This window comes from Streptomyces capitiformicae (genome assembly GCF_002214185.1).
GTDB lineage: Bacteria > Actinomycetota > Actinomycetes > Streptomycetales > Streptomycetaceae > Streptomyces > Streptomyces capitiformicae.
Genome location: NZ_CP022161.1, coordinates 4,836,729 through 4,892,164, shown reverse-complemented (window position 1 = coordinate 4,892,164; position 55,436 = coordinate 4,836,729). Strand labels below are relative to the sequence as shown.

Below are 55,436 nucleotides of genomic sequence, written 5' to 3'. Positions count from 1 at the left end.
AGGTTGTTCAGGATGGCGGGGTTGTCCAGCAGGTTCGGGTAGAGGGTGAGCGCGGGTGCGCCGGGAGCGTAGAGGTGGGCTCGGTTCAACCGAGGATCAGTCAGCAACTGACGTACGTCCTCGTGGCGCTGGACCACCCACACCGGTGTTCCCGTGCCCAACTCGGTGAGGAAGGGCGGGCCGAGCGGTTCCTTGACGCGAGTGCAGTGCATGGGGGCGAGTGACGACTCGCTGGGGCTGATATCAGTCTTCTCGCGGGACAATTTTTCTCCGGGTGATCGAGCGGTTCTTGTTGTTTCAACTCGGGGTGATGCAATGCGCTGCTGTTGAAACCCTTTTCGTTGTTGGCTCGGTTGCACGTGGTTCGGCACAGGCCACCGGGTGTGCCGGGCTCCGGGATGTGCCCGAAGACGTCGAGGGCGGCGCCCCGGCCGATGAACGTGTCGAGATGGCCGTAGTGCGGGATCTGCGTGTACGGCACGTGCAGTTGCGGCTGACGGGTGGTCAGGATTCGTGGAAGAGCGCTTGGGAGTCCAGCCACAGCCCGTTCTCGCTGCCGACGAGCAACAGCACCGGTGTGTCGATACGTCCGGCGTCATCCAGGGCGTTCTGCGGCAGCGCACGGCAACGATGGCCGATGTCGTGCAGCGCACGGCGCTCCAGGCCGGCTCGATGCGACGGCTCAGAGATGTGATCGTGCACGAAGAGCGAAGCGCCCATGCCCCAGGCCTAGTACCCGTTCCGCGAGACGTCCGTACGAGATGTCGTAGGTCTCCTCGTCACTGTCCCCTGTGACCAAGTAGCAGTAGGCAGTCCGGCCAGGGTCCTGTACGGCGTGGGCGGTCGGTAAATCGACGAGGGAATGAGCCATATGCGTGTACCAGCCTCTCTAGCAGACGGGTCCAGAGGGAGGGGGAGCCGAGCAGCGCATCACAGGCATGCTGGTGGGGAGTAGCGAACCTCCGCGTCCTTGATCCAACCGTCGGTGACAGTACAGGCGCGCTACTTGAGAGTGCAATAACCATTCTGCCCCGTCACACACCAACCGCCGTACCTGTCATACGAGTTGAGCGCTCCATCCGGCAGGGGGAAGGTCTGCGGGAAGTGGCAGCCGGGCCATCCGGCGGGGACGTGCCGCTCCTGTCGGTGCGGGCTCTCGTCGACGTTCACCATGGTGGCGAACACACAGCTCACGCCACTACCCGCCCGCAACCGCACAACCCCTCCACCACCTGGTGTTTCGTGTGTCCGGTGCTGTTGTCTTCGACAACAGCACCGGCGGACCGCACACCTGGGAGGAACTCGATGACGGCAGTCAGTGACCGAGCCGCGGACGCGGTGGTGCTGCCTTGATCTCGCTCAGGCGGTCCCGCCTCTTCCAGATGGCGGTGCCCGCGCACCCCTCGTGCGCCGCCGGGGTGCGGCGCACGGTGGCCGCGCATCTCACGCTCTGGGGGCTCACCACGATCCTCGACGATGTCGTGCTCGCCACGGACGAGTTGTTCACCAACGCGGTCCGGCACACGGGCTCCGGTCCCACCGACACCATCGCCGTCAGCCTCGAATGCCTCGAGCACGAACTGCGGGTGACACTCGCCGACCCCTCGCCCACGCTTCCGCTGCCTCGGACGGTGGACGGGGCCGCCGAGTCAGGACGGGGGCTGTCCATCGTCGCCGCGTTGGCCGACGACTGGGGCACGGATCCGCCGGATCCCGGGGACGTGGGCAAGAAGGTGTGGTTCTCGCTCACCGTCCGGGAGCCGACGTGAAGGACGCCCCGGCCATGGAACACACATCCCACGCGGCGCCTCACGAACAGGCCCTCGCCGCCGAGTTGGTTTGCCGGGCCGAGGACGAGCGGCGGCTGGCCCAGGAGGCGCGGTCGGCCCCCACCACTCAGGCCCGCGGCCGTATCGCCGAGTGCCGCGCCGGCAACGCGGACGCTCTCCGGGCGATCGTCGCCCGCCATGGCTGGCCCACCGCCGACCTGGTCGGTGAGCCCGCCTCCACCGCGGCCCTCATGATCCTCCTGCACTCCCCCGAGCTCGGCTTCCAGCTCACCTGCCGCGATCTGATCGCCGAGGCCGTGGCGGACGGCCGCTGCCCTGCCGTGCACCATGCCTACATCGCCGACCACTGCGCCGTCGAACTGGGCCAGCCGCAGTTCTACGGCACCCGCATCAACCCCGCCACGCTCTTCCCGTACCCGATCCGCAACCCCGAGACGGTGGACGACCGCCGTCACGACGTGGGACTCGGCCCGCTGACGGAGCATCTGCGGGCGGTGCGGAGCGGGTTGGGGGCGAGTGGAGGGCTGTGAGTCGTCGCCCGATTCCAGGCCGACCTCGACCGGCGGGCCGGGGATGGCGGACGGTGGAGGTACGCGCCACCGGCGAGTTCATCGGATTCACCGGGCTGGACCCCGGGACGACGACCTGCCGTTCTCCGGCGTGGAGGCGGGCTGGCGACTCGCGCGTACGGCATGGGGACACGGCTGTGCCACGGAGGCCGCCCGGGCCGCCGTGGACATCGGCATGACCCACGACCCGTCCGCCGACTTCGACGACCCGACCGTCCCGGCGGGCCCGCTACGACACGGGGTGGTGTACCGGCCGGCGGCGCCGAAACTGCCCTGGAACCGCCCTGGAACCACGTAACCGACCGAGCATCCCACCCTTTCGCTGCCGCGCCCGGTGCCTCAGCCCGCTGCCCAGCCCGCGTAGAAAAGGCCGAGGCCGAGGATCACGCAGATGCCCTGGATGGTCCAGAAGCGGACCACGACGAGAACTTCGGACCAGCCCTTGAGTTCGAAGTGGTGCTGGAGCGGGGCCATGCGGAAGACGCGCTTGCCGGTGAGCTTGAACGAGCCGACCTGGATGACCACGGACAGGGTGATCAGGACGAAGAGCCCACCCAGCACCGCGAGCAGCAGCTCGGTGCGGGAGCAGATGGCCAGGCCCGCGAGGGCGCCGCCGAGGGCGAGGGAGCCGGTGTCGCCCATGAATATCTTGGCGGGTGAGGTGTTCCACCAGAGGAATCCGAAGCAGGCGCCCATCAGCGCGGCGGCGACGACGGCGAGGTCGAGCGGGTCGCGTACCTCCATGCAGGAGGCGGGGTTGGTGAGTTCCATGGCGTTGGCGCAGGAGTTCTGGAACTGCCACAGGCCGATGAAGGTGTAGCCGCCGAAGACCATGACCGACGCGCCGGTCGCCAGGCCGTCCAGACCGTCGGTCAGGTTCACGCCGTTCGACATGGCGAGGATCATGAACAGGGCCCATACGACGAACAGGACCGGCCCGATGGTCCAGCCGAAGTCGGTGACGAAGGACAGCTTCAGCGAGGCCGGTGTCTGGCCGCGGTCGTCCGCGAACCGGATGGCCAGCAGGGCGAACATGACGCCGACGATCAGCTGGCCGGCCATTTTCGCCCCGGCCCGCAGCCCCAGCGAACGCCGCTTGACGATTTTGATGTAGTCGTCGAGGAATCCGACGGCACCCATGCCCGCCATCAGGAACAGCACCAGCACCCCGGGAAACGTCGGGCTCTCCCCGGTGACGACCTTGGTCGCGGCGTACGCGACGAGGGTGGCCAGGATGAAGGCGATCCCGCCCATGGTGGGGGTGCCGCGCTTGCCGTGGTGGCCGCGGGGGCCGTCGTCGCGGATGAACTGCCCGTAGCCCTTGCGGGCCAACAACTTGATCAGAAGCGGAGTGCCGATGAGGGTCAGGAACAGGCCTATGGCCCCGGCGAACAGGATCTGGTTCATCGGTCGGCGGTCTCCCCCTCGGGCACGTGCGGGTACGTGACTGCCTCACCGGTCTCGCGGGCCGTCAGCCCACACCCTATGCGGACTCCGATCTTCGTCAGACGGTGGGGAGTTGGCCACAAAAGTGGAATCACCGCCACCGCGTTCACTCGAAACGCTGGTCACCAACCGGCGACCGGACGCCGGAGGCCAGCCCTCCGCTCAAGCGGTCGGCGGGAACTGAGACACTGCACGCCATGGCCTCCTTCACTCCCGCGCGCGCCCTGCTGATGCTCACCACCGGGCTCACCTGCCTGCTGATGGCCGGCGGTGCCCTCATCGGCGCGCTGCTCGGCGGGGGTCTCGTCGCCCTGGGCGCGGCCGTGTGCGCGGGGCTGGTCGGCATGGTGGGTTCGCTCGTCGTGCGGCGACGGGCGATGGCGCACTTCGCCGTCGCGCAGCGGCAGGCGGGGCAGCGGGGGTACGCCGAGGGGATCGCCCACGGTGTGCTGATCCACGTGACCGCGTACGAGGCCGCCGTGTTCCCTCGCACCGGGCCGAGCGGTGTCACCCCCGAGGAGCGCGAGGCCCGCCGGACCATCGCCTACCGCATGGCCGCCCTCGACGAGGTGCCACAGCGCGTGCGACTGGCGGCGGCCGACGCCCTCGCTCTCCTGGACAAGACCGACCGCGAGGGCGCCGAGGAGGCGCTCGCCCGGCTCGCCACCACCGTGCGCCTGGAGTACGCCCGGCCGTGACGGGCGCCGGCTCCCCCTACGGTCGCCCGCTCATCCTTACCCGCGTCGGCCTCAGTGGCCGCTGATCGCGCGCGGAGTGTACGGCCGCTCGAGTTCTTCGGTCTCCTTCTCCGTGAGGGTGATGTCGAGGGCGGCGACGGCGTCGTCGAGGTGGTGCGGCTTGGTGGCGCCGACGATGGGCGCGGCGACCGTGGGCCGGCTGAGCAGCCAGGCGAGGGCGACCCGGGCCCGGGGGACGCCGCGTTCGGTGGCGATACGGGTGACGGCGTCGACGATCTCCCGGTCACCCTCCTGGTAAAGGGTCTTGCCGAAGTTGTCCTGCGCGCTGCGTTCGGTGACGGTGCCCCAGTCACGGGTGAGGCGACCGCGGGCGAGCGGGCTCCAGGGCAGGGTGGCGACGGTCTGGTCCTCGCAGAGCGGGAGCATCTCGCGCTCCTCCTCGCGGTAGAGGAGGTTGTAGTGGTTCTGCATGGAGGCGAACCGCGTCCAGCCGTTCAGTCGGGCGGTGTACTGCATCTTGGCGAACTGCCAGGCGTACATCGAACTCGCCCCGATGTAGCGGGCCTTGCCCGCCTTGACGACGTCGTGCAGGGCCTCCATCGTCTCCTCGACGGGGGTGTTCGGGTCGAAGCGGTGGATCTGGTACAGGTCCACGTAGTCGGTGCCGAGGCGGCGCAGGCTGTTGTCGATCTCCGTCATGATGGCCTTGCGGGAGAGGCCCCAGCCGTTGGGCCCCTCGTGCATGGCGCCGTTGACCTTGGTGGCGATGACGATCTCGTCGCGCCGCGCGTACTCCGCGAGAGCGCTGCCGACGATCTCCTCGCTGGTGCCGTCGGAGTAGACGTTCGCCGTGTCGAAGAAGTTGATGCCGGCGTCCAGCGCCTGACGGATCAGCGGGCGTGACGCCTCGTCGTCCAGGGTCCATTCGTGCGTGCCTCGGTCGGGGAGCCCGAAACTCATGCATCCCACACAGATCCGGGAGACGTCCAGACCTGTCGAGCCGAGCTTCACGTACCGCATCGTCAGCACTCCTGCCTGTGGGGTGTAGGGCCACCACGCAGCCTACGAGAGGAGGGGCGCGTCCCTCCCGTCAAATCCGGTAGCGGCGCAGCGCCGGTGTCACCGCGGCCAGGAGCAGCATGGCGGCGACGACCAGCAGGCCACCGCCCACGACGGCCGTACGGGCACCGAAGGCGGCACCGGCGGTTCCGTGCAGGACGTCGGCCAGGCGTGGGCCGCCGGCCACGACCACGGTGAAGACGCCCTGCATACGGCCGCGCATCTCGTCGGTGGCGGCGGACAGCAGGATGGCTCCCCGGAAGACCATCGAGACCATGTCGGCGACACCGGCGGCGGCGAGGAAGGCGACGGCGAGCCAGAGAGTGGTGCTCAGCCCGAAGCCGGTGATGGCCGCGCCCCAGGCCATGACGGCCGCGATGACCATGAGGCCGTGCCGGTGGGAGCGGGAGAACGTGCCCGAGAACAGCCCGCCGAGCACGGCGCCGATGGGGATCGCGGCGAACAGCAGCCCGAGCGCGAGACCTTCACCGTAGGAGGCGTATGTCGTGTCGGCGAGTTGGGGGAAGAGAGCTCGGGGCATGCCGAGGACCATCGCGATGATGTCGGCGAGGAAGGACAGCAGGAGCACCTTGTGCAGGGAGATGTAGCGGAAGCCGGCGGCGACCTCCTGCCAGCCGGCCCGCCGGGTCGTCGAGGTGTCCAGGGGCGGAAGCGGGGGCAACTTGTGAACCGCCCAGAGGGTGATGCAGAGGGCCAGCGCGTCGATCAGGTACAGCTCGGCCAGGCCGATGACGGGGATGAGGGCGCCGGCGAGCAACGGGCCTGCCACCAGGCCGAGTTGCATCACGGTCGAGCCCAGGGCGGCCGCGGCGGCGAGTTCGTCGGCGGGGACCAGGCGGGCGACGGAGGCGTTGCGGGCGGGTGAGTTGAGGCCGAAGAACGCCTGCTGGAGGGCGAGCAGCACCATCAGCGTCCAGACGGATTCGAGGCCGGTGACGGCCTGGACCCAGAACAGCACCGAGGTGACGGCGATACCGGTGTTGGTGATCAGCAGCAGTGTGCGCCGGTCCACGCTGTCGGCGACCGCGCCGCCCCACAGCGCGAAGGCCACCATGGGAACGAGACCGGCGAGGCTTGCGTAGCCGACCCATGCCGAGGAGCCGGTGATGTCGTAGACCTGCTTGGGCACGGCGACGGCGGTCAGCTGGCTGCCGACCGCCGTGACGATGGTCGAGGACCACAGCCGCCGGTAGGCGGGGCGGCGCAGGGGGCGGGTGTCCATCGCCCAGTGGCGCCAGCCCCGACCGCGGGAGCCGCCCGTGTCCGCCGGCCCGCGGTCGGGTTCCGTGTCCCTGCCCGTACTGTTCTCGCTCGTGTCCACCGGTGTCCTGGCTGCTCGCTACAACGTTCGGTCCGAGGATCACTATCGCCCACACGGTGGTCGGCCCGGCATGCGGGTGGCGGCGGACGTCGGGGGCGTTCAGGCCCCCGCGATCAGGGAGGCGCCGAGGATCAGCATCGTCGCGGCGACCAGACCGTCCAGTAGCCGCCACGCCGATGGCCGGGACAGGTAGCGGCTGAGCAGGCGGGCGCCGAAGCCGAGGCCGGTGAACCAGCACAGGCTCGCGGCGGCCGCGCCGAGGCCGAAGGTCCAGCGCAGGGCGCCCTGGTCGGCGGCGATGGAGCCGAGGAGGAACACGGTGTCGAGGTAGACGTGCGGGTTGAGCCAGGTCAGCGCCAGGCAGGTGAGGACGGCTCGGCGTCGTGAGCCCGCCGTGCCGGTCTCCGCCCGTAGCGCGTCCCCCTCGGGCCGCAGGGCGCGTCGCGCCGCGAGGACGCCGTAGACCAACAGGAAGGCGCCGCCGACGAGGGCGACCGCGGTGAGGGCTCCTGGCCAGGCGACGACCACGGCGCCGATCCCTCCCACGCCGAGCGCGATCAGGGCCGCGTCGGAGAGGGCGCAGACGGCCACGACGGGGAGCACCGCGTCCCGGTGGATGCCCTGACGGAGAACGAAGGCGTTCTGGGCGCCGATGGCGACGATCAGGGAGAGGCCGGTACCGAATCCGGCGGCAAGGGCGGTCATTTCGTTGAACACCCGAACGACGGTAGGAAAGCCAGCACCAGGAGTACAGCTAAAGATTCTTATGTAAGATTAGCAATCGTGATGTCTCAGCTTCCGCTCGACCTGGTGCGGACCCTGCTCGCCGTGGTGGACGAGGGCACGTTCGACGCGGCGGCCGGCGCCCTGCATGTGACGCCGTCCGCGGTGAGTCAGCGGGTCAAGACGCTGGAGCAGCGCGTGGGCCGCGTGCTGCTCGTCCGTACGAAGCCGGTGCGGCCGACCGACTCCGGGGAGGTGATCGTCCGGTTCGCGCGTCAGCTGGCCCGGCTCGAACACGACGCCCACGCCTCGCTCGGCATGACCGGCTCCCACGAGACGACGCGGGTGTCGATCGCGGTGAACGCCGACTCCCTGGCGACCTGGTTCCTGCCCGCCCTCGCCCAGGTGCCCGAGGAACTGCGCCCCTGCTACGAGTTGCGCCGCGAGGACGAGGACCACACGGCGCGGCTGCTGCGCGAAGGGCTGGTGATGGCGGCGGTCACCTCGTCGCCGGACGCGGTGGCCGGCTGCTCGGTGCGCGCGCTGGGCCGGATGCGCTACGTCCCCGTCGCGAGCCCGGCGTTCGCCGCGCGCCGGCTCGGCGGCGTCGGATCCGAGGTGGCGCTGAAGGACGTGATCGCCGATGTGCCGGTCGTGGCCTTCGACCGGCACGACGACTTCCAGGACGCGTTCGTCCGCCGGCTGAAGCGGGGGCACCGGGCGAGCACCGTCCGGCATTACGTGCCGACCTCGGAGGGCTTCGTCGACGCCGTGGCCGCCGGGCTGGGCTGGGGCATGCTCCCCGAGGCCCAGGCACAGCCACTGCTCGACGACGGTCGGCTGATCGCGTTGGCACCGGAGCGAAGCGTGGACGTCCCGCTGTTCTGGCAGCAGTGGAAGCTTGACTCCCCCGCGCTCACGGCCGTGGCGGAAGCCGTCGCCGCCGCGGGCGCCGCGGCACTCCACGGCTGAGCATGTTCGACCGGGACGCCGGCTCGGTGTCAGTCGTCGATCGCCTGGTAGAGCGTGGTCCAGAAGTCGTGGATCAGCTGCGCCGCATTCGGGACCGTCATCCCGACCTGGGTGAGCAGGATTCCGGTGAGCCGGTTGGCCGGGTCGGCGTAGGTCGAGGTGCCGGCTCCGCCGTCCCAGCCGAACTGGCCGAGGGGAGCGTAGTCGCCACGGTAGGTGCGCACCGCCATCCCGAAGCCCCAGCCACCGTGCTGCCCTTGGCCGAACGACAGATGGACGTTGTTCACGGCCATGGCATGTCGGGCGGCTTGCTGCTCGGGTGTGAGGCGGTTGGTGGTCATCAGCTGGACGGCGGGCCGGGACAGGATCCGTTCGCTCCCGTGTGTCCCTCCGTGCAGCAGCATCCGGAAGTAGGCGTGGAAGTCGTCGACGTTGGAGACCAGCCCACCGCCGCCGCCCGGGAACGCCGGAGGCTCGCTCCAGCGTCCTCCCTTGGCCTCGTCCCACACGTTGAACTCTCCGGTCCGCGGGTCGGGGGCGTAGAGAGTCGGCAGCCGGTCGATCTTGTCGGCGGGCACATGGAAGCCGGTGTCCTTCATGCCCAGTGGCTCGAAGACGCGTTCGCGCAGGAACGTCTCGAACGGCCGGCCCGTGACCCTGGCGACGAGCACGCCGAGCAGATCGTTGCTGATGTGGTACTGCCAGCGCTCTCCGGGCTGGTGCATCAGCGGAAGGGTGCCGAGGCGGCGCATCCACTCGTCCGGCTCGGGCATCGGCTCCGGCAGATCGGGTGTGAGTCCCTGCTCGATGATCGCGCCCATGATCGGAGTACCCAGTGAGGTCACGTCCATGCCAAGGCCGAAGGTGGAAGTCAGCAGGACCCGTACGATAATCGGCCGCCGCGCCGGGACGGTGTCGTCCAGCGCGCTGTCGATCCGCTTCAGCACCTGCCGGTCGGCGAGTTCGGGCAGCCACGGCTCCACCACGTCGTCCAGCCGCAGCCTGCATTCGTCGAGCAGGACCATCGCCGCCGCGATCGCGACCGGCTTGGACGTGGACGCCATCCGGAAGATCGTGTCCCGGCGCATCGGCGCGCCACCGCCATGGCGCATCGTCCCGATCGCCTCGACATGCGTCTCATCACCCCGGCCGACCAGGGCGACGACGCCGGGAATCTTCCCCGAGTCGACATGACGTGTCAGCACGTCGCGCACTCTGCGCAGTCCCGCTTCGGACAAGCCGCTGCCGCTCTTTCCCATCGTGAATCTCTCCACCCGTCAATGTTCGAGACCTGCTGAACGCCCGCGACGCTACATTGCGTTCAGACTTCCGTCAACGATTGAAGGCCGCCATATCGGCTTACGAGCAAGCCAGATGGGACTGTCATTGCAATGAGTATGGCGCTGAATGCAATGGCGATCAAGGACAGGATTGCAATGGGCTCCGCGTGAATGCATACTGCGCAGCGGCGTGTACGGCGGACATCGGGCTCCGCGCATGTCGACAGACAGGAGACGAGCACCGATGCCCGGAGGCAGGCTCACCGAGGAGGACCGTCAGCACATCGCCGCGGGGCTGGCCGAGGGGCTCGGATACACAGAGATCGGGCGGCGTCTGGGGCGGCCCGCCTCGACCGTCATGCGGGAGGTCACCCGCAACGGCGGACCGGACGATTACCGGGCGGACCGGGCGCACGAGGCCACACAGCATCGTGCGCGCCGGCCCAAACATGCTCAGCCGCCGTCACCGCCGATTCCCGACAGCGGCCATGGACGTGACCCCCGCGCGGTCCAGGACTTCGCGGAGTCCTACACCGCTCTCCTCGAACAGCAGGGGCTGCCGCGGATGGCGGCCAGGGTGCTGGCCTGCCTGTACATCACCGACTCCGGCGCTCTCACCGCCGCCGATCTGGTCCAGCGGCTTCGCGTCAGCCCGGCGTCGATCTCGCACGCCGTCACCTTCCTCGAACAGCAGGGCATAGTGCGGCGGGAACGGACTCCGGGCGGGCGCCGCGAGCGCTATGTCATCGACGACGACATCTGGCTCCGGTCCACCCTCGCGGCGGTGCAGATGAACGACGCTCTGGCGGCCGCGTCGCGGCGCGGAGCCGAGATTCTCGGACCCGCCACTCCGGCGGGCGCCCGCTTCGAGTCCTCCGCCGGATTCCTGCTCGTCGTGAGCGAGTCTCTCCGGCAGGTCATGGAGCAGTGGCAACAGAGTCTGGACTCCCGGAGCGCCGGGCCCCCTCCGCGCTGAACGGGCCCTCCAGCGCCGCCCATTGGAGCAGCATGATGGTCTTCGCGTCGGCGATCTCCCCGTCGCGGATCATCTTCAGGGCCCGACGGAAGGGCAGTTCGACGGTCTCGATGTCCTCGCCCTCCTCGTCGAGGCCACCGCCCTCGTGGGTACGGGTCGACGGGCCGTAGGGGGCGGCGTAGAAGCTGACGCGTTCGGTGACGGAGCCGGGGCTCATGTAGATGTCGAAGACGTGCTGGATCTCGCCGATGGTGTGGCCGGTCTCCTCGATCACCTCGCGCCGCACGGCGACCTCGGGGTGCTCGTCCTCCTCGTCGAGCAGGCCGCCCGGTGTCTCGATGAGCATCCCGTCGGGATGACCGTTGACGTACACGGGATAGCGGAACTGCCTGGTGAGCAGCACGGTTTCACGTTCGGCGTCGTAGAGGAGCACGGTAGCGCCGTTGCCCCGGTCGTGCGTCTCGCGTTCCTGGGTGCTCCAAGTGCCGTCGGCATGCTGGAAGTCGAAGGTCGTGGTGCGCTCTATGTACCAGTGGCAGGACAGCAGTTTCACGTCCCGCACCTTGACCCGTGGGTTGCCGGTGAGGTCCCGGCCCGTGCGGTCGAGGCCGGTGCGGCCCCGGCGGTCCGGGATGTCGATGCCGACGGTCTTGTTGGTCATGTCCGCTTTTTACCATTCCGATCAGGACGTTGTCAGGCGCCTCAACTCACGTGCCGCGCACGTCGCTTGGCGGAATCGGGCCGTCCGGGACAGCATTCCCCTATGAAGAGCGATCTTTTCTCGAACGAGAACATGGTCCAGCCGGCGTACGCGCCGGGAATGAGCGTGCAGAACGCCAAATCCATCAAGTACGCGGTCAACGGCGAGATGCTCGCCCGGCAGGGCGCGATGATCGCCTACCGCGGCAACCTGCAGTTCGAGCGCAAGGGCCAGGGCGTGGGTGGCATGCTCAAGCGCGCGGTCACCGGGGAGGGACTGCCACTGATGGCGGTGCGCGGACAGGGCGAGGCCTGGTTCGCGCACGAGGCGCAGAACTGCTTCATCGTCGACATCGAGCCCGGCGACACGTTCACCGTCAACGGGCGCAATGTGCTGTGTTTCGATGCCTCGTTGTCGTACGAGATCAAGACGGTGAAGGGCGCCGGCATGACCGGCGGCGGCCTGTTCAACAGCGTCTTCACCGGACAGGGGAAGCTCGGGCTCATCTGTGACGGCAATCCACTGGTCATCCCCGTCTCGCCGCAGCTGCCCGTCTTCGCCGACACGGACGCGGTCGTGGGCTGGACGGCCAACCTGCACACCTCGCTGCACCGCTCGCAGTCCTTCGGCTCGATGATCCGCGGCGGCTCCGGGGAGGCCGTGCAGCTGAAGCTGGAGGGCGAGGGATTCGTGGTCGTACGGCCGAGCGAGCTGACTCCGCAGAAGGCCCAGCAGCACTGACGATCGGCTCTCTCTACGCCGAATATTCCGTGCCGAGCCGCCGGTGGAGGTAGCAGACTCGCCTGATGGTCGACATGAGCATGTTCCGGGACGAGGTCAGAAGCTGGGCGGATGGCGGTTCCGGCGGGTCGGTGAGGGATCTGGCTGTGCGGCTCGGGGTGCGGACGGCAGTCCTGCTGGAAGGACTCAGCGACGTCGCGGCCGTCGAGGCGCTGACCGCCCGGCAGGGCCGGGACCTGGCCGCCGAGGGGGTGTGCGTGGTGTCGATGGGAGGAGCGATGAACGTCGGCCGCTACGCCGGCCTCCTCGGGCCGACAGGCCTCGGACTGCGCCTGACGGGACTGTGCGACGAGCGCGAGCGGCCCTACTTCGACCGCGGCCTCGACCGCGCGAGGGTGCCACGCAGGGACGTCTTCGTGTGCGTCTCGGACCTGGAGGACGAACTCATCCGCGCGCTGGGCGAGGCGAGGGTCGAACAGATCATCCAGGCCGAGGACGAAGCGCGCGCCTGGCAGACCTTCACGCGCCAGCCGGCCCAGCACGGCCGGCCCCGGCAGCAGCAGCTGCGACGCTTCCTCGGCACGAAGAAGGGCCGCAAGATCCGTTACGGCCGCCTCCTCGTCGAGGCCCTGGACCTCGACGAGGTACCGGCTCCCCTCGATGACCTCCTCACAAGCCTGTGACCCCTCCAACATGGACGAACATGCTTTCGAATACAGGGGTACGCTGCCTGTATGGCCATGCACCTCCAGGGCTCCCTCTTCGACCAGTCCGACGACCTCCGCCTAGGCCCCCTCACGGGGCTGCGCCGACGTGAGCTCGGCGCGGGGGCGTGGGTCGATCTGCTGCCGGGGTGGCTCGGCGGGGCCGACGCGCTGTTCACTCGGCTCGCCGAGGAGGTGCCCTGGCGGGCGGAGCGACGCCAGATGTACGAGCAGGTCGTGGACGTACCCCGGCTGCTCGCGTTCTACGGTGCCGACGACGCCCTGCCGCACGCCGTGCTCGACGAGGCCCGTTCCGCGCTGTCCGCGCACTACGCGGCGGAGCTGGGCGAACCGTTCGTCACGGCCGGGCTCTGCTACTACCGCGACGGCCGGGACAGCGTGGCCTGGCACGGCGACCGGATCGGGCGGGGCGCCCGGGAAGACACGATGGTGGCCATCCTGTCCGTGGGCGACCCCCGGGACCTGGCCCTGCGGCCGCACCGCGGTGGCGAGACGCTGCGGTTCCCGCTCGGGCACGGCGATCTGATCGTGATGGGCGGCTCCTGCCAGCGCACCTGGGACCACGCGGTACCCAAGTCGACACGGGCGGTGGGGCCGCGCATCAGCGTTCAGTTCCGGCCGCGCGGCATCCAGTAGATCAGCCCGGGACCCGCTACTTCCGCGCGGCCAGCGCCCTGTACTGCGACGTCCGCGCCAGCTTCGGGCCCAGCCAGCGCTTGAAGCGGCGCAGGGCCTCCAGTCGGCCGACCGCGCGGTCGAGGCGGTAGTAGAGCTGCGGCGGTACGTACGGCAGCAGTGGGGAGTGCCGTTGACCAAGGAGGGCGAACATCTGCTGTGGGGGGAGGTCGATGTAACGCTGGAGGTTCTCGTACCACTGGGCGCTGTGGCGGGCCGCGCTCTGCAGACGGAGCAGTTCGGCCTTGCGCCGCCGCTCGTACGCGGTGAGCGCGGCCTCCGGCTCCGGGTGGGCGCCCAGGGCCCCGGCCAGGCAGATGGCGTCCTCCAGGGCGAGGGTGGTGCCGGCGCCGATGGAGTAGTGGGTGGTGTGGGCCGCGTCGCCGAGCAGGACGACGTTGCCGTGGTGCCAGGTGCGGTTGGTCAGGGTACGGAAGTTCAGCCACCGTGCGGTGCCGTCGCCCTGGTCCCGGCCGATCAGGGGGTGGCCGTCGAGGATGTCGGCGAAGAGCTTCTCCAGCTGGGCCAGCCCGTCCGCCTCGCCCAGCTGGTCCAGGCCCAGGCCGCCGAGGGTCTCGGGGGAGCATTCGATGACGCAGGTGCTCTGTTCGTCGCTGAACTTGTATCCGTAGGCCCAGATCCAGCCGTGGTCGGTCTCCTGGAAGGAGAAGGTGAAGGAGTCGAAGACCTTGGTGGTGCCGAGCCAGATGTAGGCGTTGCGGCCGAGTGCGATGTCGCTGCCGAACTGTTGGGCGTATCTCCCGCGCACCGCACTGTTGACCCCGTCGCCCGCGACGACGAGGTCGGCGTCAGGGAGGTCGGCGGCGACGATCTCGTGCTCGTACTCCAGGTGTACGCCGAGGGAGCGGGCCCGTTCGCCGAGCAGTTCGAGCAGGCGGCGCCGTCCGATGCCGAAGCCCACGTCGCCGGGCTGGACCGTTGTACGGTCACGGACGTGGGCCACCCCTGCGTTCCAGCTGACGGAGTTCTCACTGATGGCGAGGGCGGTCTCGGGGTCGCTCGCGCGGAGCTTCTCCAGTAGTTCGGCCCAGTAGGTGACGCCCCAGCCGTATGTCGAACCGGCCGGGTTCCGCTCGAAAACGGTGATGTCGTGGGACGGGTTCCGCCGCTTCATCAGGATCGAGAAGTACAGGCTTGCCGGTCCGCCGCCGACGCACGCGATCTTCACACACACTCCCATTCCGCTACGCAAAGCGATCAGTTGGGCACGAAGAGTAACAGCGGGCGGGTACGCTTCGCGTTGACCCGGTTACGCCGTGTTCGTTCGGCGGAGCCGAGCTGTGTGTGATGCGGAACGCGATCAGGCCGTTCCCGCGGCCGCTGTGCGGCACTCCGGGTGGCCCCAGCCCCGGTCGTTCTTGGCGATGGGCTCGCCCGCGGCGTAGGGGCGGCCGCAGACACAGCGGCCGGGGAACTTCGCCTTGATGGTGCGGGACGAGGAGGAGGACGAACCGGAGCGGCCGGCCTTCGCCGGTCGCTTCGGTGTTCCGCTGCGGCGGGCCGGGACCGCGTCCGGTGCGGCCGGGGGTTCCGGCGAGCCCAGGTCGCTGCCGGCGGGCTGCTGGACGGTGGCGGCCTGGCTCGCCGCGCGGTCGGCGAAGTCGTTGAGGCGGTCGCCGTCGACCTGGTGGGCGGGGACGTAACGGAACTCCACCGAGCGCCCGGCGAGCAACTCGTCGATACGGACGACGAGTTCCTGGTTGGCGACCGGCTTGCCCGCCGCCGTGCGCCACCCGTTGCGCTTCCAGCCGGGCAGCCAGGTCGTGACGGCCTTCATCGCGTACTGGGAGTCCATCCGGATCTCGATCGGGACATCCGGGTCGGTGGCGGCCAACAGCCGCTCCAGCGCGGTGAGTTCGGCGATGTTGTTGGTGGCCTTGCCCAGCGGGCCGGCCTCCCAACGGGAGGGGATCTCGTCGTCCTCGGCGACCACCCAGGCCCAGCCCGCTGGTCCGGGGTTTCCCTTGGAGGCTCCGTCGCAGGCGGCCACAAAACGTTCCGACATGGCCTCGATCATGCCACGGCCGGGGGTGTGGGACCGTCCACGGGCCCCCACCCCCGGCGGCATGCAACGCCGGCTCAGCCCACATCGGTCAGCTTCGGCATCTCCCCCTGGGTGTTGGTGACGTCGATGACCGAGAACGAGGCGCCCTGCGGGTCGCTCAGCGCCGCGAAGCGGCCGAAGGGTGTGTCCATCGGGCCGAAGCGGAGGATGCCGCCGTGCTTGGTGGCGCGGTCGACGGCGGCGTCGCAGTCGTCGACGGTGAAGTAGACGTTGATGTACGGCGGTACCTCGGGCGGGAACTCCTCCGTCATCTTCATGCGGCCGAGGACCGGGTTCGCGCCGAGGTCGAAGACCCGGAAGTCCATGTCGGGGTTGCCGGGGTGGTCCATCTGCTTGGCCCGGTACGGGAAGACGGCCGGGAAGAAGGCGTCGGACTTCTCGGGTTCGCGGGTGAAGATCTCGGCCCACACGTACGCGCCGGGTACGCCCATGGCCTCGAAGCCCTCGTGGATACCGGCCTGCCAGACGCCGAAGACGACGCCGCCGGGGTCCCGGGCCAGCAGCATGGAGCCGAAGTCGCCGACCTGCATCGGTTCCATCAGCACGTCGCCGCCGTTGTCACGGATCTTGGTCGCGGTGGCGTTCACGTCGGGCGAGGCGAAGTACAGGCACCAGGCGGACTGACCCTCCTGCCCGGGCATCGGCGGGACGACGGCGGCCACCGCCTTGCCGTCCGAGTACGCCTGGGTGTAGTTGCCGTACTCGGAGGACGCCTCGCCGAACGTCCAGCCCAGTACGTCACCGTAGAAACTCTTCGCCCTCTCGACGTCGCTGAACATCGCGTCGGCCCAGCAGGGCGTTCCCTCGGGTTGTGCGGCCATGACTGCCACTCTTCTCGGCTCGACGGTGGTTTCCCCGGCTCTCACGCTAGCCAGGAGCGGGCCCTGTCGCGCGCCGAACGGGACGGACCGCAGGAAACTGGTGTGTCCAGGTCTTTACGGTCATCGGGAACGGCGAGGGGACGGGGATCGGGATGATGCACGCGTGGGAGGTGGCCCGGCCGGGGCCGATCGAGCAGGAGCCGTTGCGGTTCGTGGAGCGGCCGGTCCCGGTGCCCCGGGCCGACCAACTGCTGGTGCGGGTGCGGGCGTGCGGGGTCTGCCGGACCGATCTGCACGTCGCCGAGGGCGACCTGCCCGTGCGTCTGGCGGGCGTGACGCCCGGGCACGAGGTCGTCGGCGAGGTGGTGGGGACGGGCTCGGACGTACGGGGTTACGTGCCGGGCGACCGGGTGGGGATCGCCTGGCTGCGGCGCACGGACGGTACGTGCGCGTACTGCCTGCGCGGGGCCGAGAACCTGTGCCCGGCCTCCGAGTACACGGGCTGGGACGCCCACGGCGGTTACGCCGAGTACACGACGGTGCCGGCCGCCTTCGCCTACCCCCTGCCCGGCGGTGTCGACGACGTGACGCTCGCGCCGCTGCTGTGCGCGGGCATCATCGGCTACCGGGCGCTGCGGCGGGCCTCGCTGCCGCCGGGTGGACGGCTCGGGCTGTACGGCTTCGGCGGCAGCGCCCATCTGTGCGCCCAGGTCGCGCTGGCCCAGGGCGCGCGGGTGCATGTCATGACGCGGGGCGAGGCCGCGCGACGGCTCGCGCTGGAGCTCGGGTGCGACTCGGCGCGCGGGGCGTACGAGCCGCCGCCGGAGCCGCTCGACAGCGCGATTCTGTTCGCCCCGGTCGGCGACCTCGTGCCCGTGGCGCTGCGGGCCCTCGACCGGGGCGGCGTGCTGTCGGTCGCCGGCATCCATCTGACGGACACGCCACCGCTGCGCTACGAGACCGAGCTGTTCTACGAGAAGGAACTCCGCAGCGTCACCTCCAACACCCGTGAGGACGGCCGGGAGTTCCTGGCCCTCGCCGCCCGGCACGGTGTACGGGCCACGACGCACACCTACCCGCTGGCACGGGCCCGGGATGCGCTGCGGGACCTGAAGGCGGGCCGCTTCGACGGTGCGGCCGTGCTGGTCAACGATCTGGTCAACGACCTTCCGGCGCGGCATTGACCGTGAAGTCCCGGCCGGGAAATCGGTGGGGCGGGTCCACGGCTGTGTCTCTTCTGATAATTTCAGCCTCCGCTCGCACTCTCGTTCGCCTCGACTCGTGAGGTGCCTCCATGCCCGGCCGACCGTTCCGACGTACGGCGCTGCCGTGCGCCCGCGGCCGGTCGGCGTCGCGTCTGGTGCTCGTGGTCGTGCTGGCCCTGACCACCTTCGTACTGTTCTGCGCCGGCTCGCCTCCCGATGAGGCCCCGGCACCGCGTCCGCATTCCGTGTCGGCGGCGCCGGCGGCGGAAGGGGCGGTGACCGCGCGGGCCCGCCACGTGGAACGCGATCCCTGCGAGCACGGCCCGGACGGGCACCACTGCCACTCCGCCGATCCGCGCGCGGTGCTGGGCCACGCGCCGCTGCCGGGCGCCGATCACACCGCCGCGCCCTGGCAGCCGTCGACGGCTCCGGCGCTGCTGACGTCCGACAGGTCCGGGGAGCCGGGTCGGGCCCGGCCTCCCGATCTCCATGAACTGCAGTTGCTCCGGGTCTAGGCCGCCCTGCGCAGGCCACATGTGACACACCGAAGACGACTCGCAGGACCGCCATGCCCGTGCGGGGCACGGCGGGGAGAAGGACATTCCATGGCTTCATCCAAGTCGAAGGCCAAGAACAGCGCCCCGAAGGGCAAGAACACCACCAGCCCCAAGGCCAGGGAGGCGGCGCGGCGCGCCCGCGTCGAAGAGATACGCAAGGCCGAGCAGGCCCGTGAGCGGCGGATACGGCTGATCACGCTCGGCGCCACCACCGCGATCCTCGTCGCCCTGGTCGGCGGCGGCTGGTACCTGATCGACGCGGCGAACGAGAAGGAAGAGGCGAAGACCGCGCCGGTCGACGGCGTGAAGAGCTGGTCGAAGCTCACCCAGAAGCACGTCACCGGGACCGTCGACTACAAGATGAGCCCGCCGGTCGGCGGGGACCACAACCAGGTGTGGGTCAACTGCGACAAGCAGGTGTACACCAAGGCCGTGCCGAACGAGAACGCCGTGCACGCGCTGGAGCACGGCGCCGTCTGGATCACGTACAACGACAAGGCCGCCAAGGCGGACGTCGAGGCGCTGACCGAGAAGGTCACCAACACGACGTACACCTTCATGAGCCCGTACGAGGACCAGTCCTCGCCGATCGTGCTGAGCGCCTGGGAGCACCAGTTGAAGGTGGACAAGGCCTCCGACCCGCGGGTCCAGAAGTTCATCGACAAGTACGTCCAGGGCGAGCAGACGCCGGAGCCGGGCGCCGCGTGCTCCGGCGGTATGACGCCGTGAGGTGACGGCGGGGCGTCCGGTCGGATCGGGCGCCCCCATGACCGACGCGGGTCTTCCACCCTGCCGCCGGGTGTGCTTGCCTGGGGAGCCGTTTCGATGGCCGGGGCGGGAGTCGTCGTATGCGCAAGCCGTGGATCGTGGGAGTGGCAGGGGCGGTGCTGGCCGGGCTGTTGCTCGGCGCGTGCGGGGATCCTAAGTCCGCTCCCGATGAGGCGCCGCCGTCGGTCTCGGCACCGGATGCGTCGCCGACCACACGGCAGCGGGCCGCCACCGCGTCCCCCGACGCCCGCCCGGCCAAGACGGCGCCGAAGGTGCTCTACCTCGGGGACTCGCTCGCCATGGAGAACCAGAAGGTCCTCGGCGCGCAGTTGGAGGACGACCTCGACGCCCGGTACACGAGCGCCCCGTACTCGGGCACCACCCTGTGCGACTACCTGGAGGGCACCGCCGACAGGTCGCTCGTGCCGACCTCGGACAAGGCGGCCGCGCTGGTACGGCGACTGAGCCCCGACTATGTCGTCCTGCAGTTCTGGGGCAACGCCTGGGACTACACGCCGTGCATGGACGGCATCACGTACGACAAGGCCCCGGCGACGTACTTCGAGCGGTACGCGGACGCCGCGGGGCGGCTCACCGAGCAGATCGCGGACGCGGGCGGCACGCACCGGCCGACGATCGTCTGGGTGCTCCAGGGGCCGGATCCGATCACCCCGGACCGGGTCCGGCGTGTGAACGCCCTCTACGAGAAGCAGGCCAAGGCCTCCGGCGACCTCGTCGCCGACGCCGGCAAGGCCGTCAGCCCGGCCTCGGACCGCTACACCTGGACCCAGTACCTGCCGTGCACGGCGTACGAGCGTGAGCACGACGGCTTCTGCACCCAGCCGGGCCAAAGCCGCACGGCCCTCCACCGCGACGACGACTACCTGCACTTCTGTCTGGCCCCGACGACGTCGAAGCCGAAGCCCTGCCCGGTGCTCTCCCCCGGCATCACGCGGATCGCGCGGGCGATCACCCTGGTGATCACGGACGCGAGCGCCTGAGGCAGGCAATCACATGCAGCACCTCTCAGCAGATCGGGCGAAGTCCGCTGCGGTTCGGCCGCGCCCTGAAGGGGCGCGGGGCGGAACATTCTGCGGCACCGCCGCGATGGGGGTCCCCCCGCGCGAGCGCAGCCGAGCGTGGGGGAGCGACCAGCCACGACGGTGAGCAGCCAGGCGGTGAGGGAGACGCTCACGTTCCTCCGGGTGCAGGTGGTGCACAGGAGAGCCTCACCGAGCTCATGAGCCACCACTACCCACACCGGGTAAAGCCGGGTAAAGAACGCCCGAAATCCTCGTAGGTGCTACTCGCCCGCGTACGCCTTCTCCAGGGCGGCGATGTCGAACTTGCCCATCGAGAGCATCGCCTTGGTCGCGCGGACCGCCTTCTGCGGGTCCGGGTCGTTCATCATCTCCATGAGTGCGGCGGGCTCGACCTGCCAGGACACGCCGAACCTGTCCTTGACCCAGCCGCAGGGGCCTTCCTCGCCGCCCTCGGTGAGCCTGCTCCAGTAGTAGTCGATCTCCTCCTGGTCGGCGCAGAGGATCTGGAAGGAGATGGCCTCGTTGAACTTGAACTCCGGGCCGCCGTTCAGGGCGATGAACTTCTGGCCGTTGGCCACGAACTCCACGGTGAGCACGGTGCCGGCGGGCCCGGGACCGGCCTCGCTGTAGTGGGTGACCCGGCCGAGACGGGAGTTCTTGAAGACCGAGACGTAGAACGCGGCCGCCTCCTCGGCCTGGCCGTCGAACCACAGGCAGGTGATGAATCCGTCGCTGGACATGTGTGCCTCCTCCGGCGGGTGTGTCGCCATCTCTGTCGATGCCGTCATCTCTTCGACCGATGCTGGTTCGAAAACTCATCGGTGGCGTGGGCAAGTCTTGGTGTGCTCTGCTGTCGGCGAATCTGCCGTGGGCAGAGAAAGCCCAGGTGAGAGGCGGTTCTTGGGGAGAGTGGAGGCAGCGGCCGACGCGGCCGCGGCAACCGACAGGGAGGACTCATGGCTCCACTGATCACCGGCTGGGCTCCGGCGCTCGCCCCGCGCGCGGAGGAGGGCGACACCCCGCCCTCACGGTTCGACGACCATCTCGCCGCGCAGCTTCTCGCCCAGCGGATCGTCTTCCTCGGCACCCAGGTCGACGAGGTCTCCGCCAACCGGGTGTGCGCCCAGTTGCTGGTGCTGTCGGCGGAGGACCCGCGTACCGACATCAGCCTGTACATCAACAGCCCGGGCGGTTCCGTGACGGCGGGACTCGCCATCTACGACACGATGCGGCTGATCCCGAACGACGTGTCGACGCTGGCGATGGGCTTCGCGGCGAGCATGGGCCAGTTCCTGCTGACCGTGGGCACGCACGGCAAGCGGTTCGCGCTGCCCAACGCGCGGATCATGATGCACCAGCCGTCGGCGGGCATCGGCGGGACCACCGCCGACATCGAGATCCAGGCGGAGAACCTGGAGTTCACCAAGAAGGCCGTCGAGCGGATCACGGCGGAGCACACCGGCCAGACCGAGGAGACGATCTCCCGGGACGGCGACCGGGACCGCTGGTTCACGGCCGAGCAGGCCAGGGAGTACGGGATGGTCGACCGGGTCGTCGAGTCGCTCGACGACGTACGGCCGGCCTCGTCGCGCCGACGGATGGGACTGCAGTGATGGGGACGTACACCATTCCGAACGTGGTTGAGCGGACCCCGCAGGGTGAGCGGTCGTACGACGTGTTCAGTCGGCTGCTGTCCGAGCGGATCATCTTCCTCGGCACGGGGATCGACGACGGGGTGGCGAACGTCGTCATCGCGCAGCTGCTGCATCTGGAGTCGTCGGCGCCGGAGAGCGAGATCGCGATCTACATCAACTCGCCCGGGGGATCGTTCACTTCGCTCATGGCGATCTACGACACGATGAGGTACGTGCAGGCGCCGATCTCGACGACGTGTGTGGGGCAGGCGGCGTCCACGGCGGCGGTCCTGCTCGCGGGTGGGGATCCCGGGCGGCGGTTCGTGCTGGAGCATGCGCGGGTGTTGCTGGGACAGCCGGCGAGTGGGGGGAGCCGGGGGACGGTGTCGGACCTCGCGCTCCAGGCCAAGGAGATGGTGCGGATTCGGGCGCAGGTCGAGGAGGTTCTTACCCGGCATACGCACCACGGTGTGGCGGAGCTTCGTGCGGACATGGACCGGGACAAGGTGTTCACGGCGGAGGAGGCGGTGGCGTACGGGCTGGCTGATGAGGTGTTGAGTCGTCGGTTGGTGGGGGTCTGACCGCACTGTTCCCCGCGCCCTGCAGGGCGCGGGGAACAGTCACGCGGCAACCAGGCACAGCCCGTCGTAGGGGGCGTTGGGGGTCCTGTGTGTGCGTGTCGTGTGGTGGGTCAGCTCGTCCTGGGCCAGAGAAAGCAGGTCGGTCAGACGAAGGCCCAGTGCCCCGGCGGCGGCCGCCAGGACCTCCGACGAGGCCTCCTTGCGGCCGCGTTCAACCTCGGAGAGGTACGGCATGGAGATGCGGGCCGCGTCCGCCACGTCCTTGAGGGTGCGTTCCTGCGCGAGACGCTCGCGTCGGAGGACGTCGCCCACGAGGTCGCGCCACAGGGGTTCCTTGGCGGGCGCCTCGTCGGGGACGGGGGCGGGCGCGGGGCGCAGGGGGATGACGCGGGCTTCGTTGGACGCTTGTCGGCTCACTCATCCAGACTATGAGGCCTCCGCGGGACGGGAAGAGTCCGGCGTTCCGCCCTCAGGGGAATCCGGGTTCAGGAGAGTTCGAGCGAAGGGTACGGCGATGCTGAGGGCCATTTTCAACGAGGCGGCGGAGCTGTACGACCGGGCCCGGCCCCGCTATCCCGACGCGTTGGCCGCGGAGCTGGCCGCGCTGACGGGGCTGGGCCCCGGTACGCGTGTTCTGGAGATCGGGCCCGGCGCAGGGCAACTCACCGTCGCGTTGGCCGAGTTCGGGTGTGATCTGACGGCCGTCGAGCTCGGTCCGGCGATGGCGGAGGTGGCCCGGCGTAATCTGCGGCCCTTTCCGCGGGCGCGGGTAGAGGTGGCCGAGTTCGAGCGGTGGCCGCTGCCCGCCGAGCCGTTCGACCTGGTGGTGAGCGCGACCGCGTTCCACTGGCTCGATCCGACGGTACGGGTGCCCAAGGTGGGCCAAGCCCTGCGCCCCGGCGGCACCTTCGCGCTCGTCACCACGGAGCACGTCAAGGGCGGCACCGTCGACTTCTTCGCCCGGGCACAGGAGTGCTACGAGCGCTGGGACCCGGCCACGCCGCCAGGGCTGCGGCTCCAGGACGAGTCCGAGATCGCCACGGACACGGGCGAGTTGGCCGAGTGGGACGACCTGCGCTCGTACCGGTGCACGCGGGAGATCACGTACACGGCTCAGGAGTACATCGACGTGCTCCTGACCTACTCCGGGCACCGCGCGCTCGACGCGCTCGCCCGCGAGGGCCTGTTGGGCTGCATCCGGGAACTGATCGACACACGCCACGGCGGGCGGATCACCAAGTGCTACATGCACGAGCTGATCACGGCGCGGCGACCGGCCCAGACAGCCGCGAACTGACCGATGCGGGGGGCGCGCTCGCCGGCTACTGACCGATGCGGCCGTCTATGCGTTCACGCAGGAGGTCCGCGTGGCCGTTGTGCCGGGCGTACTCCTCGATCATGTGGACCACGACCTCGCGGAGGGCGATGGGCTCGTGGTGGTGGGTGCGGGGGTGGCGAGGTCGGGAGTGCCGGCCACGAGCTTCTCCGCGAAGGCGACCTGGGCGCGCCATGTCTCCCAGGCTTCGGCGACGACCTCGGGGTCGGGCACCGCGCCGTTGAAGTCGAGGTCGGGGTCGTCCTCGGTGCAGTAGAGCTTCGGGACGTCCTCGCCCGCCATGGCCTTGCGGAACCAGTAGTGCTCCACGCGGGCCATGTGGCGTACGAGTCCCAGCAGCGACATGGTGGACGGCGGCACCGAGCGGCGGGCCAGGGCCTCGGCGTCGAGTCCCGCGCACTTCAGCTCCAGGGTGAGCCGCTGGTCGCGCAGATATCCGACCAGTGTGGCCCGCTCCCCCTCGAATCCCCCGTCGCTACGCGGATCCTCCTCCGGGCCGACGAACATGTCCGACCATCCGAACGTGCGGTCCGGCAGGGGCTCTTCGGGCGACGGCGACTCGATGATGTGGGTCATGGGGACGAGCTTCGGCGGCTTCCGGACGGGCCGCCACCCATTTTCCGTTCCCGTAGAACCCTCGCTTCCGGCTTGTTCAGGACGCCGGGGGCCCGTTCGGCGCCGGGATGTCATCGAGGGAGGCCGATCCGGTCGTCGTGGTGTCGTCGAGCGGTGTGTCGGCGGTCTCCGGCTCGGGCTCCTGTTCCGGAGCGGGCTCGGAGGTCGTGGTCTCCGGGTCTGGCGCGGGCTCGGAGGTGGTGGTCTCCGGTTTCGTCGGGGGTGAGGTGGTCGGTGTCGCCGAGGACGACGAGGGGCACGGGCTCGTTTCCTTGCGCGGGCACGGCTCGGGCGACTCGGAGGGCGGGGCCTCGGAGAACGACGTCGACGCCGACGGGGAGGGCTGGTTGACGGGCGGGTTGGTCTTCTTGTCCCTCTCGCCCGTGTCGCCGGAGGGGCGGCTGAACCAGTCGTCGCGGTCGGGGTCGTAGAGGATGAACACGTTGACGATCACCGTCGAGCGTTCGATGACCACGACGTTCTGCGGCCGGTACGACGGCCAGGAATCCCCCCTCGGCTTGGGTGTGGTCTTCAGCGCGACCGGCGGCTTCAGCGGGTTGCCGCAGGCGCAGCGCACCCGGGGCACCCCTCGGTCGTCGACGAGGACGGCGGTGCCGGCCTGGAGGACGGCCTGGTAGCTGGTGGCGGCGCCGTCGCGGTAGCCGTGGTTGGTGACGCGGGTGTCCATGCGCAGCTGCACCGGGGTGAGTGCGCGCAGGTGGGCCGCGACGTCGGAGGACCTGATGCCGAGGACGGAGGCGAACGCGTTGGTCTTGCTCGGGTTCGCCTGGAGGAACTTGATCTGCTTCTCGACGTCGCAGCTGGCGACCTTACGGGTGCCGCCGTACAGTCCGGGGGCCGACCCGTCCACGGCGCGCGTCACGTTGGGGGGTTCCGACCTGGTCGGTGTCGCCGAGGGTGTCTCGGGCGGGGTGGAACTGTCCGTCGCCGTCGACTCGGTGAACGGGTCGGGGCCCGACTTGTCGGCGGCCTGGAGGAAGACCTCTCCGCCGCCGCCGTCGCCGCCCGACCCGCCCGAGCGGGTGAAGACGACGATCAGGGCCACGGCGACGAGGGCCGCGGTGGTCATGAGGGCGATGCGGGGAGCGGACCGCCACCACGGCTGACCAGGGTGCCCGGGCCCCTGGCCGGGGCCGCCAGGACCGCCGGGGCCTCCTCCTGTGCCGCCGGTTCCGCCCGGGCCCGAGGCATCGCCCGGCGGTTCCGGAGGGATCTGGCCGCTCGGGCGCGTCGGGCCGGCCGGGGTCCGGCCGGGTTGCGACGGCCCGGACAAGGGGCCGGAAGGCGGCCCGGACGGGCGGCCGGAGGGCGGTTCTTCGACGCTCACGGGGCTTCTCCCGCCGTAAGGATTCCGCGGCCCTTCTTGTTGCACTTATCGCGTTTCATTCCACTTTCGTCCGCTTTCTTCCGCAACAGGCTCATTGTGTGCTCCGGTCCTGTGCCGCCCGCAAGCGGAGGCGGGTGGGGCCTCCCGGCGCGCGGAGTGCCCCGGCCGTGCTTAGCGTGGCAAGAGTGAGTCCCCAGACCCTGCGTCCCGAGAAGACGACGCCCGCGCGGGCGGTCGCCCGCCACGGCTGGCCCCAGGCCCTCGGAACCGTGCTCGCCGGGCTGATCGTGATGGTCGTGGTGGCCTCGCTCGGGCTGTGGGCGGCGGGTGCGGCGGACCTCCCGGACAACGCCTTTCCGCGTGTCGTCGCGGCCACCTTCGTGACGGCGGTCGGCGGCACGATCGAGCTCTCCGGCGGCGCCGGGGCCATCGCCGAAACCCAGGCCGGTCTGACCGTGATCCCGCTGTCAGTGACCCTGGCCGGCGCGTTGGTGATGGCCGCCGGTTTCCTACGGCCCCTGCGGCACCGAGCGGTCGCCGGGGCGCCCGAACTGGCGGGCTGGGCCGCCCGGATCGCCGTCCTGTGGCTGGCTGCGCTGATCGGCCTCTCGCTCGGGGCCCGGCAGACGTTCGCGATCCCGCTCGGCGAGGTGGGCGACTTCTTCGGCACCTCGGCCGAGGTGGGGTTCGAGGCGGCCGTGGCGCCGACCGTCTTCTTCGGGCTGCTGTGGCTCGCCGGGGTCTTCGTCCTGGCGCTGCTGGTGTCGCGGGCGCCGCTTCCGGCGCGGCTGCTGCGGTTCCAGGAGTCGGTGCGGCCGGCCGCGTACGCGATGGTCGTGCTGCTGTTGGCGTACGTCGCTCTCGGGCTGGTGATCGGGGTGGTGGTGGCGTTGACGCGCGGGCACGCCGCCGAGACGGCCGCGGTGATTCTGCTGGGTCTGCCGAACGTCGTGTGGCTGGTCTTCACGATCGGTCTGGGAGCCACCTGGGACGGCCAGGTCGAGGGGCCGTTCGGACTGCCGATGCCGAAGCTGCTGGACCAGGTGATGCGCGGGCCCGACGTGTCGACGCTCGACCTGGGCTCGCTGGCCGAGTTCGACGGCAGGGTGTGGTGGCTGGTGGTCGTGAACGCGGTGCTGCTGCTGGGCGCCGCGTTCGTGATGGCGGTGCGTTCCCCGGCCCGGGTACGGCTGTGGCAGCACGCGGTGCACATGACGGTCGCCCTCCTGCTCACGGTCCTGATGATCTGTCTGGTCGCCCGGATCTCCGCCCACTACGGCCTGTCGGTACTCGGCATCGGCGACCTCGGTGGCGATCTGAGCGGGGAGTTGTTCCTGCGTCCCCGGATGTGGTCCGCGCTGGGCTTCGCCGTGCTGTGGGGGCTGGTGACCGGGTTCGTCGGCGGGGTGCTGGCGAAGGGGGTTCGACGGCGGGGTGCGGTCGACGGCGTCGGGTAGGGCAGCGCGCCGGAGGACGGGCCGGGCGGCGCCTGGCAGGCGCCTGGCAGGCGCCACTTTCGACACAGGCCCTAGAAGGGGCGGGCGCCGGCGCGGACAAGCGGCCCGTGCGGTGGAGGGCGTACACCGATGCGGCGCAGGCCGGGCCGAGGGCGCACAGCGAGATCCATGGCAGTGCGGGCAGGCCCGCCTCGCGGGCGGCGTCCAGGGCGGCGCCGGTGGGAAGGTTGCCAAGTGTGATGCCGAGTCCGCAGACGGTGTTGTGGAGCCCGTAGTGTGTGGCGACGAGCCGGCGCGATCGCCCCGTGAGTGAGTCCGACGGCGAACAGCACGACGGCGAGGCCCAGCACGCGCAGCAGCGGGCCAGAGCAGGCGCGGGCCCGAGCCATGCGTCGGGGTGACCAAGACGTAGTCACCCCGTGATGCCGGCGCGTCGGGGAAGTCGATCGTCCGGTCCCCCGGCACACAACGTCAACTCGTCATGCCAATGACCGGTTTGCTTCGGCGAGCATCAGCCATGCCGTCTGCGGTCTCTCAACCGGCGGTCTGCGTCAGGTCCGTGGCACGGCGGGCCAGGAGGGAGGCTCGGATCTCTCCGGCTCGTACGGCGGTGGTGGACAGCAGGGTCGAGGTGAGGCCGTGGGTGTGTTCGGTGCCGCCCTGGAGGTAGATGCCGGCGGTGACGTTCGGGGCGGTGGCCACGCGGTGGTCGCGGCCGACCTTCAGGGCGTCCTCGTCGTCGCGGAGGCAGAGTTTGCCCATCTCCCCCAGGTTGTCCCCGATGCCCTGGGGCTGGTAGCCGGTGGCGTAGACGAGCAGGTCGGAGGCGAGGACCTCGCGCTTCCTGGTCGGGAGGAACTCCACGGTCACGCGTACGTCGTCGGCACCCACCGCGACGTCGCGGATCCGGGAGACGTTCATCATCCGCAGCCGCTCCCGTCCCTGGACCTTCTCCTGGTACATCGCCCTGGACAGGGACTCGATCACCTCCATGTCGACGACGGAGTAGTTGGTGCTGCGGTGGTAGTCGTAGAGGGACTGTTTCACCTCACGAGGGGCGCCGTAGTACAGGTCGACGGCCTCGGGGTCGAAGATCTTGTTGGCGAACGGGCTGTCGTCGGCCGGGGTGTAGCCGTACTTGGCGAAGACGGAGCAGATCTCGGCCTCGGGGAAGCTGCGGTGGAGGTAGTCGACGGCTTCCGCCGCGCTCTGGCCGGCGCCGAGGACCACGGCGCGGCGTACCGGTACGCCGGAGCGCTGGACTTCGTCGACGCGGGGCAGCAACTCGCTGGTGTGCCAGACCCGTTGGGAGAGAAGCGCGCCGGGCGGCAGATGGGGTTCCAGACCGGTGGCCACACAGACGCTGCGGGTGCGGCGGACGGTCAGGTGACCCGGGTCGCGGGGATCGCGCGTGGTGACGTCGAAGTGGCGGATCTCGCCGTCCTCGGTGACCGGGCGCACGGAGACGACCTCGGAGGAGTACTCGACGAGATGTGCGACCCGGGCGGCCGCCCATTCGAAGTAGCGCCCGCTCGACGAACCGCTCGCGCAGCCGGGCCAGGGTCGTCTCGCCCAGCCGGGCGATCAGCGACAGCCCGAACCCGGCGGTGACGCCCTGCGCCACGGCGACGACCACCAGCAGTCCCGCGGTGCCCGTGATGGCGTCGACGGACCCGCGCTCGGCGGCCAGGTCGACGATCCGGCCCAGCAGGGGCGGCACCAGCAGCCCTACGGCGGTGGAGCCGACCATGACGCCGAACGCCGCCAGCACCGACCACCGCTGCGGGCGCATCAGTTCGGCGACGGCGGCACGGGTGCGGGCGGGGGTGGCGACGGGGAGCAGTTCGGGGGCGGCGCGGATGCCGGCGTCGGGGGCGGGCTCGACGGCGGCGGGCTCGACGGCGGCGGTGGGTTCGGTCATGGTGCCGGTGAGTTCCGTGGTGGTGCCGGTGCCCGTGGTCTCGTTCATGTGAGGACCGCCGTCCGGTAGTCCGCGCAGTCGTGGATCAGGCGTTCGTGGTCGCCTGTCGCGGTGACGCGGCCGGCGTGGAGGAGGACGACCCGGTCGGTGACGGCGAGGAGGGCGGGGCTGTTGGTCACCAGCAGCGTGGTGCGTCCGCTGCGGACCTCCCTGATGCCGGTGGCGATCCGTACCTCGGTGACGGCGTCGACGGCGGTCGCGGGCTCGTGTACGACGAGGGCCGGTGCGTCTGCCGCCAACGCCCGGGCGAGGGCGACGCGTTGGCGCTGTCCGCCGGACAGGGAACGGCCGCGTGCGGTGACGGGCGTGTCGAGGCCGTCGGGCAGTGCGCGGGCGACCTCGTCGGTGCCGGATGCGGTCAGCGCGGCGGCGACCGCCCCGCTGTGGGCGTCGGTCGTTCGGCCACCGACCGCGGCGGTGACGTTCTCCCGGACCGTCCCTTCGAACAGGTCGGCCTCGTGCTCGGCGACGACGATCACCGCGCGTACGTCTCCGAGTGCGAGCGCACGTCGGCCTGGAGAGGACGTGGCGGGGCTGTCGGCGCGGCGGACCCTGGATCTGGGCGGCGCCACGGTGCTCCCCGGCTTCATCGACGCCCATGTGCACCTGGCCTGGGCGGGGTTGAAGGCCGAGGCTCCCAGCGTGGCGCCGAGCCGGTGTGCCGACGACGTACTCCGTGTCGTGGCGGAACCGGTGACCCGGGCCCCGGCCGGCGGCTGGGTGGACTTCGGCGGCTACGACCAGCGCACCCTGGACCGCCGACTCACCGCCGCCGACCTCGATGCCGTCAGCGCGGGCCGCAAGGTGTACTGGGCCACCTCTCCGGTCATGCCTGCCTGGTCAACTCGGCGATTCTCGACGGCCTTCCGGCGGACGTGGCCCGAGCCGACGGTTTCCTCGCGGAGGGCGCCATGGGAGCCGCGCTGAAGACCCGGCCTCCGCACTCCCTCACCGAACTGGCGTCGGCGACGGAAAGCCGTGGCCGCGCCCGTGAGCAACGCCGGTAGGCTCCGAGGCATGCGGATCTCCGTCTCCTCCGACATGGACGAACCCGTCGCGCGCTTCCTCGTCGCGGAGCTGCGCGATCGGGGCCACGAAGTACTGCCGCACGGGGCGCTGCGGCCCGGGGACGACCCCCAGTGGGCGGTCTGCTCGGAGGCGGCGGCCCGTGAGGTCGCCTCCGGTGTGGCGGAGCAGGCGGTCGTGTGCTGCTGGACGGGGACCGGCGCGTCGATCGCCGCGAACAAGGTGCCAGGGGTACGGGCCGCCCTGTGCACGGACGCGTACACGGCGGACGGCGCCCGCCGCTGGAACGACGCCAACGTGCTGGCGATCGGCCTGCGCCTGACCTCCGAGCCGCTTCTGAAGGAGATCCTCGACGCCTGGTTCGCCGCCGAGGCCAGCCAGGACGCCGACGACCGGGAGAACGTGGCTCGCGTCGAGCGGCTCGATGCCGGTCGGGGGACCACTCCGGCCGAGTGAAGTCCGGCTACGAACCGCGCTGAATGAAGATCGGCCTGGCCCAAGGGGGCGGTTCCGGTGGTGGTCCGGGCGGCCCCGGTGTCGCCGGGACAGCCCGGGTCGGCGCGTGTTCCGGCGCCGGCACGCGTGCCGTACCGGCGACGCCCCTGAGGGCGGCCACGAAGGACAGACAGGAGTCGTACCGGTCGTCGGGGCTCTTCGCCAGCGCCTTCGCCAGCACCTCGTCCAGCGCCGCCGGCAGGCCGGGGCGCCCCTCACTCAACGGAGGCGGCTGGTCGTACTGGTGGGCCCACAACAGCGCCATGTCGTCGTCGCGCTGGAAGGGCGGCCGGCCGACGAGCGTCTCGTGGACGACACAGGCGAGGCTGTAGACATCGCAGCGGCCGTCGACCGGCTTGCCCGAGATCTGTTCCGGCGCCACATAGTCGAGCGTCCCGACGAACTGGCCCACGCTGGTGAAGCCGGTCAGGGACAGCGACTTCTTCGTCAGGCCGAAGTCGGTGAGGTAGACGTGCTCGGGGTGGTCGCTGTCCGTGCCCTGCGCGACCAGGATGTTGCCGGGTTTGACGTCCCGGTGCACCAGACCGTGGTCGTGCGCGGCATCCAGCGCGGAAGCCACCTGCGCGGCGATCCGCGTGGCGGTCGCGACCGGCAACGGGCCCTCCCGGTCCAGGAGATGACGCAGGTCCCGTCCGGCGACGTACCGCATGGCGATGTAGAGGACGCCGTCCGTCTCGCCCGCCTCGAAGACCGGCACGATGTGCGGATGGTCGATCGCGGCAGCCACCCGTGACTCGTGGGTGAAGCGGCGCCGGAAGGTGTCGTTGCGGGCCAGCTCCGGGGCGAGGAGTTTCAGCGCGACGGTCCGGTCCAGCCGCAGGTCCCTGGCCTGGTAGACGACGGCCATGCCGCCGCGGCCGATCTCGCGCTCGAGGCGATAGCTCGCGATCTGCCGTCCGACGAGCTCGGACGGCCGCCCCGAGAACGGCTGCGTCTCACTCATCGGGGTTCACCGGCGGGACCAGACGGGTGGGTTCGTGATCGGTCGGTCCGTGATCCTCCGCCCCTTGCTCCCTCGGTGCGCGCCCGAATTCCCCTACGACACGGGTGGGCTCCGGTGCCGGGACCGCCGCGGGGGCCGGTGGGGCCGGGTTCTCGTGCGGCTCCTCCGCGACGGCGAACGTGCTCAGCCTTGTCCCGTCGCAGTACACCCACCGCTCGTGCGTGGCGTCGAACAGCCACAGCGACTCCCCGTCCACGACGACTCCGATCCGCACTCCCTTCGTACGGTCCCGGAAGGACTCCCCGTCGAGGCGTCCGGCCGCCAGGGCCTCGGCCTCCGTGCGGTAGCACGCGAGGGCCTCCTCGACACGGGCCAGCAGGGGGCGCGGGTCGGCCGTGCGGGCGGGTGCGGTGCCGGCGACGGGCGGGTTCTGGGGAATGGCGACCAGGAGGCGGCCGTCGACCCAGGCGGACCAGCCGTTGGCGCACAGGATGTGGCCCCAGTCGCCGCGCCGGTCGAGGAGTTGGACGGGCAGGAGGGCGTCGAGGGGCACGGTGGGGCGGGCGGGGTCGGGGCTCTCCCAGGCGGGCATTCCGCCCGGGGGGACGACGTGCGTGGGGAGGAACCGGGGGGTGGCCATCGCGGCTACTTCCGCATCACTGCGGGTTCGCGGTGGCGCAGCAGCCGGGCGACCACGTATCCGCAGACCAGCGACAGCACGACCAGCATGCCCATGTCGAGCAGCCACACGCCCGCGGAGTGCTCGAACAGCGGGTCCGCCTTGTCGGGGACGATCCGTTCGAGGTCGATCGTGCCGGCCATCGCGGCGAACGCCCACCGCGACGGCACCAGCCACGCCAGTTGTTCGAGGACGATCGTGCCCTTGACGTCCAGCAGCGCGCCGCAGAACACGACCTGGATGATCGCGAGGAGCACCAGCAGGGGCATGGTGACCTCCTCCTTGCGGACGAGCGCGGAAACGACGAGGCCCAGCATCATCGCCGTGAAGGCGAGCAGCGCCACGGCCACCGTGATCTCGACGAGCGGCGGCATCAACACGCCTTCGCCACCGGGGGCGTTGAGATCGACGCCGAGCAGGGCGACCAGGGTGAGGACGACGGCCTGGAGGACGGTGATCGTGCCGAGGACGACGACCTTGGACATCAGGTACGCGGATCTGGACAGGCCGACGGCGCGTTCACGCCGGTAGATCACGCGTTCCTTGACCAGTTCGCGCACCGCGTTCGCCGCACCGGTCAGGACGCCGCCGACGCACAGGATGAGCAGCGCGTTCATGGCCGTCTCGCGGTCCAGCTCGCTGCCCGCGAGCGCTCTCGCCATGGCGCCCATCACGAACGGCAGCGCGATCATGATGGCGAGGAAGGTCCGGTCGGCGCTGAGCGCGGCCGCGTACCGGCGGACCAGGGTGCCCAGCTGGGCGCCCCAGCTCTGTGCCTTGGGTGGCGGCGCCACCGCGACCGGCGCCTCCTCGGACAGATACGGCTGGCCCATGGACGCGACGACGTACTGGCGGTGGAACGGCGAGTCCTGGTACTCCCCGGCCCAGTCCCGGTCCTGATCCCGTTCGAAGGCCTCGAACGCCTCCGGCCACTGCTCGAAGCCGAAGAAGGCGAGGGCGTCGTCCGGCGGCCCGTAGTAGGCGACCTTGCCGCCGGGTGCGAGCACGAGGAGCCGGTCGCAGACGTCGAGGCTGAGGACGCTGTGGGTGACGACGATGACCGTACGGCCGTCGTCGGCGAGGCCGCGCAGCATGTGCATCACCGAGCGGTCCATGCCGGGGTCGAGACCGGAGGTCGGCTCGTCGAGGAAGAGCAGGGAGGGCTTCGTCAGCAGTTCCAGGGCCACGCTGACCCGCTTGCGCTGGCCGCCGGAGAGGCTGTGGATGGACTGGTCGGTACGTTGTTCGAGGCCCAGCTCACGGATCACCTCGTCGACCCTGTCCTGCCGCTCCGCCTTCGCGGTGTCCTGCGGGAAGCGCAGCTCGGCGGCGTACGCGAGGGCCCTGCGGACGGTCAGCTGGGCGTGCAGGATGTCGTCCTGCGGGACGAGTCCGATGCGCTGGCGCAGCTCGGCGTAGTCGTGGTACAGGTCGCGGCCGTCGTACAGGACGGTGCCCCGGTCGGCGGGGCGCTGCCCGGTCAGGGCGTTGAGGAGGGTGGACTTTCCGGAGCCGCTGGGGCCGACGACGGCGAGGAGGCATTTCTCGCCGACCGGAAAGGCGACCTTGTCGAGCAGTGTCTTGCGGCCGTGGTCGACGGCGACGGTCAGTTCCTGGACATCGAGCGAGATCTCGCCGGTGTCGACGTACTCCTGGAGCTCGTCGCCGACCAGGCAGAACGCGGAGTGACCGATGCCGACGATGTCACCGGGAGTGACCGGGGCTTGGTCGACGGGGCTGCCGTTGAGGAAGGTGCCGTTGTGGCTGCCGAGATCGACGATCTCGTACGTGCCGTCCGGCCGCGCCCGGAGTTCCGCGTGCCGGCGGGAGACGACGAGGTCGTCGATGACCAGGTCGTTGTCAGCGGCACGGCCGATGCGGACGGTGCGCTCGGGCAGCGGGCGGACGCTGGTGGGCTGCCGGAAGGTGCCGGTCGAGGCGGGGTGGAAGATGGCGGTGGGGCGCTCGGCGGCGAGGCCGGTGAGGACGGCACGGGGACCGTCGACGAGGCTGCCGAAGCGGATGACGCTGCCCGGCCCCACATCCCAGGCGTGGACGCGGTGGCCGTCGGCGTAGGTGCCGTTGGTGCTGTTCTCGTCCTCGATGATCCAGTGGTCGGCGTGTGCCTTGAGTACCGCGTGGTGCCACGAGACCCGGTCGTCGTCGAGGACGACGTCGCTGCGCGGGTCGCGTCCGACGTGGTACTCGTGGCTCGGGGTCATCACCGTGGAGCCCGACTCGGTCTCCAGGACGAGTTCGGGCGCAGTCGGTGCCATCGACCGCTCCGCCATGCCCGAAATTCTACCGATCCGCCCGGATATGCGCCCAGGCGCATATCCGGTACGGGGGTCAGGCGGCGGGAGCGGCGATCCGCTGGGCGATGCGCTGCATGCGAACGGCGTCGACGGACTCGGCGAGCAGCTCATACTCGGTGGTGTCATCGTTGGTGGCGATGCGGACCAGGTTTCCAGCGGCCAACTCCTCGGCTACCAGCTCCTGTTGGGCGCTGTCCGCGGACCAGGCGCGCAGCAGGCTCGGCACGTCCGGGACGGTGTCCGCGACCGGGACGACCGCGTTCGGCGGGTAGTTCGGATTCTCGGGCTGCGGGTCGAGGCGTTCGGCGATCCATAACGCGCGGTCGCGCATCCACCACAGCGCCAGCGCCAGGGTGGGGGCGCGGTAGGTACCCAGGGGTACACCCACCCGCTGGCCGCCGCACATGCCGTACGCGGTGACATGGCACAGGAACTCGTCGTGCACGCCTCGCTCCCCCGTTCGCACCATCGAACGCCGTCCGGACCCGCTCACCGGACGAACCCGCTCTCACCTGGCAGACTTGTTGGTCGTACACGGGGCCGACAGACCGTCACGCAAAGTGACGACATGGACGCGTGCGGCGACGCACTTTGTTCACGCCTCAATCGACCTCTCAGTCGAGTATCGCCACTCCTGACACTCTGTCACCATGCCAATTCAGCCAGTCTCCTGGCATATTCGTGAGCGCGGTTGGCTGAAACGATGCGAAGCCCTCTCCGACCGGGGGTTCTCTCTCATACGTATGTCCTCGCCGGCGTGTTCAACGATCACGCCCGGAATCCACGACCGGTGGCCGAGGAGGGCGGTTGCGCCGGGGCCCCATCAGCGCGGACCCCGGCGGCGTACCGAACGACGTACCGAACGACGTGTCAGCCCTTGCCCTCGATGATCGCGTCGATGCGGGCCAGCTCGTCCGCCTCGAAGCCGAGGTTGTCGAGGGAGCCGGCGCAGTCCTCGACCTGGCGGGCGCTGCTCGCACCGATGAGCGCGGAGGTCACCCGGCCGCCGCGCAGCACCCAGGCGAGGGCGAGCTGGGCCAGGGTCTGGCCGCGCGACTTGGCGACCTCGTCCAGGGCGCGGAGCCGGCCCACGAGGTCCTCGGTGACCGCGTCGGAGTTCAGGAACGGGCTGTCGCTCGCGGCGCGCGAGCCCTCCGGGATGCCGTCGAGGTAACGGCCGGTCAGCAGGCCCTGCTCCAGCGGGGAGAAAACGATGGAGCCGACCTGGAGCTCGTCGAGGGCGTCGAGCACCCCCTCGGTCTCGGGGCGCCGGTCGAGCATCGAGTAGCGCGGCTGGTGGATGAGGAGCGGGGTGCCCAGCTCGGCCAGGATGCGGGCGGCCTCACGGGTCTGCTCCGCCGAGTAGTTGGAGACGCCGACGTACAGCGCCTTGCCCTGCTGCACCGCCGAGTGCAGCGCGCCCATCGTCTCCTCCAGCGGAGTGTCCGGGTCGGGGCGGTGCGAGTAGAAGATGTCGACGTAGTCGAGGCCCATCCGCGTAAGGCTCTGGTCGAGCGAGGAGAGCAGGTACTTGCGCGAGCCCCACTCGCCGTACGGGCCGGGCCACATCAGGTAGCCCGCCTTGGTGGAGATGATCAGCTCGTCGCGGTACGCGGCGAAGTCGGCCTTGAGGGCCTCGCCGAACGCGGACTCGGCGGAGCCGGGCGGCGGGCCGTAGTTGTTGGCGAGGTCGAAGTGGGTGACGCCCAGGTCGAAGGCGCGGCGCAGGATCTCGCGCTGCGTCTCGACAGGCCGGTCGGGGCCGAAGTTGTGCCACAGGCCGAGCGAGAGCGCGGGCAGTCTCAGACCGCTGCGTCCGGTGCGCCGGTAGGGCATGTCCGCGTAGCGGTCGGGGTGTGCGGTGTACAACGCGACTCCAGAAGGGGTTGGCACGGCGGGACCAGGTTCCCGAGAACCGGTGTCCACGGTCTCTGACAGGCCCTCTGAGAACCGGTGTCCACTCTTTCGCGACCTGGGGGCATTGGTCCAACAGAAGAATCCGATGGGATTCAGCGCCTACGCTTCTCAGTCATGGAACTCCGCCATCTGCAGCACTTCGTCGCGGTCGCCGAGGAAGAGCACTTCACCCGGGCAGCCGAACGGCTGCTGGTCTCCCAGTCGGGTCTGTCCGCCTCGATCCGGACGCTGGAACGGGAACTGCAGACTCCGCTGTTCGTGCGGACCACCCGGCGGGTGACGCTCACCCCGGCCGGGCGGGCGCTGCTGACCGAGGCCGAGCGGATCCTGGCGCAGGTGAGGTCGGCCCATGAGGCGGTGGCCGCCGTGCAGGGTGTGCTGCGCGGCATGCTCGCGCTCGGGTCGGAGCAGTGCATCGCCGGGGTGCCGGTGGCGGGGCTGCTCGCCGCGTTCCGCCGGAACCACCCGGACGTGGAGATCTGTCTGCGGCAGGCGGGCTCGGGCGCGCTCGCGGAGGAGGTCGCGAGCGGACGCCTCGACCTCGCCTTCGCCGTGCGGACGGCGCAGGAGGACACCGACCAGCTGCGTGTCGTACCGCTGACCGGCGAGCCGATGACCGTGCTGTGCCACCCCAGCCACCGCCTCGCGGCCGCCGGCGCCGCCGTGACCCCCAAGGAGCTGGGCGGCGAGGTCTTCGTCGACTTCCACCCGGACTGGGGTCCGCGCCGCACCACCGACGCCGCCTTCGCCACCGCGGGCGTCCGCCGGAGGGTCGCGCTGGAGGTCAACGACGTACACAGCCTCCTCGACCTGGTCGACGAGGACCTCGGAATCGCCGTCGTGCCCCGGCACTTCCGCCACAAGCGCGCCTCGCTCGTCGCTCTCCCGGTCAAGGGCACCGGGGAGACGGTGTACGAGACGGTCGCCCTGCTGCCGCCGCCGGAGGCCACCAGCCCCGCGGCGCGGGCCCTGCTGGGGTTGCTCGACCCGAAGGCGGCTTGCAGCTGACGCTTCGGGGACGAGCCGTGCGGGCGCGGCACGCATGCTCGATGGTGGACGTATGAATGTGAAGGACGTTCTCACCGACGCGTACGGCCGGATCAAGGAGGAGGTGCACGCCACCGTGGACGGGCTGTCCTGGGAGGACCTCCACTACCGCCCCTCCCCCGACGCCAACTCCATCGCCTGGCTGGTCTGGCATCTGACCCGGGTCCAGGACGACCACGTCGCCGACGCCTCCGGGGGCGACCAGGTCTGGCTGTCCCAGGACTGGGAGAAACGCTTCGGGCTCGGTCTGCCGCGGCACGACACGGGGTACGGGCACAGCGCGGCGAAGGTCGCCAAGGTGCGGGTCGACTCCGCCGATCTGCTCACCGGGTACTACGACGCCGTGCACGAGCAGACCCTCGCATATGTGCGCGGGCTGACCGGCAAGGACCTCGACCGCATCGTGGACGAGCGCTGGGATCCGCCGGTCACCCTCGGCGTACGTCTGGTGAGCGTCCTGGCCGACGATCTTCAGCATGCCGGCCAGGCCGCCTACGTACGCGGATTGCTTCAGAACGCGGACTCGTAGCCCGGCAGGACGACGTCCCGGATGAGGGCGTTGCGCTCGTCGAACGGGATGAAGGCGCTCTTGAGACCGTTGACGGTGACCGTGCGCAGGTCGTCGAGGGTCCAGCCGGCCTCCTCGACCAGCAGGCTCATCTCGCGGGTCATCGTGGTGCCCGACACCAGACGGTTGTCGGTGTTGAGGGTGACGCGGAAGCCGAGGTCCTTCAGGGCCGTGATGGGGTGCTCGGCGATGGAGGTGGCCGCGCCGGTCTGGAGGTTGGAGGTGGGGCACATCTCCAGGGCGATACGGCGGTCACGCGCCCAGGAGGCGAGACGGCCGAGCTTGCCGTCGACGATGTCCTCGGTGATGCGGACGCCGTGACCGATGCGCTGGGCGCCGCAGACCTGGAGGGCCTGGTGGATGCTGGGCAGCCCGTGGGCCTCACCGGCGTGGATGGTGAAGGGGACGCTCTCGCGGCGCAGCTTCTCGAAGGCGGCCAGGTGGTCGGCGGGCGGGAAGCCGTCCTCGGCGCCTGCGATGTCGAAGCCGACGACACCCGCGTCCCGGAAGGCCACGGCCAGGTCGGCGGCCTCGGCGACCCGGTCGAACATGCGCATGCCGCACAGCAGCGTCCCGACCCGGACCGGGGTGCCCTGGGCGGCCGCCTTGGCCATACCGGCGGCCAGGCCCTCCTGCACGGTCTCGACGACCTCGGGCAGGGTCAGTCCACCGCCCACGTTCAGTTCGGGGGCGTAGCGGACCTCGCCGTAGACGACACCGTCCGCGGCCAGGTCGAGCACGTACTCCTCGGCGGCGCGCAGCAGGCCCTCGCGGGTCTGCAGCACGGCGAGGGTGTGCTCGAACGTGGCTATGTACCGCACCAGGTCACCGGAGTTCGCGGCCTCGTAGAACCAGGCGGCGAGGCCCTCCGGGTCGGTCTCCGGGAGGGTGTGACCGACCTCCGCGGCGAGCTCCACGAGGGTGGCGGGGCGCAGACCACCGTCGAGGTGGTCGTGCAGGACGACCTTGGGGAGGCGGCGGATGGTGTCGGCGTCTACACGCGTAGCTGTCATGGCGTTCGTTCCTCGGCAGGTGGTGCGATGGTGTGTGAGCGGCGGGGCAGGTCAGTCGTCGAGCGGCTGGAGCAGGTCCCAGCGGTTTCCGTACAGGTCCTCGAAGACGGCGACCGAGCCGTACGGTTCGTGGCGCGGCTCTTCCAGGAACCGCACGCCCGCGGCCAGCATCCGGGCGTGGTCACGGGCGAAGTCGTCGGTGTGCAGGAAGAAGCCCACACGCCCGCCGGTCTGGTCGCCGACCCGGGCGCGCTGTGCCTCGTCCTTGGCCCTCGCGAGCAGCAGTCCGCCGCCCTGCTCGCCGCTTCCCGGCTCGACGACGACCCACCGGCCGCCGTCCGGCCGCGGTGCGTCCTCGACGAGCCGGAAGCCGAGCGCCTCGGTGTAGAAGCGGATCGCCTCGTCGTAGTCGTCGACTACGAGGGTGACCAGGGCGATACGTCTCATCGTGGCCTCTCGGGTGGCTCGGGGTTCCCGGGAGGTTATACGTAACACGCGACGGACGGCAACTGGGATCTCTTTCGGCATGACCTGCTGAGGCTCGGCGCCGGCATGCGTGAGGCCCTGCGGGGGGCCTCACGGGCCCCGGCCCCCGCGCCGGCCGCTCCGGCTCCGGCCCCGGTGGCCGCCACCCCGGCTCCGGCCGCTCCGGCGCCCGCCCCGGTCACCCCGGCTCCGGCCGCTGCCGCGCCCGTCGCCGCCCAGGCGACCGACGAGGGTGCCTACGTGACCCCGCTGGTGCGCAAGCTCGCCGCCGAGAACGGTGTCGACCTGGCCACCGTCAAGGGCACCGGCGTCGGCGGTCGTATCCGCAAGCAGGACGTCATCGCCGCCGCCGAGGCCGCGAAGGCCGCCGCGGCCGCTCCGGCCCCTGCGGCAGCTGTGACTGCCGGGGGCCCCGCCGCCGCGAAGAAGGCGCCGAAGCTCGAGGTCTCCCCGCTGCGCGGCCAGACCGTCAAGATGACCCGCATCCGCAAGGTCATCGGCGACAACATGGTCAAGGCCCTGCGCGAGCAGGCCCAGCTGTCCTCGGTCGTCGAGGTGGACATCACCCGCCTGATGAAGCTCCGCGCGCAGGCGAAGGACTCCTTCGCGGCCCGCGAGGGCGTCAAGCTCTCCCCGATGCCGTTCTTCGTGAAGGCGGCGGCCCAGGCGCTGAAGGCCCACCCGGTCATCAACGCCCGGATCAACGAGGCCGAGGGCACCATCACCTACTTCGACGCCGAGAACATCGGTATCGCGGTGGACTCCGAGAAGGGCCTGATGACCCCGGTCATCAAGGGCGCGGGCGACCTCAACATCGCCGGTATCGCCAAGGCCACCGCCGACCTGGCGGGCAAGGTCCGGGCCAACAAGATCACCCCGGACGAGCTCTCCGGCGCGACCTTCACCATCTCCAACACCGGCTCGCGCGGCGCGCTCTTCGACACGATCATCGTGCCGCCGAACCAGGTCGCGATCCTCGGCATCGGCGCCACGGTCAAGCGCCCCGCCGTGATCGAGACGGAGGAGGGCACGGTCATCGGCGTCCGCGACATGACCTACCTGACCCTCTCCTACGACCACCGCCTGGTCGACGGCGCCGACGCGGCCCGTTACCTGACGGCGGTCAAGGCGATCCTGGAGGCGGGCGAGTTCGAGGTCGAGCTCGGCCTCTGATGTCCCTGATCGGGTAGTACGGCGCCCCGCGCGGAGCTTCTCCGGGCGGGGCGCCGCCGTTGCAGCGCGCCGGGTGCGAGCCCTCTGGCGCCTACGCCTCACACCGTGTAAGTCTCGTCTCACCTGCGCAGAAGCACCCCCGTGCGGCCCTCCCCGGCAGGGCCCCGGCTTTATTGTCTAGAGGTCAAACGCCCTTGGGGCTCTGTCCCCCGCCGAAGGAGCCCGCATGACCACCGCGCCCGTCATCCACTCGCTGCGCGAACAGATCCGCGAGCACATCGTGGAGGGGATCGTGAGCGGGCGCTGGAAGCCGGGTGAGCGGATCGTGGAGCGGCGGATCGCGACGGAGCTGGAGGTCAGCCAGACACCCGTGCGCGAGGCGTTGCGCGAGCTGGAGTCCCTGCGGCTGATCGAGTCCGCGCCGAACAAGGGCGTACGCGTACGGAACCTCACGGCCACCGACCTGGAGGAGATCTACCCGGTCCGCGCCGGTCTGGAGCAGATCGCCGCCGAGCTGGCGGCGGCTCGGCTGGCCGAGGACACCTCGGCGCTGGAACCGCAGGTCGCGGCGTTGTACGAGGCGGACCGCACCGCCGACGGCGAGGCCCAGGTGCGGCACACCGTGGCCTTCCACCGGGAGATGGTCCGGGCGGCCGGGAACAGTGTGCTGCTGCACACCTGGGAGGGGCTGGGCATCGAGGTGTTCACGGCCCTGTCGATCCGGTGGCTGGGGACGCGGCAGGAGTCGTACGCGGAGGAGCACCAGGCGCTGGTCGACGCGTTCAAGCGTCGGGATCCGGACATCGGGCGCCTGGTGAAGGAGCACGTACTCGGCTGCGCTCCCCGCGTCACCGACTGACTCCTCCTTCGACGTACCCGGATCCGTCTGCGCAGGACGGGGCTGGTGAGGCGTGCGCATACTGGTGGGAGCCGTGAGTTCTTCGGGACTGGCGGTCACGTCCCCGGTGGCCGATCGTGGAGGTCCACGTGATCTGGCCCGTGCTGTTGCCGTCGCCATCCATGATCTCCCGGTCCGTGCGGTCCGGTTCCGCGCTGGCCGGTTCCGTACTGTCGGGGGCGGTGCGCTCCACGACCGAGCGGTTGACCGCCGTGGCAGCACCGGAGAAGCCGCAGAATCCGGAGAAGGGCGACCCGCCCCGTACGCCACGGTTCTGGCGGACCGCCGGTGGTGTGCAGGTCGAGACCCGGCGGCTGGGACTTCCCGGCACGGCGGGCGAGGCGCGCGCGGTGGAGAAGGCGCTGCGCGGGCTGCCGGGTGTGAGCCGTGCCGAGGTGAACGGCGCCCTGGGTTGTGTGTACGTCGGCTGCGCGCCCGAGACCGATCTGGAGCGCGTCGTCGCCCTGGTCTCGGCCGCGGACACCGCCGAGCCGGAGGCGGGGGGCACCGGGGCGGACAAGGGCGAGCGGGGCGCCGCCACGCTGGGCTTTCCCGGCCGGGCGGGGGGGCTGGTCGAGGCGGGCGTTCACCTCGGCGCGGGCCTGGTGGCGGTGGGCGTGGCGTCGGTCGGCAACCTCCTGCGGCTGCGCGGTCTGCCGCCGGTGGTGATCTCCGCGACCCAGCTCGCGGAGGCCATCCCGCGGCTGCGTGAGGGCATCGCCCACCGGCTCGGCGAGACCACCGCGGAGCGGGGCTGGGCCGCGACGAACCTGCTGATGACGACGTTGACGTTCCGGCCGCTCGGCGCCGCGGTGACCACCGTTCTGGCCGCCGCCCGGTACGCGGAGGTCCAGGGCCGCCGCAGGACCTGGGAGGAGTGGGCGCGCAGGCTCGCCGCGCACGAGGGGGCGTACCGCCATGACGCCGCGCCGGCCTACACGCGCCCCGCGCCGCTGCCGCCGGGGCCGAGCGAGCGGTACGCCAATGTGGCGGTGCCGGTGTCCGTCGCGGCGTACGGCCTCACCGCGGTCGGCCCGCTCAGCCACGACCGGGGGTTGGCGCTGCTGATCGCCGGGACTCCGCGGGGCCCTCGCTACGGCGGCGAGTCGTACGCCTCGTCGGTGTCCAGGACGCTCTCCGACCGGGGAGCCCTGGTGCTGCGGCCGCAGGCCCTGCGCCGCCTGGACCGCATCGACACCGTCATCCTGGACGCCCGCGTGCTCGCGGCCGGCGGTTGGATGGTCGAGGGCGTCGCCCGGCTGACACCGCCCGGCGGGCTGACAGAGGGGGCGGCGGACGGCGCCCACCCGGACGGGGCGGAGAACAGCACGACCGCCACCCGCCCGGACGGGGCGGGGGGCAGCACGGACGGCCATCACCGCACCGGACCGGAGGCCGGACCGGACGGCCGGCCCACGAACGGCCCGCAGGCGAGCCCCGACGGCCACGCCGCTGACGCTCAACCCACCCCGGAAGACGACGAGTTGCACGCGCGGATCCTCGAACTGATCGAGCCGGGTCTGCGACGCGGTAAGGGGCACGCGGTGCCGTCGCAGTTGGCGGGGTGGGCGTTGGAGCCGTTCACGGACGCGGGCGGTGTACCGGGGGGCGCGGTGGTGTCCGAGGAGACGGCCGAGTTGATGGAGCGGTGGGCGGAGGAGGGCGCGCGGGTCGTGCTCGTTTCGCGGGAGGGCACGCCGGTCGCCGTCGCCGGGCTGGTCCCCCAACTGCACCCGCTGGCCCACCACTTGGTGCGGGCGGCGCGGGAGTGCGGCGAGGTACGGCTGGTGGGCGGCCCGCCGGGGCTGCACCGCCGCTTCGGTCTTCCCGAGGCGGCCCCGACCGGGCACCGCCGCACGGCCGCTCTGGTCCGCTCGCTCCAGGCCGAGGGCCATGGTGTGGCGGTGGTCGCTGCCCGGACGCAGCGCGCCTTCGCCCGGGCGGATCTGGCCGTCGGAGTGCTCGGCAGTGGCCGTCATGTGCCGTGGGACGCCCATGTCGCGGCCCCGCCGGATGTCGTCCATCTGCTGCTGACGGCGGTGCCGGAAGCCCGCCGACTGGGCGTGCTGTGCACCCGGCTGGAAGGCGGCGGCGCCCTCGTGGGCTCGGCCCTCGGCCTCCTCGTACCCCGTCCGGGGGCCTGGGCGCGGGCACGGCTGGTGAGCGACGCGATGACCATCGCGGGGATCGCCGCGGGGTTCTGGGCGGGCCGGCGGCTGCACACCCGCCGGGCTCCGGCGGCCATGGAGCCCACGCCCTGGCACGCCATGACGGTACGTCAGGTGATGGCGCGGCTCGGCACCACCTCCCGGGGGCTGGACGAGACCGAGGCCGTACGGCGCCGTCAGGTAGAGGGCCGTGACCGGCCCGCCGGTGCCGCCACCCTGCTCGGCAGGTTCGTGGAGGAACTGGCCAATCCGCTCACTCCCGTGCTGGCGATCGGCGGCGGCATCTCGGCGGCGCTCGGTTCCGTGGTGGACGCCGTCCTCATCGGCGGGGTCCTGGGTACGGACGCGCTGGTGGGCGGGGTGCAGCGGCAGAAGGCCGACCAGGCGGCCGAGCGGCTGGTCGAGGCGACCTCGGTACGGGTGCGGGTGCGCCGCCCGGACCGGTCGGACGCGGTCGAGGCGGCCGCCGAGCACCTGGTGCGCGGCGATGTGATCGAACTCGAACCCGGTGACTCAGTCCCTGCCGACTGCCGGGTGGTGCGGGCGACGGGGCTGGAGACCGAGGAGTCCAGTCTCACCGGCGAGTCGCAGACCGTCCTGAAGGGCAGCGCTCCGACGTCGGCCCGGGTCGTCGCGGACCGTACGTCGATGCTGTACCAGGGGACGACGGTGGCCGCCGGTCACGCAGTCGCCGTGGTCGTGGCCACCGGAACCGCCACCGAGGCGGGCAGCGCGGCGGAGACCGGTCCCGAGGACGAGGCGCCGGCGAGCGGTGTGGAGCGGCGGCTGAAGGCCTTGGGCCGGTGGTTCCTGCCGATGTCGGTCGCCTCGGGCGTCGTCCTCTTCGCCGTCGACCTGCTCCGCAGGCGTCCGCTGGGCGCGGCCCTGGGGTCGGCGGTCAGCCTGTGCGTGGCCGCCGTACCGGAGGGGCTGCCCTTCGTCGCGACGGTCGCCGAGCTGGCCGCGGCCCGTCGGCTGTCCACCCGCGACACCCTCGTACGCGGCGCCTCCACCATCGAGGCGCTGGGGCGCACCGATGTGCTGTGCTTCGACAAGACCGGCACGCTCACCGAGGGCAGGATCAGCCTCCAGCAGGTGTCCGACGGGGTGGAGCGGAGCTCGCCCGACCGGCTCGGCCCGGCGCTGCGCCGGGTCGTGGCCGCGGCGGCGCTGGCCGGTCCGCAGGGCCCCGCCTCGTCCCTCCCCCATCCCACCGACCGTGCCATCGCGGCCGGGGCCGAGCTGCTGGGTGCCGCCCCGGTCCGGGCGGCGGGGCTGCCCGACGAGGCCTGGGACCGGGTGACGGAGCTGCCGTTCGAGCCCGGGCGGGGCTTCCACGCCGTGCTGGGGCGCTCCGGCGACCGGGCGCGGATCGTCGTCAAGGGTGCCCCCGAGGTCGTACTGGCCCGTTGCGACCGGATCCGCCGGGACGGGGGCAGCGTGCCCTTCGACGACCGGGCGCGGGAGGACTTCGACGCGGAGATCGACCGGCTGGCCCGCCAGGGTCTGAGGGTCCTCGCGGTGGCCGAGCACGTCCTGCCCAAGGACGCGCCGCGGGACGACACCGCGCTGGCCGATTTCGCGGACGTCAGCGACGAGAACCTCGACGGGCTGTGTCTGCTGGGGCTGCTGGGCCTGGCCGATCCGGTACGGGCGACCGCGGCCGAGAGCGTGCGGCGGCTGGCCACGGCCGGGGTGCACATCGTCATGGTCACCGGAGACCATCCCAGTACGGCGGCGGCGATCGCCCGGGAGCTACGGCCGGAGGAGGAGCCCCGGCTGATGACCGGGGTGGAGCTGGACGCCCTCGACGACGCCTCGCTCGCGCGGGCGCTGCCGGGCGTCACGGTGTTCGCCCGGGTCACCCCGGCGCACAAGGTGCGTATCGTGCGCGCGCTGCGCTCGGCGGGCCGGATCGTGGCCGTGACCGGCGACGGGGCCAATGACGCGCCGGCCATCCGGATCGCCGACGTCGGCATCGCGCTGGGCTCCCGGGCGACCCCGGCGGCCCGTTCCGCCGCCGACGTGGTGGTCACCGACGACCGCATCGAGACCATCGTCGACGCCATCGTCGAGGGCAGGGCCATGTGGGCGTCGGTGCGCAAGGCGCTGGGCATCCTGCTCGGCGGGAACGTCGGGGAGATCGTCTTCACCCTGGCGACCAGTGTGCTCACCGGGCGCAGCGCGCTGAACGCCCGCCAGCTCCTCCTGGTCAACCTGCTCACGGACATGCTGCCCGCCATGGCCATCGCCGCCCGGCCGCCGGCCGACCACGCCACCGACAGGCTGCTCACGGAGGGGCCCGAGGCGTCGCTCGGCGCGGCCCTGACCCGGCACATCCGGTTGCGTGCCGTCGTCACCACGGCGGCGGCCGCCGCTGCCTGGGTGGTGGCCCGGGCGACCGGTACGCGGGGACGCGCCGACACGGTCGCGCTGGTCGCCCTGGTCTCCTCCCAGCTGTTCCAGACGCTGGCGGACGCGGGCCGCGATCCGGTGGTCGCGGCGGCCGTGGTGGGGTCCTTGGTGGTGCTGGGCCTGGTGGTGAGCGTGCCGGGGCTGAGCCACTTCTTCGGCAGCCGGCCGCTCGGCCCGGTGGGCTGGACGATCGCTCTGGCCTCGGCGGCGGGGTCGGTCGCACTGCCCTCGGTGGCCAGGTCTGTCGCAAGTTCACCTGGACGTAACCTTGCAGCCACCCCCCGGAAGCCTTGAGCCCGGACAAAGGAATGGCCCGCAGCACGATTCGCATGAAAGTCGACCGAACCATGCCGCACTTCCTCGCCACGATCCTGACCAACGTGGCCATCGCCGTCATAGAGGCCGCGCTGATCCGCCTGTCCATGGCCCTCTGGAAGGCGTTCCTCAACAGCGGGCGCCCGGCGGCCGCCCACGCCTGAGGCCACGCACCTCACAAGGGTCGTCACGTTTACCCGATTTTTCAGGTTTGAGTCGTTTATCGACACCCAAGGATGGAAGGCGCCTAGGGAGACCTCCTCACTCACGTCGCCCAGCATCGGGAGGGACGGAGATGACTTCCCCACAGACGCAGCAAGCACCGCAAACGCAGCCGGCGCAGCCGGAATCCGAGCGGCAGGAGTCGGCCGAGCATCACGCGTTCGACAAGGTCGTCCACCTGCACACCGCGCACCCACGGGTGCCCGTCCCGTATGTGACGCCCGGCGACTTCTTCACGGCCGCACGCAAGGGCATATCACGGCAGCAGGGCACGGCAGGGCTTCCGTTCCGCAGGCTGGCCTTCTACGGCGTACTCGGCGGCATGGCCGCGGTCCAGGTCCTGGAATGGCCGATCGCCCTCGCCGTGGGCGCCGCCACAGAGGTGATCAGCCGCGAGCAGTCCGCTCAGCGCCGCCGCACCGAACAGGAAGAGGGACAGCGCGGGCAGGGCACCGGCGAACCCTCCGCCCGTAAGGAGCAACCCGTCGGCATGGCGCCGCCGACCGCGCAGACGGCCACGAGCTGACCGTTGACACCCTCAAAACCCACAGGGCCGGAGCCAGTGTGCGCCCGGCCCCGCTGCACACCTGCTCAAACGCCGCCTCACCTGCGCAAACTCCCGAGTGACACGGCACCCGGTGTCCCCACTGGAGGCACCCCGTGCCGACTTTCTCGCGATCAAGAAGTTTTGCCCCTCAACCCTTTGATCGATCATCGATCAGCGAGTTACAGTCGCCGACGGGCCACGCGGCGGTAGCCGCGAGGTGTCACAGCACCAAGGCCCCCGCCCTGTCCTGCCAAAGACAAAGGGCAACCCCGAACCCTTACCGATGAGGGAACCCCCTTCGACTGAGGAAGGCGGCGCAATGACCGACCCCAAGGCCATCCAGCCGAGCGCGCTCGACCAGCTCCCTGACCGCGATCCGGAGGAGACCGCCGAATGGCAGGCCTCGCTGGACGCCGTCACCAAGGCGGCCGGGCCGCACCGGGCCGCGTATCTGATGCGCCGCACCCTGGAGCGCGCGGAGGGCAACGGCATCGCGCTGCCCAAGCTGCTCGAGACGGACTACGTCAACACCATTCCCACCGCCGCCGAGCCGTCCGCGCCCGGTGACGAGGAGATGGAGCGGAGGATCACCGCGTGGAACCGCTGGAACGCGGCCGCGATGGTCACCCGGGGCAGCAAATACGGCGTCGGCGGCCACATCGCCACCTTCGCCTCCGCCGCCTGGCTCTACGAGACGGGCTTCAACCACTTCTTCAGGGGCAAGGAGGCCGATGGCTCGGGCGACCAGCTCTACATCCAGGGCCACGCCTCCCCCGGTATCTACGCCCGCGCCTTCCTCGACGGCCGCCTGAACGAGCAGCACCTCGACAACTTCCGCCGTGAGTCGGGCGGCAACGGCCTCCCGTCGTACCCGCACCCCCGCCGCCTGCCCTGGCTGTGGGAGTTCCCGACGGTGTCGATGGGCCTCGGCCCGCTGTCGGCGATCTATCAGGCGCGTTTCAACCGCTACCTGACCAGCCGCGGCATCAAGGACGTCTCCGACTCCCACGTCTGGGCGTTCCTCGGCGACGGCGAGATGGACGAGCCGGAGTCGACGGCGGCCCTCGCCCTCGCGAGCCGCGAAGGCCTGGACAACCTCACCTTCGTCATCAACTGCAACCTGCAGCGCCTCGACGGCCCGGTCCGCGCCAACTTCAAGATCGTGCAGGAGCTGGAGGCCCAGTTCCGCGGCGCGGGCTGGAACGTCATCAAGACGCTCTGGGGCTCGGCATGGGACGAGCTGTTCCAGCTCGACACCACCGGCGCGCTCGTACGCCGTCTGCGCGAGGTGCCCGACGCGCAGGTCCAGACGTATCAGACGCGTGACGCCGCCTACATCCGCCAGGACTTCTTCGGCAAGGACCCCGCGCTCGTCGAGATGGCGAAGCTGCTGAGCGACGACAAGATCCTCGAGTGCTTCCACCTCTCCCGTGGCGGTCACGAGGCGCGCAAGGTGTACGCCGCCTACAAGGCCGCCGTCGAGTTCAAGGGCGCCCCGACCGTCATCCTGGCCCAGACCGTCAAGGGCTTCACCCTCGGTGAGGGCTTCGCGTCGAAGAACGCCAACCACCAGATGAAGAAGCTGTCGGTGGACGAGTTCAAGGCGATGCGCGACCTGCTCGAACTCCCCATCAAGGACAGCGACTTCGTCGACGGGGTCGTCCCCTACGGCCACCCCGGCGCCGACTCCCCCGAGGTCCGCTACCTCCAGGAGCGCCGCGCGGCACTCGGCGGCCCGGCCCCGGCCCGCCGTACGCACGCGCTCGCGCCCCTGCCCGCCCCCGCCGAGAAGGCGTTCACGTCCTTCGACAAGGGCTCCGGCTCCCAGAACGTGGCGACGACGATGGCCTTCGTACGCCTCATCAAGGACCTGGTCCGCGACAAGGAGACGGGCAGGCGCTGGGTGCCGATCGTGCCGGACGAGGCGCGCACCTTCGGTATGGAGTCGCTCTTCCCCTCCCTCGGGATCTACTCCCCCAAAGGCCAGACGTACGAGCCGGTCGACCGTGACCAGCTGATGTACTACAAGGAGGCCAAGGACGGCCAGATCCTCAACGAGGGGATCACCGAGGCCGGTTCGATGGCGGACTTCATCGCCGCGTCCACCGCGTACGCCACGCACGGCGAGGCGATGATCCCCTTCTACATCTTCTACTCGATGTTCGGCTGGCAGCGCACCGCCGACCAGATGTGGCAGCTCGGCGACCAGCTGGGCCGCGGCTTCCTCGTCGGCGCGACGGCCGGCCGTACGACCCTGACGGGCGAGGGCCTCCAGCACGCGGACGGTCACTCGCCGGTGATCGCGGCCACCAACCCGGCGGCGCTGACGTACGACCCCGCCTTCGCGTACGAGGTCGCGGCGATCGTGAAGGACGGTCTGCGCCGGATGTACGGGGAGGCGGCACCGGGTGAGGACCCGAACGTCTTCTACTACCTGACGGTCTACAACGAGCCCCTCCCCCAGCCCGCCAAGCCGGCCGGTCTCGGTATCGACGAGGGCATCGTCAAGGGGCTGTACCGCTTCAACACGGCGGAGTCGGCGGGCCTGTCGCCGACCGCCAACTCTCCGCGGATCCAGCTCCTCGGCGCCGGTACGGCGATCCACTGGGCTCTGGAGGCGCAGAAGCTGCTCGTGGAGGAGTGGGGCGTCGCGGCGGACGTCTGGTCGGCCACGTCCTGGAGCGAGCTGCGTCGGGACGCGCTGGAGGCGGATGCCGCGCTGCTGCGGGGTGAGGAGCGGGTGCCGTACATCCGGCAGGCCCTGCAGGGGGCCGAGGGGCCGGTGCTGGCCGTCTCCGACTACATGCGCCAGGTCCCCGACCAGATCGCCCAGTGGGTCGAGCAGGACTACTCCTCGCTCGGTGCCGACGGCTTCGGCCTGTCGGACACCCGCGAGGCCGCCCGCCGCCACTTCGGCGTCGACGCCCAGTCCATCGTCGTCGCCGCGCTGGCCCAGCTGGCGCGGCGCGGCGAGGTCAAGGCGACGGCGGTGAAGGAGGCGCGGGAGCAGTACGGGCTGTAAAGCGGGGGGGGTTCTTCGACCCCGCCGCGCAGTTTCCCGCGCCTGAAGGGGCGCGGGAAACTGCGCGAGCAACCCGACGCCACCCGCACGTACAAACGCACCGTCGGCAATCATGGGCGTATGCGTGCTGCTCGGCTCATCAAAATGGTGCTGCTTCTTCAGGCGCGGGCGTCCATGACCGCCGCCGAACTGGCCCGCGAGCTGGAGGTGTCGGAGCGCACGGTCACGCGGGACGCCCAGGCGCTGTCGGAGGCCGGCGTCCCGGTGTACGCGGACCGCGGCCGGGCCGGCGGCTACCGGCTGATCGGCGGCTACCGGACCCGCCTCACCGGCCTGGCCCGCACCGAGGCCGAGGCCCTGTTCCTCAGCGGCGTACCGGGCGCCCTGCGCGAGATGGGCCTGGAGGACGCGGCCTCCGCCGCCCGGCTGAAGGTGTCGGCCGCCCTCCTCCCCTCCCTCCGCGACGCCTCCCGCAACGCGGCCCAGCGGTTCCACCTCGACGCCCCGAGCTGGTTCAACGAACCCAAGACCCCCGAGCTCCTCCCCGCCATCGCGGACGCGGTGTGGGACGACCGCCGGATCACCGCGCGCTACCAGCGGGGAGACAGCGAGGTCGAACGGGTGCTGGAGCCGTACGGGCTCGTGCTCAAGGCCGGCGTCTGGTACCTGTGCGCCCGCGCACGCGTCCCAGAGCCCGCCACCGGCTCCTTCCGCACGTATCGCATCGACCGCTTCACCACCGTCGATGTCGTCACGGACGCCGACACCGGGTCCGATCGCTTCGTCCGTGACGAGGACTTCGACCTTCCCCGCTACTGGGACAACCAGGCGGAGCGGTTCGCCCGCTCGATCCTGCGTGCCGAAGTCGTCGTACGGCTCTCGGCGGAGGGCACGCGGAGGCTGCCGTACGTCGTGGATCCCATCGCGGCCCGGGACGCCCTGACGGCGGTGACCGACGGGCCCGACGACCACGGCCGGGTCACGGTCACGCTCGGGGTCGAGTCGGAGGAGGTCGCGCACAGCCAGCTCACGGCGCTCGGCCCGGAGGTCGAGGTGCTGGCGCCCGAAGCCCTCCGGGCCCGGTTCGCGGACGACGCGCGGCGGCTCGCCGCGCTGTACACGTGACGCGGGACACAGCTCGCGGACCGACAATCCGTCGCCCTCCACGTGCGTCCCACCCCTCCAGGCACGATGCTTGTCCCGTGATGGACGAGATGGAGTTCTGGGAGCTGGTGGACACGACCCGGGAGGACGCCGAGGGCGATCCCGAGGACCACGCCGACCTGCTCGTGGAACGGCTCGGCCGCCTGGACCCGGAGGCCGTGCTGGACTTCGCCCGGCACTTCGAGTCGCGTTACAACCGCGCGTACACCTGGGATGTGTGGGGCGCCGCCTGGGTGCTGCTGGACGGAGCCAGCGACGACGCGTTCGACTTCTTCCGGTGCTGGCTGATCGGCCAGGGCCGGGAGGTCTTCGAGGGCGCGGTGCACGACCCGGACTCGCTCGCCGACCTGCTGGACGACTTCGACGAGGAGATCGACGGCGACGGCGAGGAGCTGGGATACGCCGCGGACGAGGCGTACGAGCAGCTCACCGGTGTCGTCGCCCCGGACCTCGGCATCCCGCCCGCCCCCGGAGAACCCGAGGGCACCCCGGTCGACTTCGAGAACGAGACCGCCCTCGCGGAACGCTATCCGAAGCTCTGGGAGCGGTTCCGGACGTAGCCGGACGTAGCCGGACGTAGCAGGACGTAGCCGGACGTGGGGGTCAGGCGCGCAGGCTGCGGCTCGTGGTGCGCGGCAGGTACGCATACTGCTCGGTGGTGTGCGGCTGGACGTGGTGGTGTTCCCTGCCCGGGGCCGGGTGCTCGGGGGCGGCCGCGCCGTGCGGCGGGGCCGAGTTGGCGCGCTCCAGCGCGGACGCGGTGACGGCGGACGGGCCGAGCACGACGACGGCGGTCGCGCAGGCCACCGTCCGGGGGCTCCGCAGGGCGGAGGACCAGGACTTCTTCGGTTTCGCGACGTGTTGGACGCGTTCTGAAGCTCATGAGATCCGTCTCAACGTCGTCCCTGGAGCCGTGCCGCCAGTTCCCTGATCGCGGGCAGTCGTTCCGCGAGGGCCGCGCCGGGGCAACTGGTCATGTAGCCGTCGCTGTGGCCCGCGAGGGTGGGCAGCAGGACCGTGGTGCCGGCGGCGTAGCGGCTGAGGCTGTTGCTGGAGGTGAGGCGCACGCTGCCGCGTGGGTCGAGGTCCGAGAGGCCGAGTTTCCAGGCGGCGAGGCGGGCGATCGCGTCGGTCATGGCCTGCGGGACCGGCACGCCGGCGGTGAAGGTGCCGAGGGCGGCGATGCCGGTGGTGCGGTGGTTGAAGCCCTGGGTGTGGGCGCCGGTGACGGGGCGGTCGACGCCGCCCGCGCGGCCCTCGTAGATGGTGCCGCAGCGGTCGACGAGGAAGTTGTAGCCGATGTCGTCCCAGTCCTTGGCGCCGGTCTGGCCCGCGTACAGGTAGCGGATGATGCGGGGGGCGTCGGCGCAGTCGTAGTCGTTCGGCGAGTCCGTGTGGTGGATGAAGACGGCGGCGACCCGGTCGTCGTAGCGGGCGGGCGGCTGGCTGCGGGCGTCCCCGGCCAGCCAGCGGGCCCTCGGCACGATGGAGGGTCTGGGCGCCTGGTGCGGGAGGGCGGGACGGGCCTCGACGGGCTGCTGGGCGAGGCGGGGCGCCGTACGGTCCACGCCGATCGCGCACAGCACCAGCGCCAGGACGGCGACCAGCCCCGGCAGGCAGGCCAGCACGAGGAGGACGGGACGGGGCGGAGTCGTCCGCCCGCGCGCGCGGAGCACGGCGAGTCGTACCTGATCACAAAGCAGCCATATCCGTACGCGCGGGCGCCCGATTCGGCGCCGCCACACGCGTAGCGGCCGCCGCGTTCGCGCCCCCCGCGACTTCCGGAACACACGCATGCGCCCAGCCTCACCCGATGGTCCGTCCGCCGCATGTGGGGTGTGCCACCCGGTGTAAGTGGAAGGAACCAACCGCGCGGTCCGGGACGTTTTTACGGTTCCAGGCAGATTTGAGGTTCCAGGCACATGGGGCGCGCTGGTGGCTGATTTCCGTACGTCGCCGGGGCGCCGTGCGCACGTAGCTGATCACTGCGCCCACCCCACGCGTACTACAGGGTCCCGATGGAAAGGCGGCTGGAGTGGACGTGCTCGACATCCTGCTGATGCTGGTGATCCTGGCCTACGCGGCGTCCGGGTACCGTCGCGGCCTGGTCGCGGGATGTGTGTCCCTGGCCGGTTTCGTGGGCGGCGCGGCGATCGGCGTCTGGGTACTGCCCTGGGTGATGGAGCTGGTCGAGGCGGGCACCCCGGCGGCGACGGTCACGGCGGTGCTGACGGTGCTGGTACCGGGGGTGATCGGGCACGAACTGGCGGGCCGGCTGGCGCTGACGCTGCGCCGGGAGATAGACCGCAGCCCGCTGCGGGTGGCCGACGGCATCGGCGGGGCGGCGGCCAACACGGTCGCCGTGCTCATCGTGGCCTGGGTGGCCGCCAGCGTTCTCGGGGCCTCCTCGTCCCCGGTGGTCACCAACTCGATACGCAACTCCGCGCTGCTCGGGGCCGTGCAGAACACCATGCCGGACACCACCCCGGCCTGGTTCTCCAACGCCACCTCCGCGCTCACCGAGGCGGGCTTCCCGCAGGTTTTCAACCCGTTCGAGAACGAGGCGACGGCCGAGGTCGCCAAGCCCTCCGGGGACAGCGTCACGGCGGCCGCGACCAGCGCCGCCAAGCGCAGCACGGTCAAGATCGAGGGAGTCTCGGGCACCCAGGGCCGCGAGGGCAGCGGCTTCGTGTACGCGACCGAGCATGTGATGACCAACGCCCATGTGGTGGCGGGCATCGACGACCCGAGTGTGCGCGTGGGCGGCGTGGGCAAGGCGTACGAGGCGCGCGTGGTGCTCTTCGACGCCGACAAGGACGTGGCGGTGCTCTACGTCCCGGGTCTGCGCGCGCCCCTCCTGCGCTTCGACGACAGCGCCTCGCGCGGCGACGCGGCGGTCGTCGCCGGCTACCCGGAGGACGGCGGCCTCGACCTCCAGGCGGCCACCGTCGCCAGCCGTATCGACGCGACCGGCCGCAACATCTACAACACCGACCAGGTCACCCGCGACATCTACTCGATCCGCTCCACCGTCCGCCCCGGCAACTCCGGCGGCCCCCTCCTCACCACCCAGGGCCAGGTCTACGGCGTCGTCTTCGCCCGCTCCACCTCGGACGCCGAGACGGGTTACGTCCTGACCGTGGAGGAGGTCGCCGCCGAGGCGCGGCGGGCGGCGACCTCGACGGCGGCGGTGGACACGGGGGAGCTCACGACCTCGTGACGTCGTGAGGGGGTGACGTCGTGAGGGGGTGACGTCGTGAGGGGGTGACGTCGTGAGGGGGTGGGTCGGTCAGAGTCGGCGGCCCATCATTACGTCGTCCACGTACGTCCCGTCCAGCAGGAACTCCTCCGGCAGGATCCCCTCCACCACGAACCCCTCGGACTCGTAGAGCTTCCTGGCCGGGGTGTTGTGCCCGAGGACCCGCAGGGTGAGCCGACGGGCTCCCCTGCGCCGGGCCTCGTCCTGCGCGGCCCGCACCAGGGCGCGTCCGACCCCGGCCCCGCGCGCCTCGTCGGCGACGACGAGCCCCTGGATCTGGCGGACGTGCGCGTGGCAGGCGAGGGGTGACGGCAGACCGAGCCGGATGAAGCCGACCACGATGCCGGCGAGTTCGGCGACGAGGTGGTCCTCGGGGCCGTAACGCTCGTTGAAGAAGGGGGCGTACGGCTGTCGGGGGCGTTCCTGGACGGAATGCAGCGTGGACCAGGTGACGCGGTCGAGTCGACCGAGGGTCTCCTCGTCGTCCGGGGTCGCGAGACGTGTGTACGGAACCGGCATGCCGGTCACTGTACGGCGGCCGTACGTCACGCCTGGCCCACATGCTCGGCCGCTGACCGGCAGGATGGGGGCATGAACGATGATGCGTCCGTGCCG

The 55,436-nt window shown here is 70.9% G+C and carries 52 protein-coding genes and 8 pseudogenes (2 of these 60 cut by a window edge); 31 read left to right on the top strand and 29 right to left on the bottom strand.

Going from position 1 to position 55,436, the window contains the following annotated elements; genetic code table 11:
* Both CES90_RS21835 and CES90_RS21830 read right to left on the bottom strand, forming a co-directional pair.
* A protein-coding gene (locus CES90_RS21835) for a cytochrome P450 (RefSeq protein WP_189786339.1) crosses the window boundary here: on the bottom strand, window positions 1–212 show its beginning. The gene continues 952 nt to the left of window position 1, outside the view; the window shows 212 of its 1,164 coding nt (coding positions 1–212); it begins with the start codon at window positions 210–212; its stop codon lies off the left edge, out of view.
* Window positions 213–504: 292 nt separating this feature from the next.
* Window positions 505–720 (bottom strand): hypothetical protein, encoded by a 216-nt coding sequence (locus tag CES90_RS21830; RefSeq protein ID WP_189786340.1) that lies wholly within the window; start codon window positions 718–720, stop codon window positions 505–507.
* Between the two features lie 629 nt (window positions 721–1,349).
* Here CES90_RS21830 and CES90_RS21825 point away from each other — a divergent pair.
* The 3 genes and pseudogenes from CES90_RS21825 to CES90_RS21815 all read left to right on the top strand — a co-directional run.
* Complete coding sequence (locus CES90_RS21825; RefSeq protein ID WP_189786341.1) at window positions 1,350–1,769, top strand: ATP-binding protein; 420 nt, start codon at window positions 1,350–1,352, stop codon at window positions 1,767–1,769.
* A 14-nt stretch (window positions 1,770–1,783) separates the two neighbouring features.
* A complete protein-coding gene (locus CES90_RS21820; RefSeq protein WP_189786342.1) occupies window positions 1,784–2,320 on the top strand; it encodes a DUF6624 domain-containing protein in 537 nt (178 codons plus the stop codon).
* 3 nt (window positions 2,321–2,323) lie between these two features.
* Window positions 2,324–2,657: pseudogene (locus CES90_RS21815) on the top strand (GNAT family N-acetyltransferase); the annotation flags it as partial.
* A gap of 41 nt (window positions 2,658–2,698) precedes the next feature.
* Here CES90_RS21815 and mraY read toward each other — a convergent pair.
* The gene (gene mraY / locus CES90_RS21810; protein ID WP_189786343.1) at window positions 2,699–3,766 is read right to left on the bottom strand and encodes a phospho-N-acetylmuramoyl-pentapeptide-transferase; all 1,068 of its coding nucleotides are present in this window, start codon (window positions 3,764–3,766) and stop codon (window positions 2,699–2,701) included.
* Between the two features lie 236 nt (window positions 3,767–4,002).
* On the opposite strand from mraY, the gene CES90_RS21805 reads away from it, so the two are divergent.
* The gene (locus CES90_RS21805) at window positions 4,003–4,503 is read left to right on the top strand and encodes a hypothetical protein (RefSeq protein ID WP_189786344.1); all 501 of its coding nucleotides are present in this window, start codon (window positions 4,003–4,005) and stop codon (window positions 4,501–4,503) included.
* A gap of 51 nt (window positions 4,504–4,554) precedes the next feature.
* On the opposite strand, the gene CES90_RS21800 is transcribed toward CES90_RS21805, so the two are convergent.
* The 3 genes from CES90_RS21800 to CES90_RS21790 all read right to left on the bottom strand — a co-directional run bounded on the left by CES90_RS21800 (window position 4,555) and on the right by CES90_RS21790 (window position 7,609).
* Complete coding sequence (locus CES90_RS21800; protein WP_189786345.1) at window positions 4,555–5,523, bottom strand: aldo/keto reductase; 969 nt, start codon at window positions 5,521–5,523, stop codon at window positions 4,555–4,557.
* 70 nt (window positions 5,524–5,593) lie between these two features.
* Window positions 5,594–6,904: an MFS transporter gene (locus CES90_RS21795; protein ID WP_189786346.1), complete on the bottom strand. Its 1,311-nt coding sequence runs from the start codon at window positions 6,902–6,904 to the stop codon at window positions 5,594–5,596.
* A gap of 99 nt (window positions 6,905–7,003) precedes the next feature.
* Window positions 7,004–7,609 (bottom strand): LysE/ArgO family amino acid transporter, encoded by a 606-nt coding sequence (locus tag CES90_RS21790; protein WP_373313544.1) that lies wholly within the window; start codon window positions 7,607–7,609, stop codon window positions 7,004–7,006.
* Between the two features lie 78 nt (window positions 7,610–7,687).
* Between CES90_RS21790 and CES90_RS21785 the strand changes: the two genes are divergently transcribed.
* Window positions 7,688–8,599: a LysR family transcriptional regulator ArgP gene (locus tag CES90_RS21785; protein WP_189786348.1), complete on the top strand. Its 912-nt coding sequence runs from the start codon at window positions 7,688–7,690 to the stop codon at window positions 8,597–8,599.
* A 29-nt stretch (window positions 8,600–8,628) separates the two neighbouring features.
* Here the strand turns inward: CES90_RS21785 and CES90_RS21780 are convergent, their stop codons facing one another.
* On the bottom strand, window positions 8,629–9,858 hold the full coding sequence (locus CES90_RS21780) for a serine hydrolase domain-containing protein (protein ID WP_189786389.1): 1,230 nt from the start codon (window positions 9,856–9,858) through the stop codon (window positions 8,629–8,631).
* A 265-nt stretch (window positions 9,859–10,123) separates the two neighbouring features.
* On the opposite strand from CES90_RS21780, the gene CES90_RS21775 reads away from it, so the two are divergent.
* Window positions 10,124–10,855 (top strand): GbsR/MarR family transcriptional regulator, encoded by a 732-nt coding sequence (locus CES90_RS21775; protein ID WP_189786349.1) that lies wholly within the window; start codon window positions 10,124–10,126, stop codon window positions 10,853–10,855.
* On the opposite strand, the gene CES90_RS21770 is transcribed toward CES90_RS21775, so the two are convergent.
* Window positions 10,797–11,516: an NUDIX domain-containing protein gene (locus CES90_RS21770; RefSeq protein ID WP_189786350.1), complete on the bottom strand. Its 720-nt coding sequence runs from the start codon at window positions 11,514–11,516 to the stop codon at window positions 10,797–10,799. The two genes, CES90_RS21775 and CES90_RS21770, sit on opposite strands and share 59 nt — an antisense overlap.
* A gap of 102 nt (window positions 11,517–11,618) precedes the next feature.
* Between CES90_RS21770 and CES90_RS21765 the strand changes: the two genes are divergently transcribed.
* From CES90_RS21765 to CES90_RS21755, 3 genes are all read left to right on the top strand, one after another.
* A complete protein-coding gene (locus CES90_RS21765) occupies window positions 11,619–12,296 on the top strand; it encodes an AIM24 family protein (RefSeq protein WP_189786351.1) in 678 nt (225 codons plus the stop codon).
* Between the two features lie 65 nt (window positions 12,297–12,361).
* The gene (locus CES90_RS21760; protein ID WP_189786352.1) at window positions 12,362–12,979 is read left to right on the top strand and encodes a TOPRIM nucleotidyl transferase/hydrolase domain-containing protein; all 618 of its coding nucleotides are present in this window, start codon (window positions 12,362–12,364) and stop codon (window positions 12,977–12,979) included.
* A gap of 51 nt (window positions 12,980–13,030) precedes the next feature.
* Window positions 13,031–13,657, top strand: coding sequence for an alpha-ketoglutarate-dependent dioxygenase AlkB (locus tag CES90_RS21755; RefSeq protein ID WP_189786353.1), 627 nt, complete (start codon window positions 13,031–13,033; stop codon window positions 13,655–13,657).
* 16 nt (window positions 13,658–13,673) lie between these two features.
* Here the strand turns inward: CES90_RS21755 and CES90_RS21750 are convergent, their stop codons facing one another.
* From CES90_RS21750 to CES90_RS21740, 3 genes are all read right to left on the bottom strand, one after another.
* Window positions 13,674–14,885: an FAD-dependent monooxygenase gene (locus CES90_RS21750; protein ID WP_189786354.1), complete on the bottom strand. Its 1,212-nt coding sequence runs from the start codon at window positions 14,883–14,885 to the stop codon at window positions 13,674–13,676.
* Between the two features lie 132 nt (window positions 14,886–15,017).
* Window positions 15,018–15,734, bottom strand: coding sequence for a ribonuclease H family protein (locus CES90_RS21745; protein ID WP_189786355.1), 717 nt, complete (start codon window positions 15,732–15,734; stop codon window positions 15,018–15,020).
* A gap of 62 nt (window positions 15,735–15,796) precedes the next feature.
* On the bottom strand, window positions 15,797–16,603 hold the full coding sequence (locus CES90_RS21740; RefSeq protein WP_189786356.1) for a VOC family protein: 807 nt from the start codon (window positions 16,601–16,603) through the stop codon (window positions 15,797–15,799).
* Between the two features lie 155 nt (window positions 16,604–16,758).
* Here CES90_RS21740 and CES90_RS21735 point away from each other — a divergent pair, with 155 nt between their 5' ends.
* From CES90_RS21735 to CES90_RS21720, 4 genes are all read left to right on the top strand, one after another.
* A complete protein-coding gene (locus tag CES90_RS21735; RefSeq protein ID WP_189786390.1) occupies window positions 16,759–17,787 on the top strand; it encodes a zinc-binding alcohol dehydrogenase family protein in 1,029 nt (342 codons plus the stop codon).
* A gap of 110 nt (window positions 17,788–17,897) precedes the next feature.
* Entirely contained in the window at window positions 17,898–18,323 is a 426-nt protein-coding gene (locus tag CES90_RS21730) for a DUF6153 family protein (RefSeq protein ID WP_189786357.1), read from the top strand.
* 90 nt (window positions 18,324–18,413) lie between these two features.
* Window positions 18,414–19,094, top strand: coding sequence for a DUF3105 domain-containing protein (locus tag CES90_RS21725; RefSeq protein ID WP_189786358.1), 681 nt, complete (start codon window positions 18,414–18,416; stop codon window positions 19,092–19,094).
* A 119-nt stretch (window positions 19,095–19,213) separates the two neighbouring features.
* Complete coding sequence (locus tag CES90_RS21720; RefSeq protein ID WP_189786359.1) at window positions 19,214–20,134, top strand: SGNH/GDSL hydrolase family protein; 921 nt, start codon at window positions 19,214–19,216, stop codon at window positions 20,132–20,134.
* Between the two features lie 302 nt (window positions 20,135–20,436).
* Here the strand turns inward: CES90_RS21720 and CES90_RS21715 are convergent, their stop codons facing one another.
* Complete coding sequence (locus tag CES90_RS21715; protein WP_189786360.1) at window positions 20,437–20,916, bottom strand: VOC family protein; 480 nt, start codon at window positions 20,914–20,916, stop codon at window positions 20,437–20,439.
* Between the two features lie 216 nt (window positions 20,917–21,132).
* Between CES90_RS21715 and CES90_RS21710 the strand changes: the two genes are divergently transcribed.
* Both CES90_RS21710 and CES90_RS21705 read left to right on the top strand, forming a co-directional pair.
* Entirely contained in the window at window positions 21,133–21,789 is a 657-nt protein-coding gene (locus CES90_RS21710; RefSeq protein ID WP_189786361.1) for an ATP-dependent Clp protease proteolytic subunit, read from the top strand.
* Window positions 21,789–22,391 (top strand): ClpP family protease, encoded by a 603-nt coding sequence (locus CES90_RS21705; protein WP_189786362.1) that lies wholly within the window; start codon window positions 21,789–21,791, stop codon window positions 22,389–22,391. Before CES90_RS21710 ends, CES90_RS21705 begins: the two co-directional genes overlap by 1 nt.
* A gap of 39 nt (window positions 22,392–22,430) precedes the next feature.
* Here the strand turns inward: CES90_RS21705 and CES90_RS21700 are convergent, their stop codons facing one another.
* Window positions 22,431–22,808, bottom strand: coding sequence for a helix-turn-helix domain-containing protein (locus CES90_RS21700; RefSeq protein ID WP_189786363.1), 378 nt, complete (start codon window positions 22,806–22,808; stop codon window positions 22,431–22,433).
* A gap of 97 nt (window positions 22,809–22,905) precedes the next feature.
* Here CES90_RS21700 and CES90_RS21695 point away from each other — a divergent pair, with 97 nt between their 5' ends.
* The gene (locus CES90_RS21695; protein WP_189786364.1) at window positions 22,906–23,688 is read left to right on the top strand and encodes a class I SAM-dependent methyltransferase; all 783 of its coding nucleotides are present in this window, start codon (window positions 22,906–22,908) and stop codon (window positions 23,686–23,688) included.
* A 25-nt stretch (window positions 23,689–23,713) separates the two neighbouring features.
* Here CES90_RS21695 and CES90_RS21690 read toward each other — a convergent pair.
* Window positions 23,714–24,234, bottom strand: a pseudogene (locus CES90_RS21690) (DinB family protein).
* A 145-nt stretch (window positions 24,235–24,379) separates the two neighbouring features.
* A complete protein-coding gene (locus CES90_RS21685) occupies window positions 24,380–25,690 on the bottom strand; it encodes a DUF6777 domain-containing protein (RefSeq protein WP_189786365.1) in 1,311 nt (436 codons plus the stop codon).
* 185 nt (window positions 25,691–25,875) lie between these two features.
* Between CES90_RS21685 and CES90_RS21680 the strand changes: the two genes are divergently transcribed.
* Complete coding sequence (locus CES90_RS21680; RefSeq protein WP_189786366.1) at window positions 25,876–27,147, top strand: streptophobe family protein; 1,272 nt, start codon at window positions 25,876–25,878, stop codon at window positions 27,145–27,147.
* Window positions 27,148–27,214: 67 nt separating this feature from the next.
* Here CES90_RS21680 and CES90_RS49755 read toward each other — a convergent pair.
* The 4 pseudogenes from CES90_RS49755 to CES90_RS21665 all read right to left on the bottom strand — a co-directional run.
* Window positions 27,215–27,439: pseudogene (locus CES90_RS49755) on the bottom strand (MFS transporter); the annotation flags it as partial.
* A gap of 242 nt (window positions 27,440–27,681) precedes the next feature.
* A pseudogene (locus tag CES90_RS21675) lies at window positions 27,682–28,671 on the bottom strand (SidA/IucD/PvdA family monooxygenase); the annotation flags it as partial.
* A pseudogene (locus CES90_RS49750) lies at window positions 28,670–29,068 on the bottom strand (ABC transporter ATP-binding protein); the annotation flags it as partial. The pseudogenes CES90_RS21675 and CES90_RS49750, both read right to left, overlap by 2 nt.
* A gap of 44 nt (window positions 29,069–29,112) precedes the next feature.
* Window positions 29,113–29,634, bottom strand: a pseudogene (locus CES90_RS21665) (ATP-binding cassette domain-containing protein); the annotation flags it as partial.
* Between the two features lie 13 nt (window positions 29,635–29,647).
* Between CES90_RS21665 and CES90_RS21660 the strand changes: the two are divergent.
* A pseudogene (locus CES90_RS21660) lies at window positions 29,648–30,117 on the top strand (amidohydrolase family protein); the annotation flags it as partial.
* Window positions 30,118–30,145: 28 nt separating this feature from the next.
* Window positions 30,146–30,610, top strand: coding sequence for an RpiB/LacA/LacB family sugar-phosphate isomerase (locus CES90_RS21655; protein WP_189786368.1), 465 nt, complete (start codon window positions 30,146–30,148; stop codon window positions 30,608–30,610).
* Window positions 30,611–30,617: 7 nt separating this feature from the next.
* On the opposite strand, the gene CES90_RS21650 is transcribed toward CES90_RS21655, so the two are convergent.
* The 5 genes from CES90_RS21650 to mgrA all read right to left on the bottom strand — a co-directional run bounded on the left by CES90_RS21650 (window position 30,618) and on the right by mgrA (window position 36,476).
* The gene (locus CES90_RS21650; RefSeq protein WP_189786369.1) at window positions 30,618–31,613 is read right to left on the bottom strand and encodes a serine/threonine-protein kinase; all 996 of its coding nucleotides are present in this window, start codon (window positions 31,611–31,613) and stop codon (window positions 30,618–30,620) included.
* Window positions 31,606–32,253, bottom strand: coding sequence for an SH3 domain-containing protein (locus CES90_RS21645; RefSeq protein ID WP_189786370.1), 648 nt, complete (start codon window positions 32,251–32,253; stop codon window positions 31,606–31,608). The genes CES90_RS21650 and CES90_RS21645 overlap by 8 nt, the downstream gene beginning before the upstream one ends.
* 5 nt (window positions 32,254–32,258) lie before the next feature.
* Complete coding sequence (locus CES90_RS21640; protein WP_189786371.1) at window positions 32,259–34,583, bottom strand: FHA domain-containing protein; 2,325 nt, start codon at window positions 34,581–34,583, stop codon at window positions 32,259–32,261.
* Between the two features lie 58 nt (window positions 34,584–34,641).
* Window positions 34,642–35,052 carry a hypothetical protein gene (locus CES90_RS21635; protein ID WP_189786372.1) on the bottom strand — a complete coding sequence of 137 codons (411 nt, stop codon included), beginning with the start codon at window positions 35,050–35,052 and terminating at the stop codon, window positions 34,642–34,644.
* A 425-nt stretch (window positions 35,053–35,477) separates the two neighbouring features.
* Complete coding sequence (mgrA, locus tag CES90_RS21630) at window positions 35,478–36,476, bottom strand: L-glyceraldehyde 3-phosphate reductase (RefSeq protein WP_189786373.1); 999 nt, start codon at window positions 36,474–36,476, stop codon at window positions 35,478–35,480.
* Window positions 36,477–36,638: 162 nt separating this feature from the next.
* On the opposite strand from mgrA, the gene CES90_RS21625 reads away from it, so the two are divergent.
* Together CES90_RS21625 and CES90_RS21620 are read left to right on the top strand one after the other, a co-directional pair.
* A complete protein-coding gene (locus CES90_RS21625) occupies window positions 36,639–37,532 on the top strand; it encodes a LysR substrate-binding domain-containing protein (RefSeq protein ID WP_189786374.1) in 894 nt (297 codons plus the stop codon).
* Window positions 37,533–37,584: 52 nt separating this feature from the next.
* Window positions 37,585–38,100: a mycothiol transferase gene (locus CES90_RS21620; protein ID WP_189786375.1), complete on the top strand. Its 516-nt coding sequence runs from the start codon at window positions 37,585–37,587 to the stop codon at window positions 38,098–38,100.
* Here the strand turns inward: CES90_RS21620 and CES90_RS21615 are convergent.
* Window positions 38,082–39,152: an adenosine deaminase gene (locus tag CES90_RS21615; RefSeq protein WP_189786376.1), complete on the bottom strand. Its 1,071-nt coding sequence runs from the start codon at window positions 39,150–39,152 to the stop codon at window positions 38,082–38,084. The genes CES90_RS21620 and CES90_RS21615 overlap by 19 nt on opposite strands.
* A gap of 51 nt (window positions 39,153–39,203) precedes the next feature.
* Window positions 39,204–39,599, bottom strand: a complete 396-nt coding sequence (locus CES90_RS21610; RefSeq protein WP_189786377.1) for a VOC family protein — start codon at window positions 39,597–39,599, stop codon at window positions 39,204–39,206.
* Between the two features lie 126 nt (window positions 39,600–39,725).
* Here CES90_RS21610 and sucB point away from each other — a divergent pair.
* From sucB to CES90_RS21570, 8 genes and pseudogenes are all read left to right on the top strand, one after another.
* Window positions 39,726–40,811, top strand: a pseudogene (sucB, locus tag CES90_RS21605) (2-oxoglutarate dehydrogenase, E2 component, dihydrolipoamide succinyltransferase); the annotation flags it as partial.
* A gap of 226 nt (window positions 40,812–41,037) precedes the next feature.
* A complete protein-coding gene (locus tag CES90_RS21600; protein WP_189781615.1) occupies window positions 41,038–41,670 on the top strand; it encodes a GntR family transcriptional regulator in 633 nt (210 codons plus the stop codon).
* A 128-nt stretch (window positions 41,671–41,798) separates the two neighbouring features.
* Window positions 41,799–46,586, top strand: coding sequence for a cation-translocating P-type ATPase (locus tag CES90_RS21595; protein WP_229913676.1), 4,788 nt, complete (start codon window positions 41,799–41,801; stop codon window positions 46,584–46,586).
* A gap of 35 nt (window positions 46,587–46,621) precedes the next feature.
* On the top strand, window positions 46,622–46,771 hold the full coding sequence (locus CES90_RS21590; RefSeq protein WP_189781614.1) for a hypothetical protein: 150 nt from the start codon (window positions 46,622–46,624) through the stop codon (window positions 46,769–46,771).
* A 131-nt stretch (window positions 46,772–46,902) separates the two neighbouring features.
* A complete protein-coding gene (locus tag CES90_RS21585; RefSeq protein WP_189781613.1) occupies window positions 46,903–47,355 on the top strand; it encodes a hypothetical protein in 453 nt (150 codons plus the stop codon).
* A 340-nt stretch (window positions 47,356–47,695) separates the two neighbouring features.
* Complete coding sequence (gene aceE, locus CES90_RS21580) at window positions 47,696–50,398, top strand: pyruvate dehydrogenase (acetyl-transferring), homodimeric type (RefSeq protein WP_189781612.1); 2,703 nt, start codon at window positions 47,696–47,698, stop codon at window positions 50,396–50,398.
* A gap of 120 nt (window positions 50,399–50,518) precedes the next feature.
* Entirely contained in the window at window positions 50,519–51,523 is a 1,005-nt protein-coding gene (locus CES90_RS21575) for a helix-turn-helix transcriptional regulator (RefSeq protein ID WP_189781611.1), read from the top strand.
* An 80-nt stretch (window positions 51,524–51,603) separates the two neighbouring features.
* Window positions 51,604–52,122 carry a DUF4240 domain-containing protein gene (locus CES90_RS21570; protein ID WP_189781880.1) on the top strand — a complete coding sequence of 173 codons (519 nt, stop codon included), beginning with the start codon at window positions 51,604–51,606 and terminating at the stop codon, window positions 52,120–52,122.
* Between the two features lie 43 nt (window positions 52,123–52,165).
* Here the strand turns inward: CES90_RS21570 and CES90_RS21565 are convergent, their stop codons facing one another.
* Window positions 52,166–52,369, bottom strand: coding sequence for a hypothetical protein (locus tag CES90_RS21565; RefSeq protein ID WP_373313284.1), 204 nt, complete (start codon window positions 52,367–52,369; stop codon window positions 52,166–52,168).
* An 86-nt stretch (window positions 52,370–52,455) separates the two neighbouring features.
* Window positions 52,456–53,238, bottom strand: coding sequence for a peptidoglycan recognition protein family protein (locus CES90_RS21560; RefSeq protein WP_229913675.1), 783 nt, complete (start codon window positions 53,236–53,238; stop codon window positions 52,456–52,458).
* Window positions 53,239–53,597: 359 nt separating this feature from the next.
* On the opposite strand from CES90_RS21560, the gene CES90_RS21555 reads away from it, so the two are divergent.
* Entirely contained in the window at window positions 53,598–54,782 is a 1,185-nt protein-coding gene (locus tag CES90_RS21555) for a MarP family serine protease (protein WP_189781609.1), read from the top strand.
* Between the two features lie 69 nt (window positions 54,783–54,851).
* On the opposite strand, the gene CES90_RS21550 is transcribed toward CES90_RS21555, so the two are convergent.
* A complete protein-coding gene (locus CES90_RS21550; protein WP_189781608.1) occupies window positions 54,852–55,340 on the bottom strand; it encodes a GNAT family N-acetyltransferase in 489 nt (162 codons plus the stop codon).
* A gap of 72 nt (window positions 55,341–55,412) precedes the next feature.
* Here CES90_RS21550 and CES90_RS21545 point away from each other — a divergent pair, with 72 nt between their 5' ends.
* Window positions 55,413–55,436, top strand: partial view of a TIGR01777 family oxidoreductase gene (locus CES90_RS21545; RefSeq protein ID WP_189781607.1) — the 5' end (the start) only. Its footprint extends 942 nt past the window's final position; the window shows 24 of its 966 coding nt (coding positions 1–24); it begins with the start codon at window positions 55,413–55,415; the stop codon falls past the right edge of the window.

Coding starts and splice junctions, on each gene's coding strand:
- CES90_RS21830 (WP_189786340.1), bottom strand. CDS start 720: ATGGGCGCTTCGCTCTTCGTGCACGATCACATCTCTGAGCCGTCGCAT.
- CES90_RS21820 (WP_189786342.1), top strand. CDS start 1,784: ATGGAACACACATCCCACGCGGCGCCTCACGAACAGGCCCTCGCCGCC.
- mraY (WP_189786343.1), bottom strand. CDS start 3,766: ATGAACCAGATCCTGTTCGCCGGGGCCATAGGCCTGTTCCTGACCCTC.
- CES90_RS21805 (WP_189786344.1), top strand. CDS start 4,003: ATGGCCTCCTTCACTCCCGCGCGCGCCCTGCTGATGCTCACCACCGGG.
- CES90_RS21800 (WP_189786345.1), bottom strand. CDS start 5,523: ATGCGGTACGTGAAGCTCGGCTCGACAGGTCTGGACGTCTCCCGGATC.
- CES90_RS21790 (WP_373313544.1), bottom strand. CDS start 7,609: ATGACCGCCCTTGCCGCCGGATTCGGTACCGGCCTCTCCCTGATCGTC.
- CES90_RS21780 (WP_189786389.1), bottom strand. CDS start 9,858: ATGGGAAAGAGCGGCAGCGGCTTGTCCGAAGCGGGACTGCGCAGAGTG.
- CES90_RS21775 (WP_189786349.1), top strand. CDS start 10,124: ATGCCCGGAGGCAGGCTCACCGAGGAGGACCGTCAGCACATCGCCGCG.
- CES90_RS21770 (WP_189786350.1), bottom strand. CDS start 11,516: ATGACCAACAAGACCGTCGGCATCGACATCCCGGACCGCCGGGGCCGC.
- CES90_RS21765 (WP_189786351.1), top strand. CDS start 11,619: ATGAAGAGCGATCTTTTCTCGAACGAGAACATGGTCCAGCCGGCGTAC.
- CES90_RS21760 (WP_189786352.1), top strand. CDS start 12,362: ATGGTCGACATGAGCATGTTCCGGGACGAGGTCAGAAGCTGGGCGGAT.
- CES90_RS21755 (WP_189786353.1), top strand. CDS start 13,031: ATGGCCATGCACCTCCAGGGCTCCCTCTTCGACCAGTCCGACGACCTC.
- CES90_RS21745 (WP_189786355.1), bottom strand. CDS start 15,734: ATGATCGAGGCCATGTCGGAACGTTTTGTGGCCGCCTGCGACGGAGCC.
- CES90_RS21740 (WP_189786356.1), bottom strand. CDS start 16,603: ATGGCCGCACAACCCGAGGGAACGCCCTGCTGGGCCGACGCGATGTTC.
- CES90_RS21735 (WP_189786390.1), top strand. CDS start 16,759: ATGCACGCGTGGGAGGTGGCCCGGCCGGGGCCGATCGAGCAGGAGCCG.
- CES90_RS21730 (WP_189786357.1), top strand. CDS start 17,898: ATGCCCGGCCGACCGTTCCGACGTACGGCGCTGCCGTGCGCCCGCGGC.
- CES90_RS21725 (WP_189786358.1), top strand. CDS start 18,414: ATGGCTTCATCCAAGTCGAAGGCCAAGAACAGCGCCCCGAAGGGCAAG.
- CES90_RS21720 (WP_189786359.1), top strand. CDS start 19,214: ATGCGCAAGCCGTGGATCGTGGGAGTGGCAGGGGCGGTGCTGGCCGGG.
- CES90_RS21715 (WP_189786360.1), bottom strand. CDS start 20,916: ATGTCCAGCGACGGATTCATCACCTGCCTGTGGTTCGACGGCCAGGCC.
- CES90_RS21710 (WP_189786361.1), top strand. CDS start 21,133: ATGGCTCCACTGATCACCGGCTGGGCTCCGGCGCTCGCCCCGCGCGCG.
- CES90_RS21705 (WP_189786362.1), top strand. CDS start 21,789: ATGGGGACGTACACCATTCCGAACGTGGTTGAGCGGACCCCGCAGGGT.
- CES90_RS21695 (WP_189786364.1), top strand. CDS start 22,906: ATGCTGAGGGCCATTTTCAACGAGGCGGCGGAGCTGTACGACCGGGCC.
- CES90_RS21655 (WP_189786368.1), top strand. CDS start 30,146: ATGCGGATCTCCGTCTCCTCCGACATGGACGAACCCGTCGCGCGCTTC.
- CES90_RS21650 (WP_189786369.1), bottom strand. CDS start 31,613: ATGAGTGAGACGCAGCCGTTCTCGGGGCGGCCGTCCGAGCTCGTCGGA.
- CES90_RS21645 (WP_189786370.1), bottom strand. CDS start 32,253: ATGGCCACCCCCCGGTTCCTCCCCACGCACGTCGTCCCCCCGGGCGGA.
- CES90_RS21640 (WP_189786371.1), bottom strand. CDS start 34,583: ATGGCGGAGCGGTCGATGGCACCGACTGCGCCCGAACTCGTCCTGGAG.
- CES90_RS21625 (WP_189786374.1), top strand. CDS start 36,639: ATGGAACTCCGCCATCTGCAGCACTTCGTCGCGGTCGCCGAGGAAGAG.
- CES90_RS21620 (WP_189786375.1), top strand. CDS start 37,585: ATGAATGTGAAGGACGTTCTCACCGACGCGTACGGCCGGATCAAGGAG.
- CES90_RS21615 (WP_189786376.1), bottom strand. CDS start 39,152: ATGACAGCTACGCGTGTAGACGCCGACACCATCCGCCGCCTCCCCAAG.
- CES90_RS21610 (WP_189786377.1), bottom strand. CDS start 39,599: ATGAGACGTATCGCCCTGGTCACCCTCGTAGTCGACGACTACGACGAG.
- CES90_RS21600 (WP_189781615.1), top strand. CDS start 41,038: ATGACCACCGCGCCCGTCATCCACTCGCTGCGCGAACAGATCCGCGAG.
- CES90_RS21590 (WP_189781614.1), top strand. CDS start 46,622: ATGAAAGTCGACCGAACCATGCCGCACTTCCTCGCCACGATCCTGACC.
- CES90_RS21585 (WP_189781613.1), top strand. CDS start 46,903: ATGACTTCCCCACAGACGCAGCAAGCACCGCAAACGCAGCCGGCGCAG.
- aceE (WP_189781612.1), top strand. CDS start 47,696: ATGACCGACCCCAAGGCCATCCAGCCGAGCGCGCTCGACCAGCTCCCT.
- CES90_RS21575 (WP_189781611.1), top strand. CDS start 50,519: ATGCGTGCTGCTCGGCTCATCAAAATGGTGCTGCTTCTTCAGGCGCGG.
- CES90_RS21570 (WP_189781880.1), top strand. CDS start 51,604: ATGGACGAGATGGAGTTCTGGGAGCTGGTGGACACGACCCGGGAGGAC.
- CES90_RS21550 (WP_189781608.1), bottom strand. CDS start 55,340: ATGCCGGTTCCGTACACACGTCTCGCGACCCCGGACGACGAGGAGACC.